Origin of the sequence: Pseudoduganella sp. LjRoot289 (assembly GCF_964252925.1) — a bacterium.
In the GTDB taxonomy this organism is placed as follows: domain Bacteria; phylum Pseudomonadota; class Gammaproteobacteria; order Burkholderiales; family Burkholderiaceae_D; genus Rugamonas.
Map to the genome: position 1 here is coordinate 4,149,146 of NZ_CAXUPN020000001.1, position 56,027 is coordinate 4,205,172.

The window sequence follows — 56,027 nt, forward strand, 5'->3', positions numbered from 1 at the left end:
CGATCAGCCGCGCCACCGGACTGACGCCAGGCGCGGCCGGACTGATCGTCACGCTGACGCAGATCGGCTATTGCCTGGGCATGATATTCATCGTGCCGCTGGGCGACCTGATGGAAAACCGCCGCCTCATCGTCAGCTGCCTGGCGGGCACGTCGGCCGCGCTGCTGGTCGCTGCCAGCACCAGCAACGCCGCGCTGTTCCTGGCCTCGGCGCTGTGCATCGGCCTCGGCTCGGTGGCCGCGCAGGTGCTGGTGCCGTTCGCCGCGCACCTGGCCCCGCCGCACGAGCGCGGCCAGACGGTGGGCAAGGTGGTCGCCGGCCTGCTGCTGGGCATCATGCTGGCGCGGCCCGTGTCCAGCCTGGTCACCGACGCACTGAACTGGCATGCGATCTTCGTACTGTCGGCCATCAGCACGGCGCTGCTGGCCGTCGTCCTGCACCGCAAGCTGCCGCAGCGCCAGCCGGCCTCCGCCATCGCCTATCCGGCGCTGCTCGGCTCGCTGTGGCATCTGCTGAAGAGCACGCCCATCCTGCGCCGCCGCGCCGCCTACCAGGCCTGCATGTTCGGCGCCTTCAGCCTGTTCTGGACCACCGCGCCGCTGGTGCTGGCCACGCCCACCTTCCACCTGTCGCAAAGCGGCATCGCCGTCTTCGCGCTGGCCGGCGTGGCAGGCGCGATCGCCTCGCCGTTCGCGGGCCGCCGCGCCGACCATGGCAAGAGCCGCTCCACCACCGGCATGGCGCTTGCCGCCGCGCTGCTCGCCTTCGGCGCCCCCTTGCTGCTGCAGGGCGGCCGCGTGTTCGACCTCGGCCTGCTGGTGGCCGCCTCCATCGTGCTCGACGCCGGCGTATCGGCCAGCCTGGTCACCGGCCAGCGCGCCATTTTCGCGCTCGGCGAAGACGTTCGCAGCCGCCTGAACGGCCTGTACATGGCGGTCTTTTTCTGCGGCGGCGCCCTCGGCTCCTCGCTGGGCGGCTGGATGTATGCGCACCACGGCTGGCATGGCGTTCTGCTGACCGGCCTGATGTTCCCGCTGGCCGCGCTGGGTGTGTACGCCACCGAATTTACAGGGAAGAAGGTGCCGGCTCTCCCCTAAGCGAGAGCAAGGGCAATGCTTATAGCAGACGCGATGCCGCCGCAAAACTGGCACAGTTCTCTCTACCCGCCACCCTTCCTTTTCATGGAGAGAACAATGTCCTACAACACCCTGCTGAATCCGCAAGACTGCGTGCTGGCCCTGATCGACCACCAGCCGCAAATGCTGTTTGGCACCATGTCGCACGAGCGCACCACCATCTTGCACAATGCGCAAATCCTGGCCAAGACGGCCAAGCTGTTCGGCGTGCCGACCATCCTGACCACGATCGCCGCCGACTCCTTCAGCGGCCATCTGATTCCGGAAATCCAGTCCGTGTTCCCGGACCAGAAGCCGATCGACCGCACCTCGATGAATTCCTGGGAAGACCAGCAATTCAAGGACGCCATCAAGGCCACCGGCCGCAAGCGCGTCATCATCGCCGGCCTGTGGACCGAAGTGTGCGTGACCTTCCCGACCTTGCAAATGCTGGCCGAAGGCTACGAGATCTTCGTGCCGGTGGATGCCTGCGGCGACACCACGATGGAAGCGCACGACCGCGCCATCCAGCGCATGGTGCAAGCCGGCGCCACGCCGACCAATTCGCTGCAATGGATGTGCGAGCTGCAGCGCGACTGGGCACGCGGCGAGACCTACGACGGCTGCATGGATATCTTCAAGGCGCATTCGGCCTACGGCATCGGCATCCGCTACGCCAAGCAGATCCTGGGCGAGCACGCCAACGAAGGCGGCAAGTAATATAGCAAGTAATATAGGAAGTAATATAGCGAGCTGAGCCATAGCGAGCTGAGCCGCATTCGGGGCCAGGCCCCGGCGTGCGGCTCTGGCCGCTTCTGGGGCAACAACTAATGCGCCCAGATGCGCAACTGACCCTGCATCCACAAGGTGCCGTTGATGTTGACGCTCCCCATGCTGCTGGTCACCGGCGCCAGCGGATCGTTCTGCACGCTGAGCGATTCGAAGCCGAAGTTGGTGTACTTCACATAGCCGGGCAAGGCGAGCGCGACGTAGTCGCTGCCGTCGGGCTTGCGCTCCACGCTCAGGCCCACGCCGAACATGTCGATCACGCCGCGTACGTTCTTGATGACGACGTAGCGGTTCGGCCCATCCCCTCCAAATCCCAGCGACAAACGGCTGTCGGCCACCGCACCCACCAGGGTGGGATCATTGATGACGATGTGCGCCGCGAAGGCGATGCCGTCGCGTGCCGCCACCTGCGACAGTTCCGCGTCGTCCAGCGCTTGCAGGGCCGGCGGCGCGGCATATGCGGCCGGCGCGGCTTGCGCGGCGGCCACGAGGCCGCAGCACATTAGCCGGCTGCACAGCGCCAGGCGGAATAGGCTCTTCTTCATCGTCGGAATTTGACGTCGAGGTACTGGATTTGCATCGAGCCTATGCGCGATGAACCCAGGTCCACCACAGGCTTGCCCGGACTGCTGAACGAGATATTGTCGATCTGCAGTCCGCCCGCAGGCGCGGCGCCGCTGCCGTAGCGCGCATCCGGCCAGTCGATGCCGATGTGCAGGCGCGGGCCGCTTTCGTCGTTCAGCGCATTGAGCACGCCCGGCTGCGAGGCGACGTCGGCCAGCACCCAGGGGCGGTTGGTGAAGTTGCCGCTCTCGTCGACGGCGCCGAGGCGGATGCCGCTCAAGGCCATTTGTTCGCCGGTGTCGGCGCGTCCGCCCGGCCGGAACGCGAGCTGGCCGATTTCCGTGCGCAGCGCCACGCCGAACGCGATGCCGTCGTAGCCTTGCGGCGTGGAGAACTGCAGGCCGCCGCCACGGAAAACCAGGTCGCTGACGGAGACGCTGCCGTTGTTGAACGCCATGCCGTCGGCGTTGACGCCCCAGTCGTAAGCGAGCTGCCATTTCTGTTCGCCCAGCGCGTTGACGGGGAAGGCCAGCTGGATCACGTCGGCCAGGCCGGGCGCGCCGGAAACGATGTCGAGCTTGTAGGGGTCCGCGAACTGGTCGCTGCTGTCGCTGCGCGAGGCGGACAGGTTTTCCTTGTAGATGCTGCTGCCGGAGCTTGTGGTGTAGGTCGTGCGCACGTTGCCGCTCATGGCAAAGCCGGACAGGTCGAAGCTGACGCCGTCGCGTCCGCGCACGGCCGACAGCGCGCTATCCGGCAACGCTTCCATGGCCGCCACCGGCGCGCACAGCGCCGCGCCGCCGCCCAGCAGCACTGCGACACGCGTCAACGGGAAAAGGTTCCACATCTCAGCGGCCCTTCGGCAAATTGGGGGGCGCCGCGCCGTTGGTCGACAGCGCGGTCAGCTTGTCGCGCCAGTTGAGCCAGACGCCGGCTTGCGCCATGTCGGGCGCCACGCCGCCGGCGGGCGCGGCGAACTGCACGCCCGATTTCAGTATCGAGATCCAGAAGTCGCGGCTGGAGCCGGAAGCGTCGCCGGCGGTCACGCCGCCCAGCTGCGCCATGCTCAGGCAAGGCGCGGTGCAAGCGCCATCCCAGCGCTTGCCGCCCAGCGCATCGGTGCGCGAATCGAGCAGCAGGCCGCTGCCGTCGGGCGCATTGGCGGCCACGCGCAGCGAGCCGGAAAGGCTGCTCAGTTTCAGGCCCACGTCGCCGCTGATGGCGTCGAAGCCCAGGCGCATGCCGACCACTTCGCGCGGCGCGCCGTCGGCCGCGCTCTTGTAGACGAACTCCATATAGGGATTGGTGATGCGCACCAGGCGCTGCGCCTCGGTGCCATCGCTGCGGCCGAACTGCAGCAGCGGCATGTCGATGTCGGCACCCAGGCCGTTGCGGGCGGCGTAGCTGTACTCGCCCAGCCGGGTATTGCGGAAATTGGCGCTGAGCGTGACGTCGGCATCGAGCGCAACGCGCGAGAAGTCGTATCCGCCCAGACTGGTGTTGCTCATGGCGATCAAGCCCTGGCCGCGCGTGCGCGACATCTCGTCTTCCGTCAGCGGCTGCATCTGCGCGTGCGCGCCCTGCAGCGCACAGACGGACAACAGCAAGCCTGCGGCGCAGCGCGCCAGGTAGGTGATATGCATGGGAATTCCTGCGAAAAAACGGCCGCGTGGATAACGCGGCCGCCGTTACGGGATTAGTGCGCCCAGATCCAGACTTGGGTGCCGCGCAGGTCGATCTGGTTCATGGCCATCGAGCCGTACGATGCAGCGTTGTTGCCCATCTTGACCGCGTCAACCGACACGTTCAGGAACTTGCCGGCTGCCACTTGCACGTCGGCCGGAATGGCGATCTGCACGACGTCGCCGCCGGTGCTTGGGCTGTAGAACGTGCCTGGGTTGGTCACGCCGGCAGCGCCAGCGGCCTGCAGGAACGAGGCCTTCGACAGGATGTCGATGCTGGCGGCGATCAGGCCGTTGACCTTGATGCCGTTGAAGCTCACCGAACCGCCGCCCAGGCCGGTGGTCGGATCAACCGCGTCCGTATCGGTATAGACGAAGGAATCGATTTTCACTTGCAGGTTGGCGGCGATCGATACGCCGTCCTGACCGGTGACGGCGCTCAGTTCAGCGTCCTGGATAGGAGTCATTGCCGATGCGGAAAAAGCCAGGGTTGCCAGGGCTGCTGCTACTGCGGTTTGGATCAGTTTCATGCGATATCTCCAGGTTATGGTTGGTTGTGGTCCTACTTTGTGGTGCTCTTAATATTGTGCGAATATTAATTAAATTTATGATATGAGCACGGCCATGCAACGGTCTATAGCAACGTGTTGACCGAAAAAGCCAACAGCAGGGCCTGGCGAGCCATACAGAGTGAGGGCCGTGTTGTGCGGCGATTGCTTGCGATAGCATGGATTTCGTGATCACACGGTAGAGCAACGGGTCTAATTTTTTTGATGCGAGCCCGGCAGAATTCATGCGTTAATTAATTACAAAAAAGACAAAGAGCGATACGTTTAAAAAAAGCACGATCGTTCGTACCGGAGACATGGGCAATGAAAAAAACTGTAGCGGGGCGCCAGACGCCCCGGGGATCGGTGCAGCCATGCTGATGATCCTGTTGGGTGTCGTAGCAGCCCTCATCGGCGGTTCCGGCGTGATGTCGCGCCACGAGCCGCAAGACCGTCCGCAAGGCCAATACGAGATGCCGCAAGCGCTCTTGGGCGGCGGCAGCTATAGCCAGGCCGTGGCGATGGAACCGCACTCGCAGCTCAAGTACCGCCACATCGTGCGCCAGGCCTATGACTACAGCTGCGGCTCGGCCGCGCTGGTCACCATCCTGAACTATCACATCGGGCTGGAGGTCAACGAGCAGCAGGCCATGGAAGGCATGCTGGAGAAAGGCGAGAAGGAAAAGATCATCGAGCGGCGCGGCTTCTCGCTGCTGGACATGAAGCGCTACGCGGCCTCGCTGGGCGTGACCGGCGCCGGCTTCCGCGCCGAGGTGAAAGACCTGCTGGCACTGAAGGAACCGGCCATCGTGCCGATCGACTACGCCGGCGCCAAGCACTTCGTGGTGTTGCGCGGCATCCGCGACGGCATCGTCTACATCGCCGATCCTTCGGCCGGCAACATCGTGTTCTCGATCGAGGAGTTCGCCACGCTGTGGGACAAGAACACCCTCTTCATCCTGTCGCCGCCCAAGGACAAACCGGCCCTGGCGCAGCTGGCCCTGACCGACCAGGAACTGGGCGTGACCGACATGGACCGCATCACCAATCGCGGCCGCCTCGGCGGCATCAACAACAGCGCCCAGCTGCTCGAACGCGCGCTCAACTCCGGCGTATCCGGCACTTGGATGCACCGTCAATAAGGACTATTCGATGAAGATACGCACCCTGCCCGCCCTGCTTGCTGCCGCCTTGCTGGTGCATGCGATTCCAGCCCTGGCCCAGACCGCGCAGCCGGGCGGGACGGCCCCGTCCACGCCGCCGTCCACTCCCCCTGCCAGCGCCGACGCCGCGCGCGACGCGCTGGCAAAGAAGGAAGGCGAAGGCGACCAGAGCGCCCTGCTGAAGCAGACCCTGACCGCCGTCGACAAGCAATACAGCCTGATACGGCGCGGCCAGATCCAGGTCAGCTACGATTTGAACTACGCCTACATCGGCCAGGAAAAAATCGTCACCGACATCGGCGCCGGCGGCCTGACCTTGTTCGAAATCGAGAACGTCAGCTCGCACACCATCACCAACACCTTCTCGGCCGACTACGGCATCCTGAACAACCTGACCGGCAACGTCACGCTGCCGCTGATTTCCAAATACGCCGAGGCCAAGGGCCACAGCGGCGTCTCCAATTCCATCGGCGACATCGGGCTCGGCGCGCGCTGGCAGCCGATGGAGGCGCGCCGCGACCAGCCGAATTTGACCGTCACCGGCAACGTGCGCCTGCCCAGCGGCCGCAGCCCGTTCAAGATCATCGCCGGCAGCGGCCAGGCCACAGGCGGCGGCGTGACCGCCTTCTCGGCCGGCCTGAACATCAACCGCATCGTCGACCCGGTGGCGCTGTTCGGCTCCCTGAGCGTGACCACCAGCCTGCCGGCCAAGGACCTGCACCAGGTCAACGGCACGCGCCTGCTGACGCGTGTGGCGCCCGGCACCAGCGTGGGCTTCGGCCTCGGCTTCGCGTACGCACTGTCCTACGGCATCTCGACCACGATCTCCTTCCAGGAAGCGATATCGGCCGGTTCCAGGCTGCGCTTCGCCGACGGCCTGAACGCCAAGACCAGCATGCAGACCTCGGGCATGCTGAACCTGGGCCTGGGCTACCGCGTGTCGCCCAAGACCACGGTCAACCTGTCGGTCGGCATCGGCGTCACCAGCGATTCGCCCAACCTGTCGGTGGGCTTGAACCTGCCGCTGGCGTTCTGACATGCGGCCGCGCGTCCTAGCCGCAGCGCGCCCGCGCATCCTGGCGTCGGCGGCCGCACTGGCCTGCGCCGCCCTGCCGCACGGCGCGGCGCACGCGGCGCTGATGGAGAACCTCACCACCAGCGTCACCGCCATGGCCCTCGGGAACGCCGTCACGGCCGACCCGCCGGGCATCGATTCCATCCATTTCAATCCGGCCGGGCTGGCACGCATCCGCGGCGACCTGGAAAGCCACCATGCCTTCGGCGCCTCGATCCGCACCCATGCCAGCTTCCACCAGCCGGCCGGCTTCTCCGTGGGCGGCTGGACCGAAGACCCGGTGGCCGGCACCAGCACCGGCCCGGTGCGCCAGGCCATGTACGTACCCGGCTACGGCATGCCGGGCTGGCGCCTGCCCGGTGTCGTAATTCCCGGCATGGGCTTCGCGTTCAATCAGCCGGATTCGAAGTTCACCTTCGGCACCGGCGTCTACATGGCGCAGGCCATGAGTCTCGACCGCACCACCGACCCCAACGATCCGGCCCGTTTCGCAGGCCGCCAGGTGCAAGTACAGCGCCTGGTGTACGCCTCGCCGTCGGTCGGCTACAAGTATTCGGACACCCTGAGCTTCGGCGTGGCGGTGCCGATCGCGCACGCAGCCTTTGTGGTCGACACCCATATGCGCTTCCCGAACGAGCTGCTGGGCGTGTTCGGCAAGCTGCAGCAGGGCTGGTGCCCCGAAAGCGGCGGCAACATCCTGGACACCTTCGGCTTCGGCCTGTGCGGCGGCGGCAAGGAAGGCATGGTCAATCCCTTCAAGCAGGCTGCCAATATGCGCCTGTCGATGACCGCGCCGTTCGACCCCACCATCAACCTCGGCGTGTTGTGGGAACCCACCAAATGGCTGGCGCTCGGTGCGGTCTACCAAGGCGGCGCGAAGACGCGCTACGCGGGCACCTACGAATTCAACACCGAGCCCATGCTGCGCAACTTCATCAAGGGGCTCAATTCCGGCCTGCTCGGCCCCATCGCCGGCGCGGTGCTGGGCTTTCCGACCGAGATACCGAAGCAGCAGCGCGGCAACCTGAGCGCGACCATCCCCTTCCCCACGCACGTCCAGCTGGGCATCAAGCTGCGGCCGGTCAAATACGTGCAGCTGAACGTGGACGCCAGCTACGCCACCTGGGGCGACTGGAACGCGCTGACGTTCGAATTCGACCAGAGCATCAAGCTGCTGGAGGTGGCGCGCCTGTACGGCATACCGGATTCGGGCAAGCTGAAAATCCCGCGCGGCTATAAGAGCCTGGTCAACTTCGGCTACGGCCTGCAGATCTTCCCGACCGAGAAACTGACGCTGCGCTTCGGCTACGAACCGCGCAAAAGCTCGGTCCCGGCCGACAAGATCGACCTGATCGCACCGCTGCCGGACACCAAGCTGTTCGGCGTCGGCGTGGCCTACAGGGTGAACAAGGACATCGACATCAGCCTGACCGGCTCCTATATGAAAGGCCGCTTCAACGCCCCGGCGGACAGCGACTGCAATTTGAACTGCAATACCTTCACCAACATCATCTACAACCCATACGCCGGCCTCGATGTGGCTGGCGACATCCACGTCCGCTACGTCGGATTCAATCTCAACAAGCGTTTCTAAGGAGATCAATCATGGCTGTACTACGCAACACCGTATTCATGATGGCCCTGTGCGGCGGCGCCGCGCTGGCCACCGCATCCACCACGTCCACCGCCGCCACGGCGGCCACGGCCACGGCCGCCTCCGCCGCAGCCGCCGTCCCCGTTACGCCGGCCAAGCAGGCGCTGATCGACAAGGTGCTGTCGCTGTGGCACATGGACAGCATCGGCCAGTCCATGCTGCAAGCCCCCGTCAGCGACGCCGTGGCGCAAGCGCGCGCCATGCTGCAGGGACGTGCCTCGGCCGAGCGGCGCGACGCCGCCATGACCGACATCGTCGGCGAAGCGCAGAAGTTCATGGACGAGGCCACGCCCACCGTGCGCGCCAGCGCGCAGAAACTGATCCCGGCCAAGGTCGCGCCGCTGCTGGCCGAGCGCTTCACCGAGGACGAGTTGCGCCAGATGGTGGCCATCCTCGAATCGCCGGTAAAGCAGAAGTTCGAAAAGGTGCTGCCCGAGCTGCAGAAAAGCCTGGGCGAAGGCGTGGCCAACGACACCGGTCCCGTCATCAATCCCAAACTGCAGGACCTGAAACAGCGCATCGGCATGCGCCTGCGCAGCGCGGTCACCCCGTGAGCGGAGGTTGCGGCATGGCTTACTCATCTGCCTTGCACCTGGTGCGCGGCGTGAAGTCGCGCCTGGCCCATTCCGGCGTGGAGGCGGAAGCCTTGTTCCAGCAGGCCGGCCTGGACGAAGGCGACGGCCTGGCCTGCGACGCGCTCACGTTGTCGGACAAGCTGAGCCACTTGTGGTCGCTGCTGGTCGAGCATTCCGGCGACCCGCTGATCGGCCTGAAGGTATCGACCCCGCACCGCCTGGGCTGGCTGGGCGTAATGGGGCACATCATGCTGGTCTCGCCGACAGTGCAAAGCACCATCGAGCGCTGCCACGGCCACACGCGCGTCGGCCTGGTGCTGCCCGGCGCACAGCGTGTGGTGCCGCAGCAACGCTACGACTTCGTCTGGTGCGTGCTGCTGCGCAGCCTGCGCAGCGCGGCCGGCCGTGACGACGCCGCGCCGGTGCTGGTGGAATACGCCTTCCCGGAGCCGGCCAACGCCGGGCTGTATGCGCAGACCTTCGGCTGCCCGGTGCACTTCAACCGGCCGCACAACGTCATGGAGTTCGCCGATACCGACCTGGTGGCGGCGCTGCCGGACTACCGTGGCGGCAACGGCGTGCTGGCCAGCCTGGCGCATGCGCAGCCGCCCAGCATCACGGCGCGGGTGCAGGCCATGGTGGCGGTGATGCTGCCCAAAGGCCCGCCGCACCGCGAGGACGTGGCCGCCCACATGATGATGAGCGAGCGCACCCTGCAGCGCCGGCTGGCCGAAGAAGGCACCAGTTTCACCACGCTGGTGGACGACACGCGGCGTGAACTGGCGCGGCAATCACTGAGCACCGGCGAGCTGTCGCTCAAGATGCTCAGTTTCCAGCTTGGCTTTTCCGAGCCGAGCGCGTTCTACCGCGCCTGCAAGCGCTGGTTTGGCATGACCCCGTCCGACATCGTCAATCTCGCGCCATCGCGCAATATTGCCTAAGGAGTTCAGCATGGCTTGGTTCAAACAGGATCACAACAAGGCGCTGCTCGGTCAGCTGCTGGTTAAACAGAAACTGATTTCAGAAGCGCAGCTGACGCGGGCTATCGAACACCAGCGGGCGACAGGCCAGCGCCTGGGCGACATTTTCGCCGAGTGGAACCTGGTCACGCAGCAGCACGTGCACGAAGCGCTGCGCAAGCAGCGGCATTTGCGGATGGCGGCGGCGGTGGTCACGGCCCTGCTCGCGCCGCTGGAAACCTACGCCGCCACCGCCCTGCCCGCAGTGGCGATGACGGCGCCGGTGGTGCTGCCGCGCGGTGATGGCGGCAACAGCGATATCGGCGGCACTGGCAGCCCCGGCGGCATGCAGGCCTTGTCCGAAGACGAGCTTGGCGCCACCTCGGCGCAGGGCTTGAACGAGGAACTGGTGCAGCACGTGCGCCAGCAGATCAACAACAACGGCGTGGAAGTGATAGGCGACCTGGCCAAGGCGCTCAATCCGATCCTGGGTTTCCTCGAATCCGACACGACCATGAAGAACGTGGTCTACGACCCCACCAAGGCCGCCGCCACGATAGGCAAGGACGGCACGCTGACGCTGAACCTGCCGACCTCGATCGGCGAAATCAGCTTCCAGAACATCCGCGTGCGCGGCTCTGAAGGAGGGCCGAGTTTCGGCAGCATCAGCATCAAGGGCATCGACTTGACCGGCACCGTGATCTCGCTCGCGTTCAGGCACTGAGGTTCCGGCACTGAGTCGCGCCACGGCGCAGGCCACCGCTATACCTTCACAAACCAGCGGCGGCGCCACATGAACCAGGCCACCGCGAACATCACGGCGTTGAACAGCAACGCGTAGAGCAGCGAGGCCGCCTGCGGCTGCAGCGGCAGCGCCTTGATGGGTGCGTACAGCGTCGCGCCCAGCGAGCGCAGCGTTCCGTCCGGCTGGGCGATTTTCATAAAGCCCAGCATCTTCGCCACCAGGCCGGACAGTGCGAAGATGAACAGCGCGTTCATGCCGTAGATGATGAAGAAACCCGAACCGCGCTGCGCCCGCACGCGCAGCCAGCGCGACGGGTTCGCATCCAGCAGCCAATAGAAGGCCGAGAACATCAGCAAGGCCCAGCCGCTGGTGAACAGGCAGAACGGCGTGGTCCACAGGCTCTTATTGATCGGCATCAGCACCACATCCAGCATCGCACCCAGCAGCAGCAAGGCCAGGCCGGTTAGCAGCATCCACACGGTCTGCTCGGACTTGCCGCGCTTGACCATCAGCCAACGTCCAGCCAGCACGCCGATCAACTGGCTGCACAGCGCGGGGATGGTGGTGAACAAGCCTTCCGGATCCCAGGTTTTCGACTGCGCCCACAGGTGGCCGCTCAGGAACTGGCGGTCCAGCCAGGCACCGACATCGCGCCCCGGCTCCAGCACACCCGCGCCGACCACGCCGTTCACGTCCGGCACCGGCACCAGCAGCATCACCACGCTGTAGAACGCCAGCAGGCCGGCGATCCAGGCCAGGATCTGGCGCCAATTGAAGTAGACGACCAGCGGCGCCGCCAGCATCGTACACAGCGCGATCCGCTGCAGCACGCCAGGGATGCGCACCGTGGACAGGTCGAATTTCGGGATGGTGTTCAGCAGGAAGCCGATCAGGAAAATCAGCAAGGCGCGCTTGAACAGCTTGCCCAGCAAGGCCGCCTTGTCCGCACCCGCATCGGCCCGGCGTCCCAGCGAAAACGACATCGAGACGCCGCCGATGAACAGGAAGAAGGGGAAGATCCAGTCGGTAAAGGTCCAGCCGTTCCAGTGCGCGTGCGCCAGCTGCGAATACAGATTGCCCCAGTCGCCGGGATTATTCACCAGCAGCATGCTGGCGATCGTAAAACCGCGAAAAGCGTCAAGGGAGGTCAGGCGCGCAGAGATCAATGTGGTTCCAGTCAGATCCGCACCGAGCGAGCGTGCAATGCCAGATATTACTGTGGATGCATGACTCAGATCAAACTGACGAAGCAGGCTCGGCAGGACAATGACGGATTGCGTCCACAAGGAAGTCGCGCATGCCCACCATCGCCATGTTTTGCGGAATGATCGTCCGCATGTACTTCCTGGACATTAAACACCATCATGAACCACATATCCATGTACAGCACCAGGATCAACAATGCGTTCTGCTGATTCCTTCAGGCCGTTTAAAGGAAGGAACCCTTCCCCCAAAGCGCCTCGGCCAACTCCAAAAGTGGATTAAACTACACGAACGCGAGCTGATGGAGAACTGGGAACGCGCTGTGAAAGGCGAACAAACCTTCCCGATCAAGCCCCTGTAAGGAGGATTTATGCTGCCAGAAATTATTGGAGTGCGAGCACTGCCGGACTACCGGCTTGCACTTCGCTTCGCCAACGGCGAGAGCAAGACGTTCGATATGCAGACTTATCTGGACTACCCAGTGTTCCGGCCATTGGCGAACAAGCAATTGTTTGCCGCCGCTTATGTGGAAGGCGGCACGGTTGCGTGGTCGGATGCCATCGACATGGCACCTGAGACCCTGTATTTGGAATCTAAGTAAAACGCCATCACGAGGACGGCGTTGGGGTTGGCTTACTTCGAGCGGGCTTTGCCGAAGGCGTCGCCGGCTTTCCACTCCGGCATCTTGGGCGCGTCGGCCACCATGCGGCCCAGGTTCAGTGTGAACTGCGCGTGCTGCGTCATGCCGGCCAGGTCCCAGCTCGGATCGTATTCATCCGAGGCTTGGTGGTAGCGCTTGCTGTAGGCGTCCATCTTGGCTTTCGCGGCCGCCTTGTCGCCCAGGTAGTCGCTGCCCGAATTGATCGAGAACGCCGGCACGCCCACCTTGGCGAAACTGAAATGGTCGCTGCGGAAGTAGCCGCCGGACAGGTCCGGCTTGGCTTCGGCGATCACCATGTTCATGGCTTGGGCGGTGGCTGCGGCCATCTGGCCCAGGTCGCTGCGCTCGCTACCCTTGGCCCCGATGTCGCGCGTGACGCCGATGAAGTTCAAGCTGTCCAGGTTCAGGTTGGCGGCCGTCTTGGCCAGCGGCCACAGCGGGGCGCTGGCGTAGGCTTCGCTGCCCAGCAAGCCCTGCTCCTCGGCCGCCACCCACAGGAACATCTGGCTGCGCCTGGCGGGATGGGCCGACGCCTCCCTGGCCATGGCCAGCAGCGCGGCGCTGCCGGACGCGTTGTCCACGGCGCCGTTGAATATCGTATCGGCCTTGGCCTCGGCCTTGGCCTCGCCTTCGGTGCCCTGCTTGCCCAGGTGGTCCCAGTGCGCGCTGTAGATCACCACTTCGTCCTTCAGCTTCGGATCGGTGCCCGGCACCACGCCGGCCACGTTGAACTGTTCCAGGCGGCGCACGGCCGCTTTCATGTCGCCCGCCACTTTGGCCTTCAGCGCGACGGGCTGGAAGTCCTTGCGCTCGGCGGCGGCGCGCAGCGCGTCCAGGTCCTGTCCGGCGGCTTTGAACAGGGCGCGCGCGGTGTCGTCGGTCAACCAGCCTTGCAGACCGGTGCCCAGCGCGCCCTGCGCCAGCTGGAAGCGCTCCACGCCATCCCAGCTGTTCTGGATCACACTCCAGCCGTACGATGCGCTCGGCGTGGTATGGATCAGCAGCACGCCGGCGGCGCCCTGGCGGGCGGCTTCCTCGAATTTATAGGTCCAGCGGCCGTAGTAGGTGAGCGCCTTGCCGCCGAAACGGTTCGCTTCTTCGGCCGTGGGCTGCGGGTCGTTGACCATCATGACCAGCACTTTGCCCTTGAGGTTCTGGCCCTTGAAGTCGTTCCAGCCCTCTTCCGACGCGGTGATGCCGTAGCCGGCGAACACCAGTTCGGCGTCCAGCGCGTGCGCCGCTTGCGCGTCGCCAGGCGCCCAGACCCAGTCCTTGCCGAAAGAGGCCGGCAGCGCCGCGCCGTCGACTTCCAGGCGCAGCGAACTTTCCGACGGCAGCGACTTGATGCCGGCGATCTGCACCGCCTGGCGGTAGCTCTTGCCCGACACCGGCCTCAGGCCGGCGGCCATCGCCTGTGTTTCAAGGTAGGCGACGGTCAGGTCGCCGCCGCGCTGGCCCGTGCCGCGCCCTTCCAGCACGTCGCTGGACAGGAACGCAAGATGGGCGCGCAGCAGCGCTTCCTGCACCGTGGGCCGGCCTGCCTTGGCGCTTTTGGCACCCGCGGCGCTGGCCGGAAACGCCAGCGCCAGGCTGGTGGCCAGGGCGGTGGCGAGGAGGGAAGAGAGCATGTTGTACATGGTATCCGGTTTGTCGTAGGTCGGTAGTAACGGCGGGCATCGCCGCGCCGAGCATTGTATGCGATGTTTTCAGCTTGCCCCGGCGTGGCGCGGCATGCGGCGGTTGACGCGCACCGCGCCGGTCGGGGATACTTTTCCCATGACGTCATGCCCTCCCTACATCGGCCGCTTCGCGCCCTCGCCCACCGGCCCCCTGCACCTCGGTTCCCTGGTCGCGGCCATGGCCAGCTACCTGGACGCGAAAGTCCACCACGGCCGGTGGCTGGTGCGCATCGAGGACCTGGACCGCGACCGCAACGTGGCGGGCGTGGACCGGCATATCCTGGCCTCGCTGCAGCGCTGCGGCATGCAGTGGGATGGCGAAGTGAGCTGGCAGACCCTGCGCACGGATTTGTACGAGGCGGCGCTGGCGCAGCTCGGCGAGGCCATCTATCCCTGCTCCTGCTCGCGCAAGGAGATCCAGGATTCGCAATTGCGCACGGGGCAGGCGAACACCTCGGCGCTGGTGTATCCGGGCACCTGCCGCGAGGGCCTGGCGCCAGGCAAGGCGCCGCGCGCGCTGCGCCTGCGCACACCGCAGCAGCCGCACCGCGTGGTCTGCTTCGACGACCGCTGGCATGGCCCGGTATGCCAGGACCTGACCGCCGAGGTGGGCGACTTCGTGATCCGCCGCGCGGATGGGTTCTGGGCCTATCAGCTGGCGGTGGTGGTGGACGACGGCGCGCAAGGCATCACCGACATCGTGCGCGGCGCGGACTTGCTGGATTCGACGCCGCGCCAGATCTACCTGCAGGAACTGCTCGGGCTACCGCAGCCGGCCTACCTGCACGTGCCGGTGGTGGCCAACGCCGACGGCGAGAAGCTGTCCAAGCAGACCGGCGCGCAGGCCTTCGATAACGGGGCGCCGGTGGCGCAACTGCTGCAGTCCGCGCTGCTGCCCGCCGCGCGCTTCCTGGGCCTGGATGTGCGGGCGGGCAGCGTGGACGAATTCTGGCGGCACGCCGTGCCGGCCTGGGCGCAAGTTTTGCAACGGCGGCAACAGCGGCAACAGCGGCTACAACTGCCGGCGGCTACGCCTCCAGCCCGCTGAGCGCGGCATAGCGCGCCATGATCGCGTCGTGCTCGCCGCTTTCGGCCAGCTTGGCCGCCGCGTAGCTGCGCGTCGTCTCCAGCATGCGGTAACGCGCCGCGCCGGTGTCGGCCACGGTCGCCAGCATCGACTTGTTCACCAGGCTGGACAGGGCATCCATTGCCTCCTCCAGGCCCCGCCTGCCGTCGGCGCCGATCGCCAGCGCCTCCTCCAGCGAGAAGCGGCGCCGGAACACCGACAGGCGGTGCAGCATGCTCCTTTCGCTTTCGGCCAGCAGCGCGTAGCTCCAGTCCAGCGTGGCCTCCAGCGTGCGGTGCCGGATCTTGGCAGTGCGGCGTCCGCCCTTGAGCAGATAACAGCAGTCGTCCAGCCGCGCCACCAGGCCGCGCACGCCGAGCAGTTCCACCCGCGCCGCCGCCAGTTCGATCGCCAGCGGGATGCCGTCCAGCCGGCGGCAGATGTCGGCGATCTGCGGCACGTCGCCTTCTCCCAGCGGCAAGCCGGCCGCGCCCGCCTGCACGCGTTCGACGAACAGCTGCACCGACGCATAGGCCATCGCCTGCGCCATCGTCAGCGGCGCCGCGTCCGGCGCCGGTTCGGGCGGCAGTTCCAGCGCAGGCAAGCGATGCACCCACTCGCCTTCGGCGCGCAGCGGCTCGCGGCTGGTGGCCAGCAGGCGCACGCCCGGCGCGCCATGCAGGATCTGCTCGGCCAGCACCGACACCGCTTCCAGCAGGTGCTCGCAACTATCCAGTATCAGCAACAAATGGTGGCTGCACAGCGCCGCGACGATGGCGGAGGCGTCCATCGAGGCCGGGCGCTCCATCACCAGCGCGGCGGCCAGCGCCTGCGGCACTTGATCGGCCCGGGTCAGCGAGGCCAGGTCGACGAATACCGTGCCTTGGCGCCAGTGCGACTGCATGCGCTCGGCCGCCGCCAGCGCGGCGGTGGTTTTGCCCATGCCGCCGGTGCCGACGATGGTGATGAAGCGCCGCTCGGACAATTGCCGCTCCAGCACCGCCACGGCCTGCCCGCGTCCGAAGATCCGCGTGGCGCTCGGCGGCAGGCCGTCGCTCTGCGGCAGATACACGGTCCTGGCCGTCATCAGGCCGGCCCCGGCGTCCGCCGCCGCAGTACCGGTGGCCGGATCGCCGGGCGCTGTTTCGCTGCGCACCACCGGCGTGATAAAGCAATAGCCGCGCCCGGCCACGTTCTCAATATGCCGTTCGCCCAGCATCTTGCGCAGCGCCGCCACGTGCACCCGCAAGTTGCCCTCCTCGACCACGGTGTTCGGCCAGGCGCGGGCGATCAACTGCTCCTTGGTGACCGTTTCGCCTGCGCGCTCCAGCAAGGCGTGCAGGATATCGATGGCGCGGCTGCCCAGCCGCAGCGGACGGTCTTTTTCATAGAGCATGCGGCGCGCCGGAAAAAACCGGAACGACGTGAAAGCCAGTACAGGCTCGCTTGCTTCTGTGGCGTCGGAAAACATGCTGTCCTTATTGATGACGCAGTGCGTGTTGAAACTTGCAGTATGCCACTCTCGGCCCCGCACGCCATTATTTCCCTGAGGCAATGAATCCAGGAATCGAAATACCCAATTTAGCATTCCAGGCTGACGTCGAACTTGCAAGGGACGGTATACTGTGCCATGACCGAATCCAATACGCCCCGCTTCACCCCGCAAGGCCTGATACGCACCCCGGAACAGACCGCCATCCAGCTGGCCCAGAACAAGGTGGTGCTGATCGACGCCAACGCGGGCGCGGCCAAGACCACCACGCTGGCGCTGCGCATCGGCGAGGCGCTGGCGCGCAAGCTGCCGCCGGAGCAGATCCTGGCGCTGGTGTTCACCCCGGAAGCGCGCGACGTGATGCGCCAGCGCCTGCTCGACATCGGCATCCCCTATGCCACCGCAGCCCGGGTGGACGTCTCCACCTTCGAGGATTTCTCCGCGCGCATGCTGGCCCAGAGCGGCAACGGCGCCGCCGAGCGCCTGCCGCAGGCGCGCCAGCTCAAGCCCTATGTGCTGCACGCGCTGGAACGCGTCAGCGAGCGCTATGTGGGCCAGGTGGACTATCTCGACATCCGCACCCACAACATCGCGCTGTCGCAGTTCCTCGACATCCAGCTCACGCTGAAAGCCACCATGGCGCTCGACGGCGACCTGGAATACATGGAGCACGACGAGGCCGCCGAGCTGCTGAAAATACCGGTGACCGACTACCTGACGGCCCAGGAATACGAGACCCTGCGCCAAGGCGGCGACGAGGGCACGCTGTTCCGCGGCCCCTTCGACGCCACCTACGACCTGGCGCGGCAGCTGTCCCATTCCGCCGGCTACGCGCAAACGCTGCCCGGCTACCGCGTGGTGGTGTGCGACGAGCTGCACGACTTGAACGAAGCGGCCTTCCGCATCCTGAACGCGCTGCTGGCGCGGCCGGACTGCTACTTCGTCGGCGCCGGCGACAAGGACCAGGTGATCTATTCCAGGCTGGGCGCCAGCCAGGACTTCCTGGAGCATCGCTTCGCGCAGAACTATCCCGGCCTGAAGCATTACCCGCTGACCTACACCTACCGCCACGGCCCGCACCTGGCCTACGCGATGAAGGAATTCAAGAACAAGCCGGTGGAATCGAGCCTGCCGCTGCACACCGGGATCAAGCAGCTGCACTACGCCGACGCCGACGGCTGCGGCGAGCGCGTGGTGGAGGCGGTCAAGGCGTGGAAACGCGACGGTTTCCCGCTGGAAGGCTGCGCCATCCTGCTGCGCGACCGGCACCAGTCGATCGCCGTCGAGAACGCACTGCTGAAGGCCAAGATAGGCTACCGCACACCGGCCATGGCAGGCTATCTGCAGCGCGACGAAATCCTGTTCTTGCGCGGCATGCTGGCGATCGGGCTGCGCGATCTGGAGGCAGTGAAGTCGCTGGAGGTGCGCGCCGCCATCGTCGAGGCGCTGGCGGTGTTCGGCGAAGTGAATCTGGCGCCGGAGCGGCTGGAGATGGCCAAGCGCGAAGTGGCGCGCACCCCGCAGCTGCTGGGCGACTTCTACAAGCTGTACATCGACGGGCGCGACGGCGAGGACGGCGCGGGCGGAAGCGCCGGCAACGCGATGCGCGGCGCGATCAAGTCCGCCATCGACTACGCCACCGCACTGGACCCGGCCACCAAAGCCGACCAGGCGCTGCGCGCCATCTGCGGCGAGATGAACCTGGAGCAGGCGGCCAAGCGCATCTTCGTGCGGCCCTACGAGGCCAGCGTGGTGTCGAAATCGGTGGCGGGCTTCATCGCCTTCGCCGAGCACTCGGGCCAGACGCTGGCCGAGTTCTGGCAAACGCTGAACGCGGCCGAGGCCTTCGCCAGCCGCAAGCGCGAGAAAGACTACGTGACGATAGATTGCGTGGCCAACGCCAAGGGCAAGGAATTCGAGCACGTGGTGCTGCCCTTCCTGGAGGCCGGCGAATTCCCCAACCCGATGTTCGGCGCGCGCGAGGAAGAGAACCTGTTCTACGTGGCGGCCACCCGCGCCAAGCTGCGCCTGTCGCTGCTGTCGCCGTCGGATGCGGCGCAGCGCAGCGCCTACATCGCCCGCATGCGGCTGGCCCCCACCGCCGCGGCCGCCGAACAGGCTATCGTGCGCAACGGCGAGGCCGTCAAGGACCAGGCGCCGACGCGCTACTACCTGAGCGCCACCATCCACGAGGCGCCGCAGGTCAAGGCGCTGGGCGCGAAATTCGACTGGACGCGCAAGGCCTGGTATCTGGAGCCGGGTGCCGACTTGGCGCCGTTCGCACGCTGGCTGCGGAACTGATACCGGGCAGACAAGCAGCCAGATGCATCGGTACCAGGGGAGTTGCGGCTCCCCTTTTTCATGCCCGTGACAATGTACGCATATTTAACATTGTTATTTTGCTACCATGGCCTAATCCACCAACAACGGCACTCCGATGACGCTTTCCACCCTGAACATCAGCCTTCTTTCGCTGGCCTACGCCAACCAGGCTCCCGATATCGCCATGCTGGACTACTTCAGCAAGCCCAACATCGCAGACCTGCTGCCCCAGCTCGACAACGTTAGCGGGAAATCGCACGCCGGCGTGGTCAAAATGCTGTATCACAATCTGTTCGACCGTACCGCCGACGCCGGCGGCGTGCAATACTGGAGCGCCCTGCTCGACAGCGGCGCGATAACGCTCGCGACTTTGCCTGCCTTCCTGGTCGCGAGCGCCCAGGGCAGCGATGCCGCCGTCGGCTTCCGGGTGCAGGCGGCCCACGCGTTTTCCGTGGCAATGGAAGGCGATACTGCGGCCATGCTGTCGTACTCTTCCGATAGCGCCCTGGTCACGGATTGGCTGGGACGCGTGACCAGCCAATCCGCGCTGGACACCTTCAAGGCCGAACTGCCGGGCCTGCTTGTCGTGATCTCGGCCATTCCGGGCGTCCACCTGCTGCATGGCCAACTGCAGACGACGGGCTACCTGGCTGGCGCCACCGTCTTCCAAGACCTGAACGGTAACGGCCAACTCGACACCGACGAAATCAGCACGACAACGGACGGCAGCGGTCACTACTCGATAAACTACATGTCGTCGCGCACGCTCCCCGGCGAGCCGGCGCAAGCGCTGCTGGCCACCGGCGGCACCGACATCACGACCGGACTGCAGCGGCAGGGCACGCCCTCGCACGGCCTCGACAGTATCAGTACCAACTCACCGCTGACCTTGCTATACAAGGGCTTGCTCCAGCAGGGACTGGACGCTGCGCAGGCCAACACCCGCCTCGGCGAGGCCTTCGGCGTTGCCGCGCTGAGCGTAAGCACGCCGTCGCCGCTGCAAGCCGTGTTCGACGCCGACCCCGGCTCCGCCGCGCAGTTGCAGGCGCTGAGCACGCAGGCCACCGTCGCCAGCCTGGACGGCCTGCAACTGGCCATCGCGCGCACCCTGGTCAGCCTGGCCGGCGGCGCCGGCCACCTGTGTGAGGCGCAAGCGGCGCTGGCCGTCTCGGGCGCGCTGGCCGACACCATTGCCCACGCCAGCGGCGTCAGCGACCTGGGCAGCGCCAGCTTCATCACCGCCCTGCTCGCCAGCAGCGTCGCGCAGGCCGCCAACGCCGACCTGAGCGCCGCGGCGGCCGCCATGAGCAGCCAGACCAGCCATCTGTTCGCCAGACTGCTGGGCGACGCCATCGACAACATCATGCTGGGCACCGGCACAGCCAGCGCCGATTTCCTGGCGACCTTGGCCCACATCGGCCAAGCCTCGACGCTGCTGCAGGCCACGCTGGCGGACCAGCTGGCCTCCGCGACGGCCGGCGGCCACCTGGAAGCGCTGCTGCCGACTCATCTCGCTTCGGCGCTGGCGCTCAGCACCCCGGCGGTCCACATCGGTGACCTCGACCCGGGCACCACCATGGACAGCGCCGCCATCGCTTACGCCAACAGTGGCGCCGGCGTGCCGGCCTTCAGCGCGCTCGACATCGAAAAGCTGTACGTGGCCTTCCTGCATCGGCCCGCCGATCCGCTCGGCCTGGAATACTGGCTGAAGCTGGACGCCAAGACGCTCACCGACGGCCTCTCCGGCGCCTCCGAGTTCACCTTGCTCTACGCCGGCATGAGCAGTACCGCCGTGGCCCAGGACTTCTACCAGCAGCTGTTCGGCCGAGCCGGCGACGACGCCGGCGTCCGGTACTGGGCAGGCCTGGTCGACAACGGCGCGCTGAACGCGGCCAGCCTCGCCACCAGCATGGTGCGCTCGGCGCAGGGATCCGACGCCGTGGCACTGAACGCCAAAACGCTGGCGGCGGCCGAGTTTACCGCCTCGCTGGATACGGCCATCGAATTGATCAGCTACACGCCCCACAGCGTGGCGGCGGTTAACGCCTGGTTGGCGCAAGTGAAGGACTACGCCACGCTGGCCGCCGCCCTCGACACCATGCCCCAAATGGATACGATGCAGACGCTACTGGTCGGCGTCGCCGATGCCGGCGCGCCGCCATCGCCGCTGCTGTAAGCTGCCCGGCAAGCGAGGCTGCAGAGCGTCACGCGCCATGCCATAATTCCCGGCCATGATCAATACGCCCCCGCCCGACGCGCTGATGCGCGCCAGCCGCGCCGAATACGCGCGCCGCATGAACCGCGTGCTCGACTATATTGACCAGCACCTGGATGCTCCGCTCGATCTGGCGCAACTGGCCGACGTGGCCAATTTCTCACGCTTCCATTTCCACCGCGTGTTCGCCGCCTGGATGGGCGAAACGCTGGGCGACTACGCGCGCCGGCGGCGCCTGGAAACGGCCGCAGCGCGGCTGGCGCGCGGTTCCGGCGAGCCGGTGCTGGACATCGCGCTGGCAAGCGGCTTCGGCTCCGGCGAAGCGTTCGCGCGCGCCTTCAAACTGCAGTTCGGCTGCACGCCCACCGCTTGGCGGGCCGAGGCGCCTGCGCGCGCGGCGGCGCAGCTGGCCGCCATGCGCAGCGGCGGCGCGGCGCACAGCAATCCTGATCAGGTCCACAGCAAGCGCGATCAGGCGCGCCCCCGCGCGCCGGGCGACCATGACGGCTCCCTAACCTTGTTTGGAGAAGTCGAAATGGAAGTTCATATCACCGACCTGCCCGCCGTGCGCGTGGCGTATCAGCGTAAGATCGGGCCCTACGGCCCGCAAATCGGCGCCTTCTGGCGCGACGCCATGGCGCCGTGGATGCAGTCGCACGCCCTGGACGGCCAGCCGTGCTTCGGCGTCGGCCACGACGATCCCAGCATCACCGCGCCCGACAAGTGCCGCTACGACGCCTGCGTCGCCGTGCCGGACGACTTCCAGCCGGGCGCGCTGGCCAGCATCGCCACCTTGCCCGGCGGGCGCTACGCCGTGGCGCGCTTCCGGGGCCAGCCCCTGGCCATCGCTAACGCGTGGACTTGGCTGACGCGCGAATGGCTGCCATCGAGCGGCATGCAATGCGACGACCGGCCGTGCTTCGAACGCTTCCAGGTGGCCACCTGCATGGACCCGGCCACGGGCGAATTCAGCGGCGACATCTGCATCCCGGTGCGCGCCTTGTAAGGCCGCGCTACTTGAAGGTGATCGCCTTGTTCAGCCGGTCGATCACCTCGTCCGGCACGCCCTTGCCGCACATGATGTAGCGCTCGCCGCCGCGCGGCATGTCCCTCGGCTTCAGTATGCGCAAATTCTTCGCCGGCTCGCCGCCGTGCCCCAGCAGGTACTGCGCCTCCTCCTGCGACGCGAACATGAAGTCGACCGCGCCCGCGCTGACCGACTGCAGCATCTGCGCCGGGCTGCCGGTGGAGAGGGCCAGGTTCGGCTTGAGGCGCGCCATCATCTCGTCGATCTGGGCGCCGTAGGAGTAGTTGTCCTTCACCAGCACGCGCGTGCTGGGGCGCTGCAGCAGCACTTCCAGCGTGATGCCCTCGCCGGCGTCGAAGTCGGCGCGCGCCAGCAGCACCCAGTCTTTGTCGCGGTAGATGGCCTTGGTGAACTTGGCGTAACGCTCCCGCTCGGGGGTGCGGAACCAGCCCAGCGCGCAACTGCGCGCGGCCGGGTCTTTCACCATCGCCAACTGGCGGTTGCTGGGCACCTGGGTCCAGACGACGTCGATGCCCGCGTCCTGGAACGCGGCGACGGCCGGTGTGCCGGTCAGCCCGCTGGGCGCGCCGCCGACCGTCTGCTGCTGGTATGGGGGACGGTCATTGTAGGTGGCGACGATGGCGTCGCCAGCCAGGGCATTACTTGCAAAAAATAACAGAGCAGCGCCGTACAGTACTCTCATGTTTGGGGACCGTGGTGGAGTTATGCTCGAGTCTACACCGTATAATCCCGCCTTTGCCGTTTTTGCATTGTCACCAAATGAACATTTCCACCAGCCTGCCCGCCGTCGTTCTATTGCACAGCTCCATGAGTTCCAAAGGCCAGTGGGCCGAGCTCATCGCCCGGAACGAGGGCAGCTTCCGCTTCATCGCCGTCGATCTGCTCGGCTACGGAAAATCGCCCTTCCCGGCCGATGCCGGCGACGCTTTCTCGCTGGCGCACGAGGTGGACGCGGTCAACGCGGCCATCGCCGGCAAACTGGCGCCGGACGAGCCCTTCCATCTCATCGGCCATTCCTACGGCGGCGCCACCGCGCTGCACATGACGCGCCGGATGCGTGCGCGCGTGCTGTCGCTGGCCGTGTTCGAGCCGGTCGCCATCCACTTGTTGGCAGAGGACGACGCTGCGCGCATCGAAATCGAAAACGTGGTGGCCGACATCCATTGCGCCGCCAGCGCGCACGACGCCACCCGCAACTTCATCGACTACTGGAACCGCGCGGGCGCCTTCGACGCGCTGCCGGCCGCGCAGCAGGAGCGCTTCTGCGCACAGATCGCCAAGGTCAAGCTGGACTTCCAGGCGCTGCTGGGCGAACCGGCCACGCTGGCCGACATGGCACAGCTGGACATGCCGGCCCTGGTGCTGTGCGGCGAACGCAGTCCGTTATCGACACGCCGCGTGGCCGCCTGCCTGGCCGCCGCGCTGCCCAACGGCGCGGCAGTGCAGACCAAGGGCGGCCACATGGCGCCCATCACGCACGCCGCCATCGTCAACCCGCTGCTCGCCGGCTTCCTCGTCGGCGAGGAGATCGCCAGCGACTGAAGGGAGCCTGCGATGACACGCGGACAATGCATCAGGCGGCGGCGCGGCGGCGCGGCCAGGCCGCGCGCGAGCCGGGCCTGCCGCGGACGCGGGCCTGCATGCCCGGCCGGCGCTTATTTGCCGTCGCGGTCGGCGTCGCCCGGAATGGCGCGCTCCACCCTGTCCCAAGCGGCGCGGGTGGCCGATTTCGCCTCGTGCCAGCTCAGGCGCGACTGTCCCTTGGCGCGCTCCCACTCGTCGCGCAGCGCCGCTTCGCTGTCATCCCAACGGCCGTTGTAGCGCGCGCGGTTGGTGTAGCCCAGCGAATAGGCCGGGGCGTAGTCGTCGTAGCTGTAGGCCGGGTTGACGTAGGCCTCGTTGCGGTAGTTGTCGCGCCAGTAGGCGTGCTCCTCGGCCGGATTGACCAGGCCGCCCACGCCCTCGCCTATCATGCCGCCGGCCAGCGCACCAACCGCCGCCCCCGCCGCCATGCCGACCGGGCCGCCCATCGCGCCGAGCGCCGCGCCGGCCATGGCGCCGCCGCCACCGCCGACGCCGCGCGCCAGGTTATGGTCGCTCAGGTCGTCGCCGCGCTTCGGATTGACCACCTCGGCCGCGCCCTTGCCCGCCAGGCCGCCGGCCACGCCGCCGATGGCCGCGCCCAGCGCCACGCCCACCGGACCGCCCACGGTGCCCGCCGCCATGCCGGCAATCGCGCCCGCGCCGGCGCCCACGCCCGTGCCGACCACGTGCTGGCCGGCGCTGTCCTTCCAGCCGCTTTCAATGTGGGCGGCGTCCTCGTCCGAGCGGGCGCGCACCCCCATCAGGATGCCGCCGTTGCGGATGCCTTCTTCGTAAGGCTGCGCGCGGTCCTCCGGGATGCCGGCGCCGGCCAGCGCACCGAGCAGGCCGCCGGTCACGCCGCCCGCGCCGGCGCCGGCGATGGCGGCCGCCAGCGGGCCGGCCACCACCAGCCCCAGGCCGGGCAGCGTCACCGTGGTGCCGACCGCCGCGATGGCCGCCAGCACCGCGCCCACGGTGCCGCCGATGCCTGCGCCGATGCCGGCGCCCTCGGCGGCCTTGCTGCCCAGGTCGGTGTCAACGGTGCCGTCGCCGAAGTGGCGCTTGCGGGCCTCGTCGGACATCACCAGGTTGATGTCGTCCTTCGCGTAGCCGCGCGACGCGGCGTGCTGGTAGGCGCGCTCTGCGCTGTCGCGGTCGTTGAACAGGCCGGTCACCAGGCGCTTGTTGTCTTGGGTATCCATGCGTAAGTCTCCTCGATAGTGTTGCGGTTGACTGACTCAATCAGCGTTCAGATGAACGCATCCCGAAAGTAAGCGCTCGCGCGCTGCGGCTCTGTACGTTCACTCACCTTGCAGCCGATCGGACGCGGTCATGGCCTCGGTCATGGCCTTTCTTGCGCTTCGGTGAGTTGCCGTACCAACCGCGCGATCCGGCCGGGTTAGCCTTCAACCATGCCGGGGATGCCGGCGCGTGACGACAACCTAAAGGAGATTGACATGAGCTTTCTGTTATGGATCGTGATCGGTGGTGTGCTGGGCTGGCTGGCCAGCCTGGTAATGAAGACGGACGCCCAGCAGGGCATGTTGCTAAACGTGGTGGTCGGCATCGTCGGCGCCCTGCTGGGTGGCTGGCTGATCGCCCCGATGCTGGGCACCGGCACTATCAACACGGATGACTTCAGCGTCGGCTCGCTGCTGGTGTCCTTCCTGGGCGCGGTGCTGCTGCTGGCCATCGTCAATTTGGTCTTCAGGGGCCGCGCCCGCTGAAACATGGGGTGTCCGGCAGGCCGGGCGGTGGCGCGATAGAATGCGGGATGAATTACCTCGCGCACATCTTCCTCGCCCGGCAAAGCGACGCCGCCATGATAGGGGCCATGCTGGGCGACTTCGCCAAGGCCAGTGTCGACGGCCTGTACACGCAGGAGATCGAACGCGAAATCATGCTGCACCGCTATATCGACAGCTACACGGACAGCCATCCTGTGGTGAAGTCGGCGGTGCAGCTGTTCGCAGGGCCGCGCCGGCGCTACGGCGGCATCGTGCTCGACGTGTTCTACGACCACCTGCTGACGCAGCGCTGGGACCACTACAGCGAACTGCCACGGCACGAGCTCATCGCCCGCTTCCACCGCGCCCTGCGCGAGCACATGGACATCCTCCCCGACAAGCTGCGCGCCATCGCGCCGCGCATCATCGAGCAGAACTGGCTGGCGGGATATGAAGAGCTGGCTGGCGTGGAGCTGGCCGTCACGCGCATCTCGCAGCGCCTGAGCCGCAACGGCCACCTGATGCGCGAGGGCCTGGACGACCTGCGCGCGAACTACGCGGCGATTGCCGCCGGCTTCGACGCATTCTTTCCCGACTTGATGCGCTTTGCCGAGCAGCGCAGGAGCGAGCTGATACAGCTTGCCATGCCACGCTAACAGTGGGCCAAGCGCCGCCACCGCTTCATGGCAGACGCTATCGCAGAGGCGCAATCGTTGCGCTGGACACCGGGATAGATAGCACGCCGATGGCCAGCGCTACTCCTCCTTCTTGCGCAGCGGCGAGGTCAGCGGGCACTGGCCTGCCTGGCCCGTGTACTGTTCCGGCCCCTTGGACTCGTCCACGTGCTGCTTGGCGTACTGGATGCACAGGTTGCGCGCTCCCGCTGGCGTCCAGGCGTTCAGGTCTATTTCGTAGTGCAAGGGTTCCGGCTCGTCGACCGCGCGGATGGTTAGCGCGCAATGCCAACGCGCGCTGGGTTTGCCGGTTTCGGCCTTTGCAACAACACAGTCAATTTCAAATCCACGGTAAATATGCGCTCGCATGCAGTGACTAAAGCTCCAGATATAGTTTGACGTATGCTGCTCACTATAGCGGCTCGCACAGCGGGCACTCCACACATTAGCGCACGGAAAGTGGGCATGCCGGCTGCGCTAAAAATGCAAGGGAGTCCACGGTTCGCCATCCTGGGATCCGGGGATTTTATCGAAGGTGTCGCGGTTGTTGCGACGCCGGTTGTAGCGGACCGGCGCCAGCTCGTGCTGCGCGAACAGGCGTTCAAAAAGCCGGTGTTCGAACTCCCAGACACAGATCGCTCCGGCCACCAGCTCCTCGCCCATGAGGCAGTCAGCGGTCGCCACCACCAGCATTTCGGGGCCACCGCTCTGCTGGCAGACCAAGTCGCCTTCTCTGAAGAGATGAAGTGCCATGATGCGACTGCCGCTTAAAACAATCCAGTATCCGCCAAGCTCGCATAAATGGCGAGCGCGCCCGTTTGTATCGTGCTAGCACGAGCCCGCTTTATGGCTGCTACGTCAGCCGTTGGCGGCTCGTTCCAGTGCCTCGGCTGCCCACTGGTTCAGGCTCTTGCCCGCAGCCTCAGCGGCGATCGCAGCAGCCGCATGCACTTCCGGCGACACCCGCAACAGTACCTTCCCGGAGGCAGGTTTCTCGGGCCGGCGGCCGGTGGCTGAACAATCCTCAAGATAGTTTTCTATGGCCGCGTGGAAATCGGAGATCAATTCCGCGACTGAGGTTCCGTGAAAAGAGATGTGGTCGGCCAGCCCGAGTACGCGCCCGATGAAAATCTGATCGCGCGGATCAAACTCGATGCGCGCCATGTAGCCCTTATAGCTTATGGTGTTGTTCGTCATGGTTTGTAACCTGCGGCCAATAACAATGCGCGGATTTCCTCGACTTGGTAACGCTTGGCTTCCTTGCCGGGATGTGGCCGGTGCTGGTGCAAATGCCGGCCGCCGAGTTGAAGCACGACACGCGAGCCAGCGCCCGCACGAACTTGCCCGCCTGGCGCAACAAGCAGCCCCTCCAGGTCGGAGTATAGGATGCTTGCCGAAGTCGGCGATGTGAACACGGCCCGCAGCAGCTTCTCATGCTTCGTTCTCATTGATGATAGCACTCTTTGATATCACTTCAGGCCCATGGCCAGGGTTCGACGGCAGACTGACAGGGTACGTCTGATTGCTAACCCGAAGCCTGAGCTAGCTCAACGCGAGCTGAGCGAGAGCTGAGGAGCTGAGGGCCAGGTCCGACATTTCGACACGAACTCGGCTGGAAGCGGCGCGGACTTCGGAAGCGATACGCGGCGCTTTGGATGGGGACTTCGAATCTCCTAAGGCCTGAAATGGGAATACGAGCGCGCGCCCTCGGCGCGCCAAGCTTCCCGCCCAGCGGGAAGCAAATGGGCGATTCGGAGCGGCTCGCCCCTGCAGGGGCGAGGCCTTCGAATCCCCCGCGCAAGCCGCGCAGGCGGCTTGCTTCTCTTCGCCAAGGATACAAAAACAAAAAGGCCACCCGAGGGTGGCCTTTTGCTTTTGTATCCTTGGCGGAGAGAGGGGGATTCGAACCCCCGATAGGCTATGAACCTATACACGCTTTCCAGGCGTGCGACTTCAACCACTCATCCACCTCTCCTGCTTCTCACATCGCTGCGAGAGGCGCACATTGTAGCAAGGATTCTTACTTAATCAAATGATTTTTTACTTGATCATAGAAAACCTTGCTTCAAGCGTCGGACACCCCCAGCTCGAACGCATGCTCGGCATGCATTCCCGACTCAGCGACGATCCGCCGCTGCGACATGACACGGCTAATGCTTACGACGCTTCCTTGAGCTGCTCCAGGATCGCCGGGTTCTCCAGCGTGGATACGTCCTGCGTAATCGTTTCGCCCTTGGCCAGCACCCTCAGCAACCGCCGCATGATCTTGCCCGAGCGTGTCTTCGGCAGGTTGTCGCCAAACCGGATCTCTTTCGGCTTGGCGATCGGCCCGATCTCTTTGCCTACCCAGTTGCGCAACTCGAGCGCCAGGCGCTTGGCTTCTTCACCCGTCGGACGCGCTTGCTTGAGCACGACAAACGCGCAAATCGATTCGCCTGTCGTCTCGTCCGGCTTGCCCACGACAGCCGCCTCGGCCACCAGCGGATTGGCCACCAGCGCCGATTCAATCTCCATCGTGCCCATCCTGTGGCCCGATACGTTCAGCACGTCGTCGATGCGGCCAGTAATGGTGAAGTAGCCGGTGTCCTTGTTGCGGATGGCGCCGTCGCCGGCGAGGTAGTATTTGCCACCCAGCTCGTCAGGGAAGTAGCTGCTCTTGAAGCGCTCGGGATTGCCCCAGATGGTGCGTATCATCGACGGCCACGGACGCTTGACCACCAGGATGCCGCCCTGCCCGTTCGGCACGTCCTGCCCGGCTTCGTCGACAATCGCCGTCATGATGCCCGGCAGCGGCAGGGTGCACGATCCCGGCACCATGGGTGTGGCGCCCGGCAGCGGCGTAATCATGTGGCCGCCGGTCTCGGTCTGCCAGAAGGTGTCGACGATAGGGCATTTCTCACCGCCGATGTTCTTGTAGTACCAGACCCACGCTTCCGGATTGATCGGCTCGCCCACCGTGCCGAGCAGGCGCAGCGAGGACAGGTCGTAGTTCTTCGGATGCACTTTCGGATCGACGTCGGCCGCCTTGATCAGCGAGCGGATCGCCGTCGGCGCGGTGTAGAAGATGCTGACCTTGTGCTTGGCCACGGTCTCCCAGAAGCGGCCGGCGTTCGGGAACGTCGGGATGCCTTCGAAGATGATCTGCGTCGCGCCCACCGCCGTCGGGCCGTAGGCGATATAGGTATGGCCCGTCACCCAGCCGATGTCGGCGGTGCACCAGTAGACGTCGGCCGGCTTGATGTCGAAGGTCCATTTCATCGTCAGCGCGGCCCACAGCAGGTAGCCGCCGCTCGCGTGCTGCACGCCTTTCGGGGTGCCGGTGGAGCCGGAGGTGTACAGGATGAACAGCGGATGCTCGGCGTCCACCCATTCCGGTTCGCACTGCGCGCTCTGGCCTTCGACCAGGTCGTGCAGCCAGATGTCGCGCCCTGCCACATGCGTGACGTCGCCGCCGGTGCGCTGGTAGACGATGACGTCCTTGATGGTGTCGCAGCCGCCCATGGCCAGCGCTTCGTCGACGATGGACTTGAGCGGCAGGCGCTTGCCGCCGCGCTGCTGTTCGTCGGCGGTGATCACGGCCACCGCGCCGGCGTCGATGATGCGCTCCTGCAGGGACTTGGCGGAGAAGCCGCCGAACACCACCGAGTGCGTGGCGCCGATGCGCGCGCACGCTTGCATCGCGGCCACGCCTTCCACCGACATCGACATGTAGATGATGACGCGGTCGCCTTTTTTAATGCCGCGCGATTTCAGGCCGTTGGCGAATTTGCAGACTTTCTCGTGCAGTTCTTGATAGCTGACCTTGGTGACCGCGCCGTCGTCCGCTTCGAAGATGATGGCGGTCTTGGCGGCGTTGCCGTTTTCCAGGTTGCGGTCCAGGCAGTTGTAGGAGACGTTCAGCTTGCCGCCTTCGAACCATTTGTAGAACGGGGCGTCGTCTTCGTTCAGCGTGCGCGCGAACGGCTCTTTCCAGGCCAGGTTCTCGCGCGCCAGGCGCGCCCAGTAACCCTCGTAGTCCTGCGCCGCCTCGGCACAGAGCGCATTGTAGGCGTCCATGCCGGAGATGTTTGCTTGTGCGACGAAGTCGGCCGGCGGCGTGAACACGCGCGATTCCTGTGGGCCTTGTTGTTCCGTGGTCTGGGTGGTCATGCTGGTCTCCGGTGATAGTAATTGTTTGCAAACATCGTAAGCGCTGCCGCTTACGGACGTCTTACATGCGCTGCCATATGCGCTGCCAGACTGGTCGCATCGGCAATCTGGCCTTTTCAGCAATTCTACGGCAGAACCGCCAGCGCCGGTGCGACCGGGCTGGAGCGCGTGTAAAATGTCGGCAATTCAATCGCAGCCACGGAGCATGACTTTAATGACCGACCCTCGAAGCAATCTGAATTCGACCAAGCTGTCCCCGCTGCCGGCGTTCATCTTCATGTCGCGCTGGCTGCAGCTGCCGCTGTACCTGGGCCTGATCCTGGCGCAGTGCGTCTACGTATTCCATTTCTGGGTCGAACTGAAGGACTTGATCGGCGCGGCGCTCGGCAACGAGGCGGCGCTGGAGCATATCTTCCACGCGGTGGCCGTCGGCAACACCGTGCCGACCAAACTGAACGAAACCACCATCATGCTGGTGGTGCTGGGCCTGATCGACGTGGTCATGATTTCCAACCTGCTGATCATGGTGATCGTGGGCGGCTACGAAACCTTCGTCTCGCGCATGCACCTGGAAGGCCATCCGGACCAGCCGGAGTGGCTGTCGCACGTGAACGCGTCGGTGCTGAAGACCAAGCTGGCCATGGCCATCGTCGGCATCTCCTCCATCCACCTGCTGAAGACATTCATCAACGCCAAGGAATACGACGAGAAAGTATTGATCGCGCAGACCGCCATCCACATCGTCTTCCTGCTGTCGACCATCGCCATCGCGTACACCGACAACCTGATGACCCGCACCCAGCAACTGACCAAGCCGCACTAAGTTTCCATCCTCCAGCGAGAACACCATGACCATCATAAAGCAAGACGACCTGATCGAATCCATCGCCGCAGCGCTGCAGTACATCAGCTACTACCATCCGGCCGATTACATCCAGCACCTGGCGCGCGCCTACGACGCCGAGCAAAGCCCGGCGGCCAAGGATGCGATCGCGCAGATCCTGACCAACTCGCGCATGTGCGCCGAGGGCAAGCGTCCGATCTGCCAGGACACCGGCATCGTCAACGTCTTCCTGAAAGTCGGCATGGGCGTGCGCTTCGAGGGCTTCTCCGGCACCGTCACCGACGCCGTCAACGAAGGCGTACGCCGCGCCTACAACTTCGCCGACAACAAGCTGCGCGCCTCCATCGTGGCCGACCCGCACTTCGACCGCAAGAACACCAAGGACAACACGCCTGCCGTGGTCCACATGGAACTGGTCGAGGGCAATACCGTCGACGTGAGCGTGGCTGCCAAAGGCGGCGGCTCCGAGAACAAGACCAAGTTCGTCATGCTCAATCCTTCCGATTCGCTGATCGACTGGGTACTCAAGACCGTGCCGCTGATGGGCGCCGGCTGGTGCCCTCCGGGCATGCTGGGCATCGGCATCGGCGGCTCCGCCGAGAAGGCGATGCTGATGGCCAAAGAGTCGCTGATGGAAGACATCGACATGTATGAGCTCAAGCAGCGCGGCCCGCGCAACAAGACCGAAGAGCTGCGCATCGAACTGTGCGACAAGATCAATGCGCTGGGCATCGGCGCGCAGGGCCTGGGCGGCCTGACCACGGTGCTGGACGTGAAGATCAATATGTATCCTACCCACGCCGCCTCCAAGCCGGTCGCGATGATCCCGAACTGCGCCGCCACCCGCCACGGCCACTTCGTGCTGGACGGCTCCGGCCCGGCCTATATGGAACCGCCGAAGCTGTCGGACTGGCCGGATGTGAGCTGGGCGCCGGACACCGAGAAGTCCAAGCGCGTCAACCTGGACACGCTGACCAAGGAAGAAGTGGCATCGTGGACGCCGGGCCAGACCCTGCTGCTGAACGGCAAAATGCTGACCGGCCGCGACGCCGCGCACAAGCGCATCCAGGACATGCTGGCCAAGGGCGAGCAGCTGCCGGTGGACTTCAAGAACCGCGTCATCTACTACGTCGGCCCGGTCGATCCGGTGCGCGACGAAGTGGTGGGCCCGGCCGGCCCGACCACCGCTACCCGCATGGACAAGTTCACCGACATGATGCTGGAGCAGACCGGCCTGATCGCCATGATAGGCAAGGCGGAACGCGGCCCGGTCGCCATCGAGTCGATCAAGAAGCACAAGTCGGCCTACCTCATGGCGGTCGGCGGCTCGGCCTACCTGGTGTCGAAAGCCATCAAGTCGGCCAAGGTGCTGGGCTTCGAGGACATGGGCATGGAAGCGATCTACGAGTTCGAGGTGGAAGACATGCCGGTTACCGTCGCGGTCGATGCGGGCGGCACCTCGGTGCACACCACCGGTCCGAAGGAATGGCAGGCGCGCATCGAGGCGCTGAACGTGCCTATCGTTGCGGCCTAAACAAGCCACCAGCATGTCATTCCCGCGCAGGCGGGAATCCATGCTCACTATGGATCCCCGCCTGCGCGGGGACAACACGCCGGCGCAAACATGATCCCAACCATCCCATTCCCCACCGCCGCCGATGCGCCGATCGGCATCTTCGATTCCGGCGTGGGCGGACTGTCGGTGCTGCGCCATATCCGGGCGCAGCTGCCGCAGGAGCACCTGGTCTACTTCGCCGACTCCGGCTTTGCGCCCTACGGCGACAAGACCGAGGCGGTGGTGGTGGAGCGCTCGCTGGCCGTGGCCGCCTTCCTGGTGGCGCGCGGCGTCAAGGCGCTGGTGGTCGCTTGCAACACGGCCACCGTGGCCGCCATCAAGGCGATCCGCGCCCACCATCCGGCGCTGCCGGTGGTGGGCGTGGAACCCGGCCTGAAACCCGGCGCCGCGGCCACGCGCAACGGCAAGGTTGGCGTGCTGGCCACGCAGCGCACACTGACGGGGGAGAAGTTCCTGCTGCTGCGCGATCAGATCGCCGGCGCGACGCAGGCGCAATTCCTGCTGCAGCCCTGCGTCGGGCTGGTGGACCTGATCGAGCAGGGGGAGCTGGACACCGAGGCCACGCGCGCCATGCTGGCGCGCTACATCGCGCCGCTGCTGGCGCAAGGCGCGGACACGCTGGTGCTGGGCTGCACCCACTACCCATTCGTGCGGGAAGCCATCGCGCGCGCGGTGGCGGATGCAGGCGGAGCGGACATGGTGCTGATCGACACCGGCGACGCGGTGGCGCGGCAACTGGCGCGGCTGCTGGAAAGCGGCGGTTTGCAGCGTCCGGGCAGCGTCGGCCATCCGCCGCTGCTGCATGGCTACACCACGGGCGGCGCGGAAGCGCTGTCGCCGGCCTTCATCAAGTTGCTGGGCATGAAGGCGGATGTGGAATCGCTCAAAATCTAGACAGTTCGGCATGATTTGAAAAAAAGCCCGGATTGGGCTTTGCAAGTTGCCGGACACCCTAGTATAATTCGGCACCTGACGCGCAAACAGTGCTTCAGGCGAAGTAAATCAGTGGTGGCTGTAGCTCAGTTGGTAGAGTCCAGGATTGTGATTCCTGTTGTCGTGGGTTCGAGCCCCATCAGTCACCCCACAGAATTACGGCACAAGCCCAGTCATCGACTGGGCTTTTTGCTTTTCCGGATAGATTGGTGTATCGCCCTGGCAAAAGCCTTCTTCAGCGAGACTTCAACAACCCATGGGCGTCGGCCCATTCGTAAAGAACTTGATTCATTCGAGTTTGCCACCCGACACCGGTTGCCTTAAATGCCTGCAAGACCTCAGGGTCGATACGCAAGGTTGTCGGAATCTTGGTAACAGCCTGCGCGGGCCTTCCACGGCCCCGCCTGAACTGCGCCAACTCTTCGTCCGTCAACGGCTGGGCGTCCGGGTCCGACAACGCCGCGGCCGTGATCGCCGCATCCTCTTCATCCGTCGGCATGATGATCTTGACTTTGGTTGACATATCTCCTGGCCTCTCTTGCATTCGCCTTGCGCATGCTGATGGTTCTGGCAGTCTTTGGCGGCATCGAAGGCGATTTCCATGAATTAGCGTATGTACATAAATCATCATCGTCAATGACTGCTTTACGCACTGCACTCCCGGACTCAAGGATGCGATAGCTGGTACTGGCGGTAGTCGGCCGTGCCGCGGTAGTCCTGCAGCGCCTGCCAGTAGCGGATGGCGAAGCCGGGGTATTGGGCGTGGAACTGGCGCGAGAACATCAGGTAGAGCGGGGTTTGCTCGAAGGGGCGCGCGGTGCGCTCCAGCTTGTCCGGGTAGCGGCTGGCGATCAGCTTGCCGGCCTCGGCCTCCATGCCGATCACGCCTTCCAGGCGCCCGGCAAGCAGCTTGGCCAGATTGAGCTCCAGCGTCTTCGCGCCGTCGTCGTAGCGCACCTGCTGGCGCTGCAACTGCTCGATGATGAAGGCGAAGCCGGATTCGACGCCTATCCTGCCTTCGCCCAGGCCACTGAAACGCTGGCCGTCCCACGCCAGCGGCGATCCCTTGCGGCGATAGGCGAAGTAGCGCGGCGTGGCCACGGATTTTTTCTCGTCGGGCTCGGCGCCCGCCATCGGGAAGACGGCGTATTCGGCGCGCTCGGCCGAGTAGGCGCCGAACATGCCGTCCACCAGCCCCGCCTTGAGCTGCTCAAGGCAGCGGCGGCGCGGCGCCACGTAGCGCTCCACCTCGACGCCCAGGTTGCGCGATGCCTGCTGCATCAGGTATTGCAGCTGGCCTGTGCCCTCCACATTGCCGTAGGGCTCGTAATCGACGTCCATGGAGCAAAGGCGGAAACGCGATGGCGCGGGCGCGCCCTGTGCCTGCGCCGGCGATATCACCAGCAACAGCAAATACAGCATTCCATACAGCCAGCACATCCGCCCAACCATGCGTCACCCCGAAAGCAGTCTCAACCCTAGCGTACCACGCCGGCTTGCAGATAGCCGCCATATGGCAGCGGCCAGGCCCCGGGACACCCGCCATTTTGTGGCCGTAAGGAAACAAGCATATCCGCCAGCTTTTACTAGTGCCAAAATGCTGAATATGGACGAGTTTTGACGCAATCGACATGCAAGCGATATCCATCGCCGCCATCTCAGCAATACGGGTACATTGGAATTGCTGGGCGGTTTCGCCGGCAAGTTGAGGGGACTGTTCTCGCTGCACCCGCTCCCACGCAGGTGCAGCGATTTTTTTATCCGGCGATGCGTTCGATCAGCGCGAACAAGCGCGCCATATCCACCGGTTTGACGAAGTGGTAGTCGAAGCCGGCCGCGTAGGATTCGTTCTTGTCGCGCTCCTGGCCGTAGCCGGTCACCGCCACCAGCACTGTGCCCGCCGTCTCCGGCATGGCGCGCAAGCGGCGCGCCAGCGCATTGCCATCGATGTCGGGCAGGCCGATGTCCAGCAGGCAGATGTCCGGGCGCAACTCGCGCGCCAGGTCCAGCGCCACGCGCGAGCTGTGCTCCACCGTCACGGCGTGGCCGGCGTCGGCCAAGAGCATGCCCAGCGTCTCCGCCGCATCCACATTGTCGTCCACGATCAGCAGGCGCAGGCTGCGCGCGGCGCGGGTCTTGGCGGCGCCGTCCGGGCGCATGCCCTGCGGCGCCTGCGGCTCGGCCATCGGCAGGCGCAGGATGAAGGTGCTGCCCTTGCCGATGCCGTCGCTGTGCGCGGCCACGCTGCCCTGGTGCGCCTCGGCCAGGCGCTGCACGAGCGCCAGGCCCAGCCCCATGCCGCCCTGCGAGCGGTCCAGCGTGCGCTCGTCCTGGGCGAACAGGTCGAAGGCGCGCGCCAGCAGTTCCGGCTGCATGCCCACGCCGTTGTCGCGCACGGTCACCGTGGCGCTCTCGCCGCGCAGGCTCAGGCGCAGCTCGACAAAACCGTCCTCCGGCGTGTACTTGGCCGCGTTGTTGAGCAGATTGGCGATCACCTGCACCAGGCGCTTCTTGTCACCCTGCACATAGATCGCCTCGGGCGGCAGCTGCACCGAGAAGCGGTGGCGGCGCGCCTCCATCAGCGGGCGGGCCTGCTCGGCGGCATAGCCGAGCACATCGCGCAGGTCGAGCGATTCCTTCTGCAATGCCACCATGCCGCGCGTGACGCGCGAGACGTCCAGCAGGTCGTCGATCAGGCCGGTCATGTGCTTGACCTGGCGCGATATGACTTCGCTGGTGCGCTTGACGGTGGCGGCGTCGGACTGGAAATGGCGCAGCAGCTCGGCCGCGGTGCCGATCGGCGCCAGCGGATTGCGCAGCTCGTGCGCCAGCATGGCCAGGAACTCGTCCTTGCGGCTGTCGGCGTCGCGCAGCGCGGCCTGGGCGCGCTTGCTATGCTCGTGCTCCGAGCGCAGCGCTGCCACCGCACGGGCCCGTTCGGCCGCTTCCCAGGTGCGCTGCACCACATCCTGCGTGATGGCGATGTCCTCGCGCGACCAGCTGCGCGGCGCCACGTCGGACAGGTTCAGCGCGCACGTGACGCGGCCGGCCTGCAGCAGCGGCACCACCAGGATGGAAGCCATGCCGAGCGCAAGGTAGGCGTCGGCATAGGCCGAGGTGCGGCGGTCGGAACGCACGTCCTCCACCACGAAGGGCTTGCCAGCGTTCAGGATGCCGATGATCTCGGGGCTGTAGTCGTCCAGCCGCGCGCTGCCGGGCAGCGGCGGCAGTTCCGGCCGCTCGGCCGAGCTCCACGCCCCTTGCAGGTAGGCGATGCGGCTGGCCTCGTGGATTTCGGTGTAATACACGCGCGAGGCGTGCAGGTAATTGCCCAGCAGCTCGGTGGCCGCCGCCGTGATGTCGGTGGAGGCGGACATGCTGCGCAGCCGGTCCGCCACGTCCAGCTGGAAGGCCTGGCGCCGGTTCAGGGCCACAAATGCGCGTTCGGCCAGCACTTCGCGGGTCGATTCGGTCAGCACCAGCAGCACGCCCTCGACCTCGCCGCCCTCGTTCCAGATCGGGCTGTGGCAATGCGTGAAGTAGGTTTCACGCTGGCTGTGGCCGCGCTCGGGCGCGTAGCTGGCGTTCTCGACGTAATACGTGGCCCCGGTCAGCACGTGCTCGACGATGGGCGCCATCTGGTCCCACATCTCGCGCCACCACTCTTTGGCCGGACGGCCCAGGTGGCCCGGATGCTTGCTGCCCAGTACTTGCGCGAAGGCATCATTGTAAAACGTCAGCAACTCGCTGCCCCAATGGATGGCCATCGGGAAGCGCGACGCCATCACCGTGCGCAACACCATCTGCAGGCATAGCGGCCAGTTCTCGGGCGGCCCCATGCGCGAGCCGGCCCAATCGAAATTGCGCAGGCGCTCGCCGCACTCCCCGCCGCCGTCCAGAAAAGACGGGCGGCGCAGGTCGGCCAGGGGAGAGGAATCGTTGGTCATCATTCGGGTATCTGGTCTTGCTAGAAAAGCATGCAACCCGAATCATACACTTAGTTGACAACTGGCATGCAACCATCGCGCGTATACCTTGGATGGCGCAAGCGGTCCGGGCTGCGGTGAAAATACAACGCCGGCGCCGAAATATGGCCGCACCCGTTGATATTGCTGCCGCACCGGGGCTGCCGGTGCTATGCTCCTTTCATGGCGAAAAGGAATTTGTCTTTCCTTTTCCATAATACCAAGCACCGAATAACGTTCCTAGCAGGGAACTAGCCGTGACAGTCCGCAAGGGCAGCCCGGCCTTGCCGCGCGATGTAAACAAGAACAGCCGCATCTGAAAAAGCGCGTCGTACGGAATGCCGCCCGCTCACCGAGCCGGCGGCATTTTTTTTAGCTCATCTCGTCCTACGAGTTTCCCTAAGGCATTGATTTGACGCTACAATGTCATCATCGTCTGTCACACTTCCCCGAGCCCAACATGTCCGAAGAAAAATCCCTGCTATCGGTATCCACTTACAGTAAGGATACCCCGGTCGGCCACCCCGACGTCGACGGCCGCGCGGGCGTTTTCGTGCCGACCGAGGACTTCGACCTAGCCAACACCACCACCATCCGCAAGGGCGCGGGCATTGTCGGCTTCGGCAATCCGGACGGCTCGCTGACCGTGTACTTCGAAGCCAACCGCTTCGACGAGAGCAGCTTGCACAAATGGGAAAACAAGGCCCGTAAAGCCTATGACCGCATGGTGATGCGCGCCCCGACCGTGTCCAAAACGAAGATCGACGCCCGCATGCTGGAACAGGTCGGCATCATCGACGGCCTCGGCATCAGCATCAAGCTGCCCGAGCGCCTGCAGCACTGGCTGACGCTGTCGAACGCGCTCGACACTGCCCCCGAAAGCGCCACCGTGCAGTGGAAGAAGTAATTCAGTAGGAAAGCGGGCGTGGGACAAGCCATTGTCCTACAACGGCGTGGACGCTTGGCTGATGCCCAACTGCATGATTAATGCATAAGATGGTGACATAGCAACGCACAACCCGCCAGGAGCCCGCCATGTCACGCATTTGCCCACTCACCATAGGTACCCTGCTGATCGGCCTGGCCAGTGTGTCGACCTGGCTGCTGTGCTCGGCGGACGTGCTGCACCAAGCCTCGTTCTTCTTCGTCCACTAAACGCAGCCCGGAAAGCAAGCGCCGTCAGCTCAGCGCCGGCGGCCGTAGCCGCGATGGCGGTGGCCCCAGTTCCCGAACACAAAATCCAGGCCTATCGTCACCGGCGGGTAGTAATACGCCGGCGCGGGCGCGTACAAGGGCTGCGCCACATAGACCGGCACCGGCTCGGTGGTGTAGACCACGCGCGGTTGCAGCGGCGCTTGCTGCTGCACCAGCGGCTCGCTCGTATATTCCACACGCGCATCCCCCGCCACCGGGCCGCCGGCACGCTGCACCGGCGTCACGGATACGGTGTGCCACTCGTAGGGGTTGGCAGGTTTAGGATAGTAAACGGCCGATGGCTGCGTCGCGCAGCCGGTCAGGGCCGCGACGGCGGCCAAGGCAAAAATGGTTTTCATGGGAGCTCCTGTTCCAGACACCTACTATATGAAAATTCGGCCTCGCCTGCCGCACTTTTACAGCCTGTTACATCCCCGTACCCGGCCGCAAAACGCGGGCGAAAAAAAACCGGCTTGCGCCGGTTTTCCTGTCTGCTGACGCTCAATCCAGTTTCCACGCGTAGTCGACCTTGGTCCAGGTCGTGTCCGGCTTGCCGTCCTTGGTGCCCGGCTTGAACTTGCAGGCGCTCAAGGCCTTGAGGGCGGCCTTGTCCAGGTTCTTGAAACCGCTCGACTTCTCGAGCTTGGACTCGAGCACGTCGCCGCCGGCCGACACCTGGAAGGACATCGACACCGTACCCTGCTCTTCATTCATCAGGGATGCTTTGGGATATTCCGCCTTGCAATTCTTCGAATCGAAGCTTGCAGGAACTTCCGCCGCGAAGGCGCCGCCCGATACGAGCACTGCCGCAATGACACTCAACCAACGCTGATTCTTAAACATGTGTATTCCCCAAATGATTTTTAACTGGATAAGGCCAGGCCGGAATTACAGCTTCCAGACGTAGTCGACTTTGGTCCAGGTTTGCGCCACGGCACCATCCTTGGTACCCGGCTTGAATTTGCACGCGCTGATCGCTTTCACAGCCGCTTTGTCCAGGTTCTTGAAACCGCTGGATTTTTCCACTTTCGAGTCCAGCACTTCGCCGCCTGGGGAGACCAGGAAGGCCATCGATACGGCGCCCTGCTCTTCGTTCAGCAGCGAGGCTTTCGGATATTCGGCTTTGCAGTTCTTGGCGTCGAAGGCGGCTGGCACTTCCGCGGCGAAGGCCGAGGTACTCAGCAGGGCGGCGGCGATAAAACTGATCGAATGCTTGGTCATGATGTTATTCCGGTAAGATTGAAAAGCTGTTGGACGGCCGCACCTGTCGCGGCCATCTTGCGCCCCGGCTAGACCGGGCGCGCGTCTGCAAACTGCGGGGGCTACTGCTTAGAACTCTTCCCACTCGTCGCTGCTGGCGGTGGCGGCGGCAATCTTCTTCGGCTTGGCGGCCGGCGCGGCAACGGCCTTCTTCACGGGGGTACGGGCGGCGGGCTTGCGGATAGCAGCCACTGGAGCCGGCACGAAGGCCGCCGGCGCCGCTGCGCGCTGATCGTTTTCCGACAGCTTGAAGATGGACACCACGCGCGCCAGTTCGCCCGCCTGGTCCTGCAGGCTTTGCGCCGCGGCTGCGGCTTCCTCCACCAGCGCGGCGTTCTGCTGGGTCATGCTGTCCATCTCGATGATGGACTGGTTGACCTGCTCGATGCCCGCGCTCTGCTCCTGGCTGGCGGAGGCGATTTCGCCCATGATGTCGGTCACGCGGCGCACCGAGTCGACCACTTCGTCCATCGTCACGCCGGCCTGGCCGACCAGTTTCGAACCGCGCTCGACTTTCTCCACGGAGTCGCCGATCAGGGTCTTGATCTCTTTGGCCGCACCGGCCGAACGCTGGGCCAGGCTGCGCACTTCGGACGCCACCACCGCAAAGCCGCGGCCTTGCTCGCCGGCGCGGGCCGCTTCCACGGCGGCATTCAACGCCAGGATGTTGGTCTGGAAAGCGATGCCGTCGATCACGCCGATGATGTCGACGATCTTCTTGGCCGACTCGTTGATCGAGCTCATGGTGTCCACCACCTGCGACACCACGTCGCCGCCCTTGCGGGCCACGTCGGAGGCGTTGGCCGCCAGCTGGTTGGCCTGGCGCGCGTTGTCGGCGTTCTGCTTGACGGTCGAGGTCAGTTCTTCCATGGCCGACGCGGTCTTCTCCAGCGACGAGGCCTGCATTTCGGTGCGGGACGACAGGTCGATATTGCCGGCGGCGATTTCGCGCGAGGCGGTGCCTATGGTCTCGGTGCCGGTGCGGACCTGGCCGACGATGCTGACCAGGCTGTTGCGCATTTCCTTCATTTCCACCAGCAGGCTGTCCTTGTCGGTGGAGCTGGTGTTGATGGCGATCGACAGGTCACCGTTGGCGATGCTGCCGGCGATCGCTGCCGTATAGTCCGGCTCGCCGCCCAGCTGCTTCAGCAGGCCGCGGGTGATGACGATGGCAGCGGCCACGGAGATCACCACGGCCAGCAGGCCCATCATGACCATGAAGGTGCGGGCATTGCCGAACCCGGCCGCCGCGTCTTCCTGCACCTGCAAGTTCAGCTTGTCCTCCAGCGCGGTCATCTTGTCCAGCGCCTCGATCCACTTCTTCTGGACCGGCTTGATTTCCTTGATGTAGACCTTGGTGGCCGCTTCGGCCTGGTCGGCCATCCACAGTTCCGACGCCTTGGCGATGGCGGGCATGGCCACCGCCTCGGTTTCGACGATCTGGGCGATCAGCGCCTTCTCTTCCTGCGTGCCTTCGGCCGCCAGCAAGCCCTGCAGCTTCTTCTGCGCGGCGCCATACTTCTCGGCCTGGTCCTTGATGCGCTTCATGTCCTGTTCCATGTCGCCGGAATCGGTCAGCAGGGTCAGTACGCGCAGCGAGGTGATGCGGTCGCTGACGTTGTTGCGCATGTCGATCACCTGGCGCGTCACCACGTTGTTGAAGCTCACCACGTGGTCCAGCCGGTCCTGGATCTGCGCCATGCGCACGATACCGACCACCGTGATGGTGACCAGGAACAGCAGCACCAACGCAAATCCGAGGCCCAGGCGCGTCCCCACTTTCATTTTTGCTAAATTCATTTCGGCTTCTTCGTAAGTGACACTATTGTTAAGAACTACCCAGGAATGCACCCGCTTCGTGCACGAGGACACATTCAACAGTCCTTGCCACTGCGCAAGTAATGACAGTAGCAAACTATGACTGCGAATGCAAAACTTGCGCTTCCGGTCGTGAGAATCTGTGGTTTTTCAGCGCAAGACATAGCGCAACCGGGCTGAAGACCAGGTGACTATGTGTGTATATTATGAAATTATAGGTGCAAATTTTGCCTCGAAGCAAGCACAAACTGCCTCAAATTTACGCAACCTAACTTTCTGCGGGGAAAGCGTCGTTACACAGATTTTGGTTCGGGGAAATGGGATTTCGCGCCCGATAAGGCCGACGGCGAGGCTATTGGTCAGGCCAATTGACGCATATGGGATGCCGCTTCCAGCAGCAGATTGGCGTCGCCGGCGGCGAGCTTTTTCGAGTCCGACATGATCTGGCGGAACAGGCGCGCGCCGGGCAAGCCCTGCATCAATCCCAGCATGTGGCGCGTGATGCTGTTCAGCTTCAAGCCGCGCCCACCCTCCTTCGCCAGCTGTGCCTGGATATAGGGCACCATGGCCGCCAGCACCTGCTCGCGCGTCCTGGGGGCAGCCGCGTCGCCGTAGTAGCGCTGGTCGAAGTTCGCCATCATGAAGGGGTTGTGGTAGGCCTCGCGGCCCAGCATCACGCCATCGACATGCAGCAGGTGTTCGTCGATCTCGGCCTCGGTCTTGATGCCGCCGTTGATCAGGATCTCGAACTGCGGAAACTCGCGCTTGAGGCGGTAGGCGTACTCGTATTTCAGCGGCGGGATCTCGCGGTTCTCCTTGGGCGACAAGCCCTTCAGGACGGCGTTGCGGGCGTGCACAATAAAGGTGTTGCAGCCGGCATCCGCCACGGTGCCGACGAAGTCGCGCACGAAGTCATAGCTCTCGCTGTCGTCGATGCCGATACGGTGCTTGACGGTGACGTCGATGGAAACCGCGTCGCGCATGGCCTTCACGCAATCGGCCACCAGTTGCGGCTCGGCCATCAGGCAGGCGCCGAAAGCGCCCTTCTGCACGCGTTCCGACGGGCAGCCGCAATTGAGGTTGATCTCGTCATAGCCCCACTTCTCGCCCAGCCTGGCGCTGGCGGCCAGGTCGGCCGGATCGCTGCCCCCAAGCTGCAGCGCGACCGGGTGCTCTTCCTCGTTGAAGCGCAGGTGGCGCTCGACGTCGCCGTACACCAGGGCGCCGGTGGTCACCATCTCCGTGTACAGCCAGGTGTGCTTGCTGATCTCGCGGTGGAACACGCGGCAATGGCGGTCGGTCCAGTCCATCATCGGGGCGACGGACAGGCGGCGGCCCGGCAGATTGCGGGCAGCGGTGGTGTCGGCGTTCGGAGCGGTGATGGTGGTCATGTCGGCAACAGTCGGGTAAACGAAAGGGGGCCGTCATTATATAGCGGAATGCGCAGCGGAACGCGCAACGAAATGCGCGCCCGCCCCGCAGCTTGCCCGGCCTGCCCGCCCCGCTCGCCGCCGCCTTGCCGCGCCCGAGGCCCGCCGCCCTAACCGGCCAGCTTGACGGCCGCGCTGAACATGGCCGCGATGCGCGCCATGCGCTCGGCCGCCTCGCCCTCCAGCTCGCCGGCCGCGCCGGCCACCTGGCGCACCACGTCCAGCGCGTGCTCGCGCTCGGCCGACGACGGCGGCAGCAACAGCGGCAGCGCGACGAAGCCGGCCTCCTCGTTCCACGACAGGATCTGCGCCTGCTGCTGCACCACGTCCTTGAAGTGCGCCAGCGACATGACCTTGCCCTCCTCGGAGTGCGTGCGCAGTTCGCGCAGCATGGCGTAGCCGCGCTCGTCCGCCGCGCGCAGCTCGGGCGCGCGCAGCACGTACAGCAGCGCGCGGATGATGGCTTCCGGCGTGCCGCCCACGCCGGCCTGCTCGACCAGCTTGGCGCGCGCCGAGGCCGCCACCGTCTCGCGCGCGATGTCGCGGCCCAGCTGGCGCACGCGGCCGTCGTCCGCACGCAAGCCCACCAGTGCCTGCAGCACCGGCGAGCCGTACACATTCATGAAGTAGCGTTCGACGGCGCTGTCGCGCAGGTCGCGGTACTGGTCCAGCACGCCGACCACCTGGCGCGACCAGGCTTCCTGCAGCATGGTAAACACATTGTCCGGCTTGGCCGGCGCGCGCTGTGCGCGCACCCGCTCGGCCGCCCCGGCGATGCCGAACAGCAGAGGGCTCTTGCTGGAAAACAGCTTGTAGCGCAGCCGGTAGGGATGGAGTTGGCGCAGCCACTCGGCGCCCTGCTCGTTGATGGCGGCCTTCACCAGCGGACTGGCGAACGTGCGGTACAGGCCCAGGTTCACGTCCGACAGCCGCGCCACGGCGGCGAAGCGGCGTTCGTCTTCCTGGTCGTTGCCGCCCAGCGCGCGCACATCGTCCAGGAAGCGGCGCTCGAAGCGCACCACGTAATTGCCGTCCACCAGGCCGGCGTTCACGGTGTCCTTGGTCTTCTCGACGAAGACCGCCTCGTACAGGCCGGGCGGCAGCACGTCGATCAGGTCCATGGCGCCGGTGAATTCCTCGTGCTCCTTGTTGGCCACCGTGGCCGAGACGAAGATGCCGAGGTGGCCTATGGTTTCGTGCAGCGCGTAGATGATGGTCTGGCCGCTCAGGGCCATGGCGTCGTCGTCCTGGTACATGTCCAGCACCCAGCCCAGCGCCTGCTGCGGCGGCGTGACGTCGTCGCCCCAAGAGCAGAACACCACCACGGGCGACTTGACGTTGCGCAGGTCGATGCGGCGCCCCGCGCTGTCGTGGATGGAGCCGGAGCTGAGGCGGTTGCCGACGAACAGGTTGTCGGCGATGTACTGCATCTCCTGCGCGTTCAGCAGCACCGGGTTGCCCCACCACTTCTCGAACTCGAGGTAGCGCTCGGCCTCGGTGTCGATCTCCGAATACACCTTGTACTCCTTCTTCCACCAGGTGTTGGCCGGGTTCATGCTCTCGAAATTGCTGACCAGGTTGGCGCCGTCGAAGATGCCGCAGCCCAGGTCGCCCGTAAAGGCCGTCAGCCAGGTGCCGCCCAGCAAGCCGCCCAGGTAGCGCAAGGGATTCTTGCCGCGCACTCCGGCCCAGTAGGACAGCGGGGTGCCGGCCAGCACCAGCGGGCCGGTCAGGTCGGGATTGAGGGCGCTGGTCATCATGATCTGCCAGCCGGCCTGGCAATTGCCTATGAGTGCAGGCTTGCCGTCCGCATCCGGATGCAGTTCGGCCACCTTGGCGATGAACCGGGCCTCGGCCTGGCACACGTCCTCGATGGTCTGGCCGTGCACTGGCTGCGGCAGGAAACCGACGAAATAGCAGGGATGGCCGGCGCGCAACACGACGCCGATTTCGCTGTCGTGCTTCATGCCGCCGATGCCGGGGCCGTGCCCGGCGCGCGGGTCGAACACGATGAAGGGGCGCCGGTTGGCGTCCACCACCACGCCCTCGGGCGTGTGGATGCGCAGCAGGCTGTAATTGACCGGACGCGCCAGGTCGCGGCCGTCCATGACCACGTCGAATTCGAAGTTGAGCACGTGGGGCGCGGCCTGGGTCAACTTCTCCTCATGGTCGTCGCCGCGCTGGCGCATGGCGTCCATGAACAACACCGAGCGCTGCCAGGCGTCCAGCCAGTATTCGCCGGCCTGGTGCGCAAGATCGAAGGGGCTGCCGAAGGGGCTGCCGAAAGGACTGCCGAAAGGACTGCCAAAGGGGCTGCCAAAGCGGGCAGCTTGGAATAGATTGAGTCTATCGTTCACGCTGAGCTCCCAAAGCAAGCGGATGGAGAGCCAGTATAGCAGTATTAAAAAAGCAAAAACCGCCGGCCCCTCACGGGTGCGGCGGTCTTTTTTGCGCGGGGCTCGCGCCCCGGGCATCTGCGAAAATCAACCTTCGCGGTTGGCTTTTTTACGCTCGTGCTCTTTCAGGAAACGCTTGCGCAGACGGATCGATTTCGGGGTGATTTCCACCAGTTCGTCGTCGGCGATGAATTCCACCGCGTATTCCAGGGACATCTGGACCGGCGGCACCAGGCGCACCGCTTCGTCGGTACCCGACGAACGCACGTTGGTCAGCTGCTTGCCCTTGATCGGGTTAACCACCAGATCGTTGTCGCGCGAGTGGATGCCGATGATCATGCCTTCGTACACCGGGTCATTGTGGACCACGAACATGCGGCCGCGATCCTGCAGTTTCCAGATGGCGTAGGCAACGGCGGCGCCGTCGTCCTGCGAGATCAGCACGCCGTTGCGGCGGCCGGCCATTTCGCCCTTCGAGTTGTCCACTGGCGCGTACTCGTCGAAGATGTGCGACATCAGGCCGGTACCGCGGGTCAGGGTCATGAACTCGGACTGGAAGCCGATCAGGCCACGGGCAGGGATGCGGTATTCCAGGCGTACACGGCCCTTGGCGTCCGATTCCATGTTCTGCAGGTCGCCGCGGCGGCGGCCCAGCTCTTCCATGACGCCGCCCTGGTTCGCTTCTTCCACGTCCACGGTCAGCAGTTCGAACGGCTCGTGGCGCACGCCATCGACCATCTTGTAGACCACGCGCGGACGCGATACGGCCATTTCGAAGCCTTCGCGGCGCATGTTTTCGATCAGGATGGTCAGGTGCAGTTCGCCGCGGCCCGATACTTCGAAGATCGTGTCGTCGTCGGTCGGCGCCACGCGCAGCGCGACGTTGGCCTTCAGTTCTTTGTCCAGGCGGTCGCGCAGCTGGCGCGAGGTCACGAACTTGCCTTCGCGGCCGGCCAGCGGCGAGTTGTTGACCATGAAGTTCATGGTCAGGGTAGGCTCGTCGACGGTCAGCATCGGCATTGCGTCCGGGGTGTCCGGGGCGCAAACGGTCGAACCGATGCCGATGTCTTCGATACCGTTGATCAGGATGATGTCGCCGGCGACGGCTTCGTCAACCAGCACGCGCTCCAGGCCCTTGAAGTTCAGCACCTGGTTGATGCGGCCCTTGATCGGGGTCGAATCAGGACCGTTCAGGACGATGACGTCCTGGCCGGTCTTGACGCGGCCGCGCGAAACGCGGCCGATGCCGATCTTGCCGACGTAGGACGAGTAGTCCAGCGAGGTGATTTGCATCTGCAGAGGACCGTCCGGATCGTCGTCACGCGATGGCACGTGCTTCAGGATCGCTTCGAACAGCGGCTTCATGTCGCCTTCGCGGACGGTGTCGTCCAGCGATGCGTAGCCGTTCAGGGCCGAAGCGTAGACAACCGGGAAGTCCAGCTGCTCGTCGGTGGCGCCCAGTTTGTCGAACAGTTCGAAGGTGGCGTTGATCGCCCAGTCAGGACGCGCGCCCGGACGGTCGATCTTGTTCACGACGACGATAGGCTTCAGGCCCAGGGCCAGCGCCTTGCGGGTCACGAAACGGGTCTGTGGCATCGGGCCTTCTTGTGCGTCGACCAGCAGCAGAACCGAGTCCACCATCGACAGCACGCGCTCCACTTCGCCGCCGAAGTCGGCGTGGCCGGGGGTGTCGACGATGTTGATGTGGGTGCCTTCGTATTCGACTGCGCAGTTTTTCGACAGAATGGTAATGCCGCGTTCTTTTTCGAGGTCGTTCGAGTCCATCACGCGGGTTTCAACTTGCTGGTTTTCGCGGAAGGTACCGGACTGGCGCAGCAGTTTGTCGACCAGGGTGGTTTTACCGTGGTCAACGTGGGCGATGATGGCGATATTGCGGATAGCGCGTTTAGTAGTAGACATAGTCGTTTTAATTACAGAAAAACTGCGGTGCGTACGGAGGCGTACGAAGGGGGGCATACGGTGATGCTGTCACTGGAACCCACTAGTATAGCATGTTGTCAGGCAAAGGCGATCAGCCTTTCGGGCGCCAGGATGTCGAACTCGCCCAATTGCGCGGTGCCCAGCAGCTTGTCGCCGAGGTAGACGCGCACGCGGCCGGGGATCTGCTCCAGCTTGGGCACCGTCACGGCGGGCTCCTTGCCCAGCGCCAGGCGCTGGCCGTTGAGGAAGCGCTTGGCCAGTTCCTCGCTCAGCTGCACCGCCGGGAAGGACGACAGCAGCGCATCGACCGGGGCCAGCAAATCCAACGGCGCCGGATGGGCTGCCACGTGTTCCAAGGTCACCATGTCCGTCATCGTCAGGTCGCCGACCTGGATGCGGCGCAGCGCGTTCAGGTGCGCGCCGCAGCCCAGGGCCGCGCCGATGTCCTCGCCCAGCACGCGGATGTAGGTCCCCTTGCTGCACTTGACTTCCAGTTTCAGGAACGGCGCCTCGTAGCTGACGAATTCCAGCTTGTGGATGGTCACGGGACGCGCTTCGCGCTCCAGCGTGATGCCGGCGCGCGCGTATTCGTACAGCGGCTTGCCGTCGCGCTTGAGCGCCGAGTACATCGGCGGCACCTGCTCTATCGGCCCCCGGAAGCGTTCCAGCACGGCCTCGATCTGCTCGCGCGTGACGTCCACCTCGCGGGTCTCGATGATCTCGCCTTCGGTGTCCCCGGTGTCCGAGCGCTGGCCCAGGTGCACGGTGGTCAAATAGGTCTTGTCGGCTTCCAGCAGGTCCTGCGAGAACTTGGTGGCTTCGCCGAAGCACAGCGGCAGCAAGCCGGTGGCGAAGGGATCCAGCGTGCCGGTGTGGCCCGCCTTCTTCGCGTTGAGCATGCGCTTGGTCTTGATCAGCGCGTCGTTGGAGGACAGGCCGACCGGCTTGTCCAGCAACAGCACGCCGTCGACGATGTCGCGCACGCGTTTTACTTTTGCTAGGTTCATCAGGCCTCGCCGTTGCCCTTGTCGCCGCCGGCATCGTCGTCCGCTGCGTCGGCCGGCGCTTCGGCAGCCTTGGCGGCGGCTTCCTCGTCGTCCAGCGAACGGGTCGAATTGGCCTGGTCGATCAGCGCCGACAGCTCCATGCCGCGCGAAGCCGACATGTCGTGGTGGAAGTGCAGCGACGGCAGCGTGTGGATGTGCAGGCGCTTGCCGAGCATATTGCGCAGGTAGCCGGAGGCGGCATTCAGGCCGGCCAGCGTGTTCTTCACGGTTTCCGGATCGTCCTTCAGCATGGTGAAGTAGATCTTGGCGTGCGCATAGTCCGGCGTGAGCTGGACTTCGGACAGCGTAATCATGCCGACGCGCGGGTCCTTCAGTTCGTAGGCGATCAGTACCGACAGGTCCTTCTGGATCTGGTCGGCGACGCGCAAGCCGCGCGCGGGGATGGTTTTACTATGTTTTGCCATGATGTGGTACCTAAAAAAGATGGCGGGTCAATGGCCCGCCCTACGGTGTAGGGCAGAACATTGACCCGCCAGTGCGCCGACCGCTGTTACAGCGTACGGGCGATTTCCTGCACTTCGAACACTTCCAGGGTGTCGCCAACCTGGATGTCGTTGTAGTTCTTCAGCGACAAGCCGCATTCCAGACCGGCGCGTACTTCTTTCGCGTCGTCCTTGAAGCGCTTGAGCGATTCGATCTCGCCGGTCCACACCACGATGTTGTTGCGCAGCAGGCGAACGGAGGAAACACGCTTGACCACGCCGTCGGTAACCAGGCAGCCCGCAATCGCGCCGACCTTGGAGACCAGGATGACCTGGCGTACTTCGACCTGGCCGGTGATCTGCTCGCGGCGCTCTGGCGCCAGCATGCCCGACAGCGCTGCCTTCACCTCTTCGATCGCGTCGTAGATGATGTTGTAGTAGCGGATGTCCACGCCGTTCGACTCGGCCAGCTTGCGCGCCTGTGCATCGGCACGGGCGTTGAAGCCGATGATGACCGCTTTCGAGGCCACCGCCAGGTTGACGTCCGACTCCGTGATGCCGCCCACCGCCGCGTGCACAACCTGTACCCGCACTTCGGAGGTCGACAGCTTCTGCAGCGAGGAGACCAGCGCTTCCTGCGAACCCTGCACGTCGGTCTTGACGATCAGCGGCAGGTTCTTCACTTCGCCTTCGGCCATCTGTTCGAACATGTTCTCCAGCTTGGCCGCTTGCTGCTTGGCCAGCTTGACGTCGCGGAACTTACCTTGACGGAACAGGCCGATCTCACGGGCTTTACGCTCGTCAGCCATGACCATGACTTCTTCGCCGGCGGCCGGCACTTCGGTCAGACCCTGGATTTCGACCGGGATCGAAGGACCTGCTTCGGCGACGGACTTGCCGTTCTCGTCCAGCATGGCGCGCACGCGGCCATACGAGGAACCTGCCAGCACCACGTCGCCGCGGCGCAGGGTACCGGATTGCACCAGGATGGTCGCCACAGGGCCGCGGCCCTTGTCCAGGCGGGCTTCCACCACCAGGCCGCGCGCAGGCGCGTCGACCGGTGCTTTCAATTCCAGCACCTCGGCTTGCAGCAGCACTTGCTCCAGCAGCTCGTCGATACCCTGGCCGGTTTTGGCCGACACCGGCACGAACGGCGAGTCGCCGCCGTATTCTTCCGGCACCACTTGTTCGGAGATCAGTTCCTGCGTCACGCGCTCCAGGTTGCCGCCCGGTTTGTCGATCTTGTTGATCGCCACCACCAGCGGTACGCCTGCAGCTTTTGCGTGGGCAATCGCTTCCTTCGTTTGCGGCATCACGCCGTCGTCCGCCGCCACCACCAGGATGACGATGTCGGTCGCTTTGGCGCCGCGGGCACGCATGGCCGTAAAGGCTTCGTGACCCGGGGTATCCAGGAAGGTGATGGTGCCGCGCGGCGTGTCGACGTGGTATGCGCCGATGTGCTGCGTGATGCCGCCAGCTTCGCCGGACGCCACTTTGGCGCGGCGGATGTAATCGAGCAGCGAGGTCTTGCCGTGGTCGACGTGACCCATGACGGTGACCACCGGTGCGCGCGAGGTCGCCTCGAAGTGAGCGTGCTCACCCTGGTCGGCCAGCAGCGCTTCCGGATCGTCCTCGGCGGCAGGATGGGCTTTGTGGCCCATTTCTTCCACCAGGATCATCGCCGTTTCCTGATCCAGCACCTGGTTGATGGTGCACATCTGGCCCAGCTTCATCAGCTGCTTGATGACCTCGGACGCCTTGACGGACATCTTGTGCGCCAGTTCGGCCACGGTGATGGTTTCCGGCACGTGCACATCTTTGACGATGGCTTCGGTCGGCGCCTGGAAGTTGGTCTCGCGGTCGTCCGCGTGCGAACCGCCACGGCGGCCGCCACGGCCACCGCTGCGCCAGCCGTCGCGGCCGCCGGTCGAACCGGTGTTGCCGCCGCGGCCTTTGCCCGCGCCGCCGCCAGGGGCGCCGCGTTTTTTGGCGTCATCCGACCAGGTCGACGACACATTGGCCGACTTGATCGATTTCTTGTCGCCGACGGCAGGCTTCTTGTCGCCCGGCTTGTCGGTGGCCGGCTTCTTGTCGGCTGGCTTGTGCAGCGTGCCTTCAGCGGGCTTGGCCTTGACCGGCACCGGAGCCGGGGTAGGCTCAGGCGCCTTGATGGCGCGGCGTGGCGCGTTCATCATGGCTTTGATCTGCGCCACTTCGTCGGCCACGGCCTTGCGTGCGCGCTCGGTGGCGGCAGCGCGCTCGGCGGCTTCCTTGTTGGCCAGTTCGGCGGCTTTTTTCGCTTCTTCGGCAGCAGCGGCCTTCTTCGCTTCGGCGGCGGCGTCGACTACCACCGGCGCGGCTGCGGCGGCTGGCTTGTCGGCGGCTGCCTTGGCGGCGGCGGCGGCTTTCTTCGCTTCCGCGTCAGCGGCTTTCTTCGCTTCGGCTTCAGCCTGGGCGGCGGCTTGCGCCTGCTCGGCTTTTTCCGATTCCAGCTTGGCCAGGCGGTCCTGCTTTTCACGCAGTTCCGCTTCCTGGCGGGCGATCATCTCGGCCTGCTTGCGGGCATCTTCCTCGCGGCGCGCCACTTCGGCGGCGTCCACCACCGGCGCGACAGGCGCGGCGACAGGCGCCGGCTCGTCGCGCTGGACGAAGGTGCGTACTTTCTTGACCGCTACCTGGATGGTGCGGGACTTGCCAGTTGCGTCAGCCTGCTTGATCTCGGTGGTTTCCTTGCGGGTCAGCGTGATCTTTTTCTTTTCCGTGTCCGCAGCTGCGCCGTGGGTGCGGCGCAGATGTTCCAGCAACTTATCCTTATCATCTTTCGACAATGGATCTGACGTCGAACTCTTTTCGACGCCAGCAGAACGCAGCTGCGTCAGCAGCAAATCTGCAGGCATCTTCAGTTCGGTGGCAAATTGGGCTACGTTGTTACTCGCCATTCAGTCCTCTTTTCTATGTGTCGCGGAGATGATAAAGATACTCAAATTATGCCTTTGCGGATTCGGCCGCCGACCAGGCTTTGGCTTGCAGGCCTTTAGCGCGGTCGTCGTACTTCGAGTCAACCAACTTCATCTCATCGTCGGTCACATCTTCAAATTCACTTGCAATCAGTGCACGGGCACGGTCGGCGGACAGGGCCAGGATAGCGCCGAATTCGTCGTAAGCCAGTGCGGCAAAAGCTTCTACGGTCTTGATACCAGCCAGACCCAGCTTGCCGGCGGTGATGCGGTCCATGCCTTCCAGACCGACCAATGCCTCGTCCATGCCTTCCAGACCTTCTTCCGAAGCAATCGCTTCGGTCACCAGCGCATCGCGCGCGCGGGTCCGCAATTCATTGACGGTATCTTCGTCGAACGCATCGATTTCCAGCATTTCGGAGATCGGCACGTAAGCAATTTCTTCCAGGCTGGCAAAGCCCTCTTCCACCAGGATGTCGGCCACTTCCTGGTCGACGTCCAGTTTTTCCATGAACAGCGCGCGTACCGCGGCCGTTTCCTGGGCTGCCTTGTCGGCCGATTCCTCGGCCGTCATGATGTTGATCTTCCAGCCGGTCAGGTCGGCGGCCAGGCGCACGTTCTGGCCCGAACGGCCGATGGCGATGGCCAGGTTCTCTTCGTCGACCACGACGTCCATCGCGTGCTTCTCTTCGTCGACCATGATGGACGAGACGTTGGCCGGGGCCAGCGCGCCGATGACGAACTGGGCCGGATCTTCCGACCACAGCACGATGTCGACCCGTTCGCCGCCCAGCTCGCCGGTCACGGCCTGCACGCGCGAACCGCGCATGCCGACGCAGGTACCGATCGGGTCGATGCGCTTGTCGGCCGTGTAGACGGCGATCTTGGCGCGCACGCCGGCGTCGCGGGCTGCGGATTTAATTTCCAGCATGCCTTGTTCGATTTCCGGCACTTCCAGTTCGAACAGCTTCATGATGAAGTCCGGCGCGGTGCGCGACAGGATCACCTGCGGGCCGCGCATATTGCGGTCCACGCGCAGGATGAAGGCGCGCACGCGGTCGCCGATGCGCAGATTCTCTTTCGGGATCATCTGGTCGCGCGGCAGGCGCGCTTCGATCTTGCCCGATTCCACGATGGCATCGCCGCGCTCCATGCGCTTGATGGTGCCGGTCACGAGCGAGTCGCCGCGCTCCAGGAAGTCCGCCAGGATCTGTTCGCGCTCGGCATCGCGCACGCGCTGCAGGACCACCTGTTTGGTGTCCTGCGCGAAGCGGCGGCCGAATTCGACGGATTCGATCGGTTCTTCGATGTGGTCGTCCACTTCGATATCGGCGATCTGTTCTTTCGCTTCGAACAGCAATACTTCCTGGTCGGGCAGCTGCAGGCCGGCTTCATCGGGTACCACGTGCCAGCGGCGGAAGGATTCGAATTCGCCCGATTCGCGGTCGATCGAAACGCGGATGTCGACCTCGCCTTCGTAGCGCTTCTTCGTGGCTTGCGCCAGAGCGAACTCGAGCGCGCCAAAGACCACGTCCTTGTCGACATTTTTTTCACGCGCCAGCGCGTCAACCAATAACAAAACTTCGCGACTCATGCTTTGCGTCCCTTAAAATCCACCTGCGGCACCAAGCGTGCCTTATCCATATCGGCGAGCGTAAACTCCAACAGCGCCGGACCATCTTTACCTTCAAATTCCAACGCCAACTGGTCGCCCTGCGGCTCCTGCAGCACGCCCTCGAAGGACTTGCGGTTGGAAGTGCCGGGCATGGCGACTTTCAGCTTGACGATGGCTTCGCAACCAGCGAAGCGGGTGAAATCTTCCAATTTACGCAGCGGCCGATCGAGGCCGGGCGAGGAGATTTCCAGCCGTTCGTAGTTGACGTTTTCGACCGTCAGCACATGGCTCAGCTGATGGCTGACCGTGGCGCAGTCTTCCACTGTGATCGGGCCTTTTTCGGCCGCATCCGCCGCGCTGAAATCGATATACACGCGCAGCAGTCCGCGCTCGGCCCGTTCGACATCAACCAGCTCATAGCCCAGACCGGTGACGGTCTTTTCAATTAATTCCGGCAGTTGCAAAAAATTTCTCCAGATCAAAGTCTGCTGTTGAGCAGACCACTAAAAACGGTTCACCAAAAAAAAAATGGGCAATTGCCCATCTTCTTGTATTACAACCAGATGAAAGCACTCTCGGCGTTAAAACCAGCGAATCACTTTTCTAGGCTGGTCATTATAACCGTCAATTGACGCCGCTGCAATGCCACATACCACAGTGGACACGCAAACAACAATCAAAAGCGCGAAAAAACCGGGGCCGTGTGGCAGTGGGACGGCGCCGCAAGCCCGTGTCATTCCCGCGAAGGCGGGAATCCATGCTGACGTGGCCAAAGCCGCTGCGGCCACTACCCTGTCATTCCCGCGAAGGCGGGGAATCCATGCTGAGGCGGCCAAAGCCGCTGCGACCACTACCTCGTCATTCCCGCGAAGGCGGGAATCCATACTGAGGCGGCTAACTGAGGCGGCTATAGTCCCTCAGCATGCATCCCCGCTTTCGCGAGGACGACAAGTCGTCTTAGCCCTTGCGGCGGCGCGGCATGCCGTGGTCGGCAGCGCCGCCGCGCGGCTGCTGGTTGCCGCGGCGCGGGCCGCCGGCGTTACCGAAGCCGAAAGTGGTTTGCAGCGGATCCGGCTGGCGCGGGCCTTTCGGACCCTTGCTGGCGCCGAAGCCGGCGCCCTGGCCGCCTTGACCGCCCTGGCCGCGACCCAGACCACCCTGGCCCGCGCCGGCACCGGTACCGCCTGGACGGCCCGAACCCGGACGGCCGAAACCGCCGCCCTGACCCTGCCCATAGGCACGGCCCTGGCCGCGCGGCGCTTGCGGGAAAGGATCGGCATTCTTGTTGCTGACGTCCATGCGGTTGCCGTTCGGCTCGCCGTCCTCGTCATCGTCGCGTTCGCGGCGCGGTTTCGGGTTGCCGCGCTGGGGACCCTGGCTGCCCTGCGCCCCCTGGCCACGGCCCTGTGGACCTTGGCCGCCCTGCGCGCCCTGGCTACGGCCCTGCGCACCCGTGCCGCCCTGCGGACGCTTCTGTCCGCCCGGCGCGCCACGGCCGCCCTGGCCCGCCTCGTCCGGCTGCTTCTTCTCCACACCATACGCGGCCAACAGGTCGCGCACGGTGTTTTCTTCCATCTCTTCCCAGCGGCCGCGCTTCAGGTCGCTCGGCAAGGTCATCGCGCCGTAGCGGGTACGGATCAGGCGCGACACGGTCAGGCCGACCGCCTCGAACATGCGGCGCACCTCGCGGTTGCGGCCTTCGCCGATCACCACGCGATACCACTTGTTGATGCCCTCGCCGCCGCCGTCGGCGACCTTGGAGAACTGCGCCACGCCGTCTTCCAGCTCGACGCCGGCCAGCAGCTTCTGGCGCATGCCCTCTTCCAGCGTGCCCAGCGTACGGACCGCGTATTCGCGGTCGATGTTGTAGCGCGGGTGCATCAGGCGGTTGGCCAGGTCACCGGAGGTGGTAAACAGCAG

Annotated in this window: 51 protein-coding genes and 2 tRNA genes (2 of these 53 running past the window's edge); 22 read left to right on the plus strand and 31 right to left on the minus strand. The window is 64.9% G+C overall.

The genetic code is table 11. From position 1 onward, the window contains the following. Window positions 1–1,097, plus strand: the 3' portion of a protein-coding gene (locus tag ACSQ8Y_RS17745) for an MFS transporter (protein WP_436269853.1). 73 nt of this gene lie to the left of the window's left edge; 1,097 of the gene's 1,170 nt are visible here — the last part of the coding sequence; the start codon falls outside the window, past its left edge; its stop codon occupies window positions 1,095–1,097. A 96-nt stretch (window positions 1,098–1,193) separates the two neighbouring features. Next, window positions 1,194–1,835, plus strand: coding sequence for a hydrolase (locus tag ACSQ8Y_RS17750; protein WP_436267756.1), 642 nt, complete (start codon window positions 1,194–1,196; stop codon window positions 1,833–1,835). A gap of 107 nt (window positions 1,836–1,942) precedes the next feature. Here the strand turns inward: ACSQ8Y_RS17750 and ACSQ8Y_RS17755 are convergent, their stop codons facing one another. Genes ACSQ8Y_RS17755 through ACSQ8Y_RS17770 form a run of 4 tightly spaced genes read right to left on the minus strand, consistent with a single transcriptional unit; the run spans window position 1,943 to window position 4,680 of the window. After that, on the minus strand, window positions 1,943–2,449 hold the full coding sequence (locus tag ACSQ8Y_RS17755) for a hypothetical protein (RefSeq protein WP_436267757.1): 507 nt from the start codon (window positions 2,447–2,449) through the stop codon (window positions 1,943–1,945). Beyond that, window positions 2,446–3,297, minus strand: a complete 852-nt coding sequence (locus ACSQ8Y_RS17760) for a hypothetical protein (RefSeq protein ID WP_436267758.1) — start codon at window positions 3,295–3,297, stop codon at window positions 2,446–2,448. The genes ACSQ8Y_RS17755 and ACSQ8Y_RS17760 overlap by 4 nt, the downstream gene beginning before the upstream one ends. Window positions 3,298–3,316: 19 nt before the next feature. Then, window positions 3,317–4,111: a hypothetical protein gene (locus ACSQ8Y_RS17765; RefSeq protein ID WP_436267759.1), complete on the minus strand. Its 795-nt coding sequence runs from the start codon at window positions 4,109–4,111 to the stop codon at window positions 3,317–3,319. Between the two features lie 53 nt (window positions 4,112–4,164). Next, on the minus strand, window positions 4,165–4,680 hold the full coding sequence (locus tag ACSQ8Y_RS17770) for a DUF6160 family protein (protein WP_436267760.1): 516 nt from the start codon (window positions 4,678–4,680) through the stop codon (window positions 4,165–4,167). 392 nt (window positions 4,681–5,072) lie between these two features. Here ACSQ8Y_RS17770 and ACSQ8Y_RS17775 point away from each other — a divergent pair, with 392 nt between their 5' ends. Genes ACSQ8Y_RS17775 through ACSQ8Y_RS17800 form a run of 6 tightly spaced genes read left to right on the plus strand, consistent with a single transcriptional unit; the run spans window position 5,073 to window position 10,848 of the window. Next, window positions 5,073–5,840, plus strand: coding sequence for a C39 family peptidase (locus ACSQ8Y_RS17775; protein WP_436267761.1), 768 nt, complete (start codon window positions 5,073–5,075; stop codon window positions 5,838–5,840). 10 nt (window positions 5,841–5,850) lie between these two features. Next, window positions 5,851–6,897: a transporter gene (locus ACSQ8Y_RS17780; protein WP_436267762.1), complete on the plus strand. Its 1,047-nt coding sequence runs from the start codon at window positions 5,851–5,853 to the stop codon at window positions 6,895–6,897. A gap of 1 nt (window position 6,898) precedes the next feature. Next, complete coding sequence (locus ACSQ8Y_RS17785; protein ID WP_436267763.1) at window positions 6,899–8,530, plus strand: OmpP1/FadL family transporter; 1,632 nt, start codon at window positions 6,899–6,901, stop codon at window positions 8,528–8,530. Between the two features lie 11 nt (window positions 8,531–8,541). Then, window positions 8,542–9,144 carry a DUF2059 domain-containing protein gene (locus ACSQ8Y_RS17790; RefSeq protein WP_436267764.1) on the plus strand — a complete coding sequence of 201 codons (603 nt, stop codon included), beginning with the start codon at window positions 8,542–8,544 and terminating at the stop codon, window positions 9,142–9,144. A gap of 14 nt (window positions 9,145–9,158) precedes the next feature. After that, on the plus strand, window positions 9,159–10,106 hold the full coding sequence (locus ACSQ8Y_RS17795) for an AraC family transcriptional regulator ligand-binding domain-containing protein (protein WP_436267765.1): 948 nt from the start codon (window positions 9,159–9,161) through the stop codon (window positions 10,104–10,106). Between the two features lie 10 nt (window positions 10,107–10,116). Beyond that, complete coding sequence (locus ACSQ8Y_RS17800; protein ID WP_436267766.1) at window positions 10,117–10,848, plus strand: hypothetical protein; 732 nt, start codon at window positions 10,117–10,119, stop codon at window positions 10,846–10,848. 38 nt (window positions 10,849–10,886) lie between these two features. Here ACSQ8Y_RS17800 and ACSQ8Y_RS17805 read toward each other — a convergent pair whose 3' ends face one another. Beyond that, window positions 10,887–11,978 carry an acyltransferase family protein gene (locus ACSQ8Y_RS17805; RefSeq protein ID WP_436267767.1) on the minus strand — a complete coding sequence of 364 codons (1,092 nt, stop codon included), beginning with the start codon at window positions 11,976–11,978 and terminating at the stop codon, window positions 10,887–10,889. Between the two features lie 188 nt (window positions 11,979–12,166). Here ACSQ8Y_RS17805 and ACSQ8Y_RS17810 point away from each other — a divergent pair, with 188 nt between their 5' ends. Both ACSQ8Y_RS17810 and ACSQ8Y_RS17815 read left to right on the plus strand, forming a co-directional pair. Further along, window positions 12,167–12,433, plus strand: coding sequence for a DUF4160 domain-containing protein (locus ACSQ8Y_RS17810; RefSeq protein WP_436267768.1), 267 nt, complete (start codon window positions 12,167–12,169; stop codon window positions 12,431–12,433). A gap of 9 nt (window positions 12,434–12,442) precedes the next feature. Further along, window positions 12,443–12,673: a DUF2442 domain-containing protein gene (locus ACSQ8Y_RS17815; protein ID WP_436267769.1), complete on the plus strand. Its 231-nt coding sequence runs from the start codon at window positions 12,443–12,445 to the stop codon at window positions 12,671–12,673. 32 nt (window positions 12,674–12,705) lie between these two features. Here the strand turns inward: ACSQ8Y_RS17815 and ACSQ8Y_RS17820 are convergent, their stop codons facing one another. Continuing rightward, window positions 12,706–14,370: a M28 family peptidase gene (locus ACSQ8Y_RS17820; protein ID WP_436267770.1), complete on the minus strand. Its 1,665-nt coding sequence runs from the start codon at window positions 14,368–14,370 to the stop codon at window positions 12,706–12,708. Between the two features lie 139 nt (window positions 14,371–14,509). On the opposite strand from ACSQ8Y_RS17820, the gene gluQRS reads away from it, so the two are divergent. Continuing rightward, window positions 14,510–15,460, plus strand: a complete 951-nt coding sequence (gene gluQRS / locus ACSQ8Y_RS17825; RefSeq protein ID WP_436267771.1) for a tRNA glutamyl-Q(34) synthetase GluQRS — start codon at window positions 14,510–14,512, stop codon at window positions 15,458–15,460. On the opposite strand, the gene ACSQ8Y_RS17830 is transcribed toward gluQRS, so the two are convergent. Then, window positions 15,441–16,874 carry an ATP-binding protein gene (locus ACSQ8Y_RS17830; protein WP_436267772.1) on the minus strand — a complete coding sequence of 478 codons (1,434 nt, stop codon included), beginning with the start codon at window positions 16,872–16,874 and terminating at the stop codon, window positions 15,441–15,443. The genes gluQRS and ACSQ8Y_RS17830 overlap by 20 nt on opposite strands. 234 nt (window positions 16,875–17,108) lie before the next feature. On the opposite strand from ACSQ8Y_RS17830, the gene ACSQ8Y_RS17835 reads away from it, so the two are divergent. From ACSQ8Y_RS17835 to ACSQ8Y_RS17845, 3 genes are all read left to right on the plus strand, one after another. After that, window positions 17,109–19,271 carry a UvrD-helicase domain-containing protein gene (locus tag ACSQ8Y_RS17835; protein WP_436267773.1) on the plus strand — a complete coding sequence of 721 codons (2,163 nt, stop codon included), beginning with the start codon at window positions 17,109–17,111 and terminating at the stop codon, window positions 19,269–19,271. Between the two features lie 136 nt (window positions 19,272–19,407). Then, on the plus strand, window positions 19,408–21,468 hold the full coding sequence (locus ACSQ8Y_RS17840) for a DUF4214 domain-containing protein (protein ID WP_436267774.1): 2,061 nt from the start codon (window positions 19,408–19,410) through the stop codon (window positions 21,466–21,468). A 55-nt stretch (window positions 21,469–21,523) separates the two neighbouring features. Beyond that, a complete protein-coding gene (locus ACSQ8Y_RS17845; protein WP_436267775.1) occupies window positions 21,524–22,513 on the plus strand; it encodes an AraC family transcriptional regulator in 990 nt (329 codons plus the stop codon). 7 nt (window positions 22,514–22,520) lie between these two features. On the opposite strand, the gene ACSQ8Y_RS17850 is transcribed toward ACSQ8Y_RS17845, so the two are convergent. Continuing rightward, window positions 22,521–23,237 carry a substrate-binding periplasmic protein gene (locus tag ACSQ8Y_RS17850; protein ID WP_436267776.1) on the minus strand — a complete coding sequence of 239 codons (717 nt, stop codon included), beginning with the start codon at window positions 23,235–23,237 and terminating at the stop codon, window positions 22,521–22,523. Between the two features lie 77 nt (window positions 23,238–23,314). Here ACSQ8Y_RS17850 and ACSQ8Y_RS17855 point away from each other — a divergent pair, with 77 nt between their 5' ends. After that, on the plus strand, window positions 23,315–24,097 hold the full coding sequence (locus ACSQ8Y_RS17855; protein ID WP_436267777.1) for an alpha/beta fold hydrolase: 783 nt from the start codon (window positions 23,315–23,317) through the stop codon (window positions 24,095–24,097). A gap of 113 nt (window positions 24,098–24,210) precedes the next feature. Here the strand turns inward: ACSQ8Y_RS17855 and ACSQ8Y_RS17860 are convergent, their stop codons facing one another. Continuing rightward, window positions 24,211–25,341: a hypothetical protein gene (locus ACSQ8Y_RS17860; RefSeq protein ID WP_436267778.1), complete on the minus strand. Its 1,131-nt coding sequence runs from the start codon at window positions 25,339–25,341 to the stop codon at window positions 24,211–24,213. Window positions 25,342–25,596: 255 nt separating this feature from the next. Here ACSQ8Y_RS17860 and ACSQ8Y_RS17865 point away from each other — a divergent pair, with 255 nt between their 5' ends. Continuing rightward, window positions 25,597–25,866: a GlsB/YeaQ/YmgE family stress response membrane protein gene (locus ACSQ8Y_RS17865; protein ID WP_436267779.1), complete on the plus strand. Its 270-nt coding sequence runs from the start codon at window positions 25,597–25,599 to the stop codon at window positions 25,864–25,866. A 47-nt stretch (window positions 25,867–25,913) separates the two neighbouring features. Continuing rightward, a complete protein-coding gene (locus ACSQ8Y_RS17870) occupies window positions 25,914–26,522 on the plus strand; it encodes an ACP phosphodiesterase (RefSeq protein ID WP_436267780.1) in 609 nt (202 codons plus the stop codon). A gap of 99 nt (window positions 26,523–26,621) precedes the next feature. On the opposite strand, the gene ACSQ8Y_RS17875 is transcribed toward ACSQ8Y_RS17870, so the two are convergent. The 6 genes from ACSQ8Y_RS17875 to acs all read right to left on the minus strand — a co-directional run bounded on the left by ACSQ8Y_RS17875 (window position 26,622) and on the right by acs (window position 30,689). Then, the gene (locus tag ACSQ8Y_RS17875) at window positions 26,622–26,786 is read right to left on the minus strand and encodes a hypothetical protein (protein ID WP_436267781.1); all 165 of its coding nucleotides are present in this window, start codon (window positions 26,784–26,786) and stop codon (window positions 26,622–26,624) included. Window positions 26,787–27,017: 231 nt separating this feature from the next. After that, the gene (locus tag ACSQ8Y_RS17880) at window positions 27,018–27,293 is read right to left on the minus strand and encodes a hypothetical protein (RefSeq protein ID WP_436267782.1); all 276 of its coding nucleotides are present in this window, start codon (window positions 27,291–27,293) and stop codon (window positions 27,018–27,020) included. A gap of 105 nt (window positions 27,294–27,398) precedes the next feature. Continuing rightward, complete coding sequence (locus ACSQ8Y_RS17885; RefSeq protein ID WP_436267783.1) at window positions 27,399–27,737, minus strand: type II toxin-antitoxin system HicB family antitoxin; 339 nt, start codon at window positions 27,735–27,737, stop codon at window positions 27,399–27,401. After that, a complete protein-coding gene (locus tag ACSQ8Y_RS17890; protein ID WP_436267784.1) occupies window positions 27,734–27,988 on the minus strand; it encodes a type II toxin-antitoxin system HicA family toxin in 255 nt (84 codons plus the stop codon). The genes ACSQ8Y_RS17885 and ACSQ8Y_RS17890 overlap by 4 nt, the downstream gene beginning before the upstream one ends. Window positions 27,989–28,424: 436 nt before the next feature. Then, a tRNA-Ser gene (locus tag ACSQ8Y_RS17895) sits at window positions 28,425–28,515 on the minus strand. A gap of 182 nt (window positions 28,516–28,697) precedes the next feature. Then, window positions 28,698–30,689 (minus strand): acetate--CoA ligase, encoded by a 1,992-nt coding sequence (gene acs / locus ACSQ8Y_RS17900; protein WP_436267785.1) that lies wholly within the window; start codon window positions 30,687–30,689, stop codon window positions 28,698–28,700. 214 nt (window positions 30,690–30,903) lie between these two features. On the opposite strand from acs, the gene ACSQ8Y_RS17905 reads away from it, so the two are divergent. The 4 genes from ACSQ8Y_RS17905 (at window position 30,904) to ACSQ8Y_RS17920 (ending at window position 34,193) form a co-directional block, all read left to right on the plus strand. Then, window positions 30,904–31,512 carry a TIGR00645 family protein gene (locus tag ACSQ8Y_RS17905; protein ID WP_436267786.1) on the plus strand — a complete coding sequence of 203 codons (609 nt, stop codon included), beginning with the start codon at window positions 30,904–30,906 and terminating at the stop codon, window positions 31,510–31,512. Between the two features lie 25 nt (window positions 31,513–31,537). Continuing rightward, on the plus strand, window positions 31,538–33,067 hold the full coding sequence (locus tag ACSQ8Y_RS17910; protein ID WP_436267787.1) for a fumarate hydratase: 1,530 nt from the start codon (window positions 31,538–31,540) through the stop codon (window positions 33,065–33,067). 90 nt (window positions 33,068–33,157) lie between these two features. Further along, the gene (gene murI, locus ACSQ8Y_RS17915; protein ID WP_436267788.1) at window positions 33,158–34,003 is read left to right on the plus strand and encodes a glutamate racemase; all 846 of its coding nucleotides are present in this window, start codon (window positions 33,158–33,160) and stop codon (window positions 34,001–34,003) included. 114 nt (window positions 34,004–34,117) lie between these two features. Beyond that, a tRNA-His gene (locus ACSQ8Y_RS17920) sits at window positions 34,118–34,193 on the plus strand. Between the two features lie 84 nt (window positions 34,194–34,277). On the opposite strand, the gene ACSQ8Y_RS17925 is transcribed toward ACSQ8Y_RS17920, so the two are convergent. From ACSQ8Y_RS17925 to ACSQ8Y_RS17935, 3 genes are all read right to left on the minus strand, one after another. Beyond that, the gene (locus ACSQ8Y_RS17925; protein WP_436267789.1) at window positions 34,278–34,565 is read right to left on the minus strand and encodes a BrnA antitoxin family protein; all 288 of its coding nucleotides are present in this window, start codon (window positions 34,563–34,565) and stop codon (window positions 34,278–34,280) included. Window positions 34,566–34,708: 143 nt separating this feature from the next. Beyond that, window positions 34,709–35,464 (minus strand): substrate-binding periplasmic protein, encoded by a 756-nt coding sequence (locus tag ACSQ8Y_RS17930; RefSeq protein ID WP_436267790.1) that lies wholly within the window; start codon window positions 35,462–35,464, stop codon window positions 34,709–34,711. A 335-nt stretch (window positions 35,465–35,799) separates the two neighbouring features. Further along, a complete protein-coding gene (locus ACSQ8Y_RS17935; RefSeq protein ID WP_436267791.1) occupies window positions 35,800–37,992 on the minus strand; it encodes a hybrid sensor histidine kinase/response regulator in 2,193 nt (730 codons plus the stop codon). Window positions 37,993–38,467: 475 nt separating this feature from the next. Between ACSQ8Y_RS17935 and ACSQ8Y_RS17940 the strand changes: the two genes are divergently transcribed. Continuing rightward, window positions 38,468–38,914, plus strand: a complete 447-nt coding sequence (locus ACSQ8Y_RS17940; protein ID WP_436267792.1) for a hypothetical protein — start codon at window positions 38,468–38,470, stop codon at window positions 38,912–38,914. Between the two features lie 277 nt (window positions 38,915–39,191). Here the strand turns inward: ACSQ8Y_RS17940 and ACSQ8Y_RS17945 are convergent, their stop codons facing one another. From ACSQ8Y_RS17945 to ACSQ8Y_RS18005, 13 genes are all read right to left on the minus strand, one after another. Further along, window positions 39,192–39,560 carry a hypothetical protein gene (locus tag ACSQ8Y_RS17945; protein WP_436267793.1) on the minus strand — a complete coding sequence of 123 codons (369 nt, stop codon included), beginning with the start codon at window positions 39,558–39,560 and terminating at the stop codon, window positions 39,192–39,194. Between the two features lie 142 nt (window positions 39,561–39,702). Beyond that, a complete protein-coding gene (locus ACSQ8Y_RS17950) occupies window positions 39,703–40,044 on the minus strand; it encodes an energy transducer TonB (RefSeq protein ID WP_436267794.1) in 342 nt (113 codons plus the stop codon). Between the two features lie 45 nt (window positions 40,045–40,089). Beyond that, entirely contained in the window at window positions 40,090–40,422 is a 333-nt protein-coding gene (locus tag ACSQ8Y_RS17955; protein WP_436267795.1) for an energy transducer TonB, read from the minus strand. Between the two features lie 108 nt (window positions 40,423–40,530). Continuing rightward, window positions 40,531–42,261, minus strand: coding sequence for a methyl-accepting chemotaxis protein (locus ACSQ8Y_RS17960; protein WP_436267796.1), 1,731 nt, complete (start codon window positions 42,259–42,261; stop codon window positions 40,531–40,533). A gap of 377 nt (window positions 42,262–42,638) precedes the next feature. Beyond that, window positions 42,639–43,670 carry a tRNA dihydrouridine(20/20a) synthase DusA gene (dusA, locus tag ACSQ8Y_RS17965; protein ID WP_436267797.1) on the minus strand — a complete coding sequence of 344 codons (1,032 nt, stop codon included), beginning with the start codon at window positions 43,668–43,670 and terminating at the stop codon, window positions 42,639–42,641. A gap of 149 nt (window positions 43,671–43,819) precedes the next feature. Beyond that, window positions 43,820–46,066 (minus strand): DUF3141 domain-containing protein, encoded by a 2,247-nt coding sequence (locus ACSQ8Y_RS17970; protein WP_436267798.1) that lies wholly within the window; start codon window positions 46,064–46,066, stop codon window positions 43,820–43,822. Between the two features lie 126 nt (window positions 46,067–46,192). After that, window positions 46,193–48,025, minus strand: coding sequence for a translational GTPase TypA (gene typA, locus ACSQ8Y_RS17975; RefSeq protein WP_436267799.1), 1,833 nt, complete (start codon window positions 48,023–48,025; stop codon window positions 46,193–46,195). Between the two features lie 98 nt (window positions 48,026–48,123). Next, complete coding sequence (gene truB / locus ACSQ8Y_RS17980) at window positions 48,124–49,053, minus strand: tRNA pseudouridine(55) synthase TruB (RefSeq protein WP_436267800.1); 930 nt, start codon at window positions 49,051–49,053, stop codon at window positions 48,124–48,126. Then, window positions 49,053–49,517: a 30S ribosome-binding factor RbfA gene (rbfA, locus tag ACSQ8Y_RS17985; RefSeq protein WP_436267801.1), complete on the minus strand. Its 465-nt coding sequence runs from the start codon at window positions 49,515–49,517 to the stop codon at window positions 49,053–49,055. Before rbfA ends, truB begins: the two co-directional genes overlap by 1 nt. A gap of 86 nt (window positions 49,518–49,603) precedes the next feature. After that, on the minus strand, window positions 49,604–52,474 hold the full coding sequence (gene infB, locus ACSQ8Y_RS17990; protein ID WP_436267802.1) for a translation initiation factor IF-2: 2,871 nt from the start codon (window positions 52,472–52,474) through the stop codon (window positions 49,604–49,606). A 46-nt stretch (window positions 52,475–52,520) separates the two neighbouring features. Further along, window positions 52,521–54,086, minus strand: a complete 1,566-nt coding sequence (gene nusA, locus ACSQ8Y_RS17995; protein ID WP_436267803.1) for a transcription termination factor NusA — start codon at window positions 54,084–54,086, stop codon at window positions 52,521–52,523. Beyond that, window positions 54,083–54,571, minus strand: coding sequence for a ribosome maturation factor RimP (rimP, locus tag ACSQ8Y_RS18000; protein WP_436267804.1), 489 nt, complete (start codon window positions 54,569–54,571; stop codon window positions 54,083–54,085). The genes nusA and rimP overlap by 4 nt, the downstream gene beginning before the upstream one ends. A gap of 493 nt (window positions 54,572–55,064) precedes the next feature. Further along, window positions 55,065–56,027 carry the final stretch of a pseudouridine synthase gene (locus ACSQ8Y_RS18005; RefSeq protein ID WP_436267805.1) on the minus strand. It continues 1,194 nt past the right edge of the window, so the window shows 963 of its 2,157 coding nt (coding positions 1,195–2,157); its start codon lies off the right edge, out of view; its stop codon occupies window positions 55,065–55,067.

Excerpts from the sequence above, each read along its gene's own strand:
- ACSQ8Y_RS17950 (WP_436267794.1), bottom strand. The coding sequence starts at position 40,044 with ATGTTTAAGAATCAGCGTTGGTTGAGTGTCATTGCGGCAGTGCTCGTA.
- ACSQ8Y_RS17845 (WP_436267775.1), top strand. The coding sequence starts at position 21,524 with ATGATCAATACGCCCCCGCCCGACGCGCTGATGCGCGCCAGCCGCGCC.
- ACSQ8Y_RS17815 (WP_436267769.1), top strand. The coding sequence starts at position 12,443 with ATGCTGCCAGAAATTATTGGAGTGCGAGCACTGCCGGACTACCGGCTT.
- ACSQ8Y_RS17835 (WP_436267773.1), top strand. The coding sequence starts at position 17,109 with ATGACCGAATCCAATACGCCCCGCTTCACCCCGCAAGGCCTGATACGC.
- ACSQ8Y_RS17790 (WP_436267764.1), top strand. The coding sequence starts at position 8,542 with ATGGCTGTACTACGCAACACCGTATTCATGATGGCCCTGTGCGGCGGC.
- ACSQ8Y_RS17785 (WP_436267763.1), top strand. The coding sequence starts at position 6,899 with ATGCGGCCGCGCGTCCTAGCCGCAGCGCGCCCGCGCATCCTGGCGTCG.
- murI (WP_436267788.1), top strand. The coding sequence starts at position 33,158 with ATGATCCCAACCATCCCATTCCCCACCGCCGCCGATGCGCCGATCGGC.
- ACSQ8Y_RS17905 (WP_436267786.1), top strand. The coding sequence starts at position 30,904 with ATGACCGACCCTCGAAGCAATCTGAATTCGACCAAGCTGTCCCCGCTG.
- ACSQ8Y_RS17940 (WP_436267792.1), top strand. The coding sequence starts at position 38,468 with ATGTCCGAAGAAAAATCCCTGCTATCGGTATCCACTTACAGTAAGGAT.
- ACSQ8Y_RS17885 (WP_436267783.1), bottom strand. The coding sequence starts at position 27,737 with ATGACGAACAACACCATAAGCTATAAGGGCTACATGGCGCGCATCGAG.
- ACSQ8Y_RS17770 (WP_436267760.1), bottom strand. The coding sequence starts at position 4,680 with ATGAAACTGATCCAAACCGCAGTAGCAGCAGCCCTGGCAACCCTGGCT.
- typA (WP_436267799.1), bottom strand. The coding sequence starts at position 48,025 with ATGTCTACTACTAAACGCGCTATCCGCAATATCGCCATCATCGCCCAC.
- ACSQ8Y_RS17890 (WP_436267784.1), bottom strand. The coding sequence starts at position 27,988 with ATGAGAACGAAGCATGAGAAGCTGCTGCGGGCCGTGTTCACATCGCCG.
- ACSQ8Y_RS17775 (WP_436267761.1), top strand. The coding sequence starts at position 5,073 with ATGCTGATGATCCTGTTGGGTGTCGTAGCAGCCCTCATCGGCGGTTCC.
- ACSQ8Y_RS17945 (WP_436267793.1), bottom strand. The coding sequence starts at position 39,560 with ATGAAAACCATTTTTGCCTTGGCCGCCGTCGCGGCCCTGACCGGCTGC.
- ACSQ8Y_RS17840 (WP_436267774.1), top strand. The coding sequence starts at position 19,408 with ATGACGCTTTCCACCCTGAACATCAGCCTTCTTTCGCTGGCCTACGCC.
- ACSQ8Y_RS17870 (WP_436267780.1), top strand. The coding sequence starts at position 25,914 with ATGAATTACCTCGCGCACATCTTCCTCGCCCGGCAAAGCGACGCCGCC.
- ACSQ8Y_RS17820 (WP_436267770.1), bottom strand. The coding sequence starts at position 14,370 with ATGTACAACATGCTCTCTTCCCTCCTCGCCACCGCCCTGGCCACCAGC.
- ACSQ8Y_RS17750 (WP_436267756.1), top strand. The coding sequence starts at position 1,194 with ATGTCCTACAACACCCTGCTGAATCCGCAAGACTGCGTGCTGGCCCTG.
- gluQRS (WP_436267771.1), top strand. The coding sequence starts at position 14,510 with ATGACGTCATGCCCTCCCTACATCGGCCGCTTCGCGCCCTCGCCCACC.
- ACSQ8Y_RS17855 (WP_436267777.1), top strand. The coding sequence starts at position 23,315 with ATGAACATTTCCACCAGCCTGCCCGCCGTCGTTCTATTGCACAGCTCC.
- ACSQ8Y_RS17795 (WP_436267765.1), top strand. The coding sequence starts at position 9,159 with ATGGCTTACTCATCTGCCTTGCACCTGGTGCGCGGCGTGAAGTCGCGC.
- dusA (WP_436267797.1), bottom strand. The coding sequence starts at position 43,670 with ATGACCACCATCACCGCTCCGAACGCCGACACCACCGCTGCCCGCAAT.
- ACSQ8Y_RS17930 (WP_436267790.1), bottom strand. The coding sequence starts at position 35,464 with ATGCTGTATTTGCTGTTGCTGGTGATATCGCCGGCGCAGGCACAGGGC.
- ACSQ8Y_RS17755 (WP_436267757.1), bottom strand. The coding sequence starts at position 2,449 with ATGAAGAAGAGCCTATTCCGCCTGGCGCTGTGCAGCCGGCTAATGTGC.
- ACSQ8Y_RS17765 (WP_436267759.1), bottom strand. The coding sequence starts at position 4,111 with ATGCATATCACCTACCTGGCGCGCTGCGCCGCAGGCTTGCTGTTGTCC.
- ACSQ8Y_RS17910 (WP_436267787.1), top strand. The coding sequence starts at position 31,538 with ATGACCATCATAAAGCAAGACGACCTGATCGAATCCATCGCCGCAGCG.
- ACSQ8Y_RS17865 (WP_436267779.1), top strand. The coding sequence starts at position 25,597 with ATGAGCTTTCTGTTATGGATCGTGATCGGTGGTGTGCTGGGCTGGCTG.
- ACSQ8Y_RS17800 (WP_436267766.1), top strand. The coding sequence starts at position 10,117 with ATGGCTTGGTTCAAACAGGATCACAACAAGGCGCTGCTCGGTCAGCTG.
- acs (WP_436267785.1), bottom strand. The coding sequence starts at position 30,689 with ATGACCACCCAGACCACGGAACAACAAGGCCCACAGGAATCGCGCGTG.
- ACSQ8Y_RS17860 (WP_436267778.1), bottom strand. The coding sequence starts at position 25,341 with ATGGATACCCAAGACAACAAGCGCCTGGTGACCGGCCTGTTCAACGAC.
- nusA (WP_436267803.1), bottom strand. The coding sequence starts at position 54,086 with ATGAGTCGCGAAGTTTTGTTATTGGTTGACGCGCTGGCGCGTGAAAAA.
- infB (WP_436267802.1), bottom strand. The coding sequence starts at position 52,474 with ATGGCGAGTAACAACGTAGCCCAATTTGCCACCGAACTGAAGATGCCT.
- ACSQ8Y_RS17780 (WP_436267762.1), top strand. The coding sequence starts at position 5,851 with ATGAAGATACGCACCCTGCCCGCCCTGCTTGCTGCCGCCTTGCTGGTG.
- ACSQ8Y_RS17960 (WP_436267796.1), bottom strand. The coding sequence starts at position 42,261 with ATGAATTTAGCAAAAATGAAAGTGGGGACGCGCCTGGGCCTCGGATTT.
- ACSQ8Y_RS17880 (WP_436267782.1), bottom strand. The coding sequence starts at position 27,293 with ATGGCACTTCATCTCTTCAGAGAAGGCGACTTGGTCTGCCAGCAGAGC.
- ACSQ8Y_RS17850 (WP_436267776.1), bottom strand. The coding sequence starts at position 23,237 with ATGAGAGTACTGTACGGCGCTGCTCTGTTATTTTTTGCAAGTAATGCC.
- ACSQ8Y_RS17955 (WP_436267795.1), bottom strand. The coding sequence starts at position 40,422 with ATGACCAAGCATTCGATCAGTTTTATCGCCGCCGCCCTGCTGAGTACC.
- truB (WP_436267800.1), bottom strand. The coding sequence starts at position 49,053 with ATGAACCTAGCAAAAGTAAAACGCGTGCGCGACATCGTCGACGGCGTG.
- ACSQ8Y_RS17805 (WP_436267767.1), bottom strand. The coding sequence starts at position 11,978 with ATGCTGCTGGTGAATAATCCCGGCGACTGGGGCAATCTGTATTCGCAG.
- ACSQ8Y_RS17935 (WP_436267791.1), bottom strand. The coding sequence starts at position 37,992 with ATGATGACCAACGATTCCTCTCCCCTGGCCGACCTGCGCCGCCCGTCT.
- ACSQ8Y_RS17925 (WP_436267789.1), bottom strand. The coding sequence starts at position 34,565 with ATGTCAACCAAAGTCAAGATCATCATGCCGACGGATGAAGAGGATGCG.
- ACSQ8Y_RS17810 (WP_436267768.1), top strand. The coding sequence starts at position 12,167 with ATGCCCACCATCGCCATGTTTTGCGGAATGATCGTCCGCATGTACTTC.
- ACSQ8Y_RS17830 (WP_436267772.1), bottom strand. The coding sequence starts at position 16,874 with ATGCTCTATGAAAAAGACCGTCCGCTGCGGCTGGGCAGCCGCGCCATC.
- rbfA (WP_436267801.1), bottom strand. The coding sequence starts at position 49,517 with ATGGCAAAACATAGTAAAACCATCCCCGCGCGCGGCTTGCGCGTCGCC.